General features: G+C 52.0%; 45 protein-coding genes, 3 tRNA genes and 2 rRNA genes (2 of these 50 cut by a window edge). 22 read left to right on the plus strand and 28 right to left on the minus strand.

All coding sequences use genetic code 11. From position 1 onward, the window contains the following. The 6 genes from H142_RS0100845 to H142_RS0100870 form a co-directional block, all read left to right on the plus strand. Window positions 1-69 (plus strand) — tRNA-Ile (locus H142_RS0100845); it begins 8 nt to the left of the window's first position. A gap of 39 nt (window positions 70-108) precedes the next feature. Then, window positions 109-184: transfer RNA gene (locus tag H142_RS0100850), tRNA-Ala, on the plus strand. A gap of 273 nt (window positions 185-457) precedes the next feature. Then, window positions 458-3,242 (plus strand): 23S ribosomal RNA (locus H142_RS0100855). A 269-nt stretch (window positions 3,243-3,511) separates the two neighbouring features. Beyond that, window positions 3,512-3,626, plus strand: a 5S ribosomal RNA gene (gene rrf / locus H142_RS0100860). Window positions 3,627-3,773: 147 nt separating this feature from the next. Continuing rightward, complete coding sequence (locus tag H142_RS16015) at window positions 3,774-4,520, plus strand: energy transducer TonB (protein WP_169331784.1); 747 nt, start codon at window positions 3,774-3,776, stop codon at window positions 4,518-4,520. A gap of 29 nt (window positions 4,521-4,549) precedes the next feature. Beyond that, on the plus strand, window positions 4,550-5,908 hold the full coding sequence (locus H142_RS0100870; RefSeq protein WP_017930200.1) for a YiiX/YebB-like N1pC/P60 family cysteine hydrolase: 1,359 nt from the start codon (window positions 4,550-4,552) through the stop codon (window positions 5,906-5,908). Window positions 5,909-5,950: 42 nt separating this feature from the next. On the opposite strand, the gene H142_RS0100875 is transcribed toward H142_RS0100870, so the two are convergent. Continuing rightward, entirely contained in the window at window positions 5,951-6,445 is a 495-nt protein-coding gene (locus H142_RS0100875) for a pyridoxamine 5'-phosphate oxidase family protein (RefSeq protein WP_026147677.1), read from the minus strand. A gap of 177 nt (window positions 6,446-6,622) precedes the next feature. Here H142_RS0100875 and H142_RS0100880 point away from each other — a divergent pair, with 177 nt between their 5' ends. The 3 genes from H142_RS0100880 (at window position 6,623) to H142_RS0100895 (ending at window position 7,925) form a co-directional block, all read left to right on the plus strand. Beyond that, window positions 6,623-7,072, plus strand: coding sequence for a hypothetical protein (locus tag H142_RS0100880; RefSeq protein ID WP_017930202.1), 450 nt, complete (start codon window positions 6,623-6,625; stop codon window positions 7,070-7,072). Between the two features lie 144 nt (window positions 7,073-7,216). After that, window positions 7,217-7,293, plus strand: a tRNA-Met gene (locus H142_RS0100885). A 179-nt stretch (window positions 7,294-7,472) separates the two neighbouring features. Next, complete coding sequence (locus H142_RS0100895) at window positions 7,473-7,925, plus strand: hypothetical protein (RefSeq protein WP_017930203.1); 453 nt, start codon at window positions 7,473-7,475, stop codon at window positions 7,923-7,925. Window positions 7,926-8,028: 103 nt separating this feature from the next. On the opposite strand, the gene H142_RS0100900 is transcribed toward H142_RS0100895, so the two are convergent. The 9 genes from H142_RS0100900 to H142_RS0100940 form a co-directional block, all read right to left on the minus strand. Beyond that, window positions 8,029-9,516 (minus strand): trypsin-like serine peptidase, encoded by a 1,488-nt coding sequence (locus H142_RS0100900; RefSeq protein WP_017930204.1) that lies wholly within the window; start codon window positions 9,514-9,516, stop codon window positions 8,029-8,031. A gap of 224 nt (window positions 9,517-9,740) precedes the next feature. After that, window positions 9,741-10,550: an enoyl-CoA hydratase-related protein gene (locus H142_RS13830; protein WP_033314847.1), complete on the minus strand. Its 810-nt coding sequence runs from the start codon at window positions 10,548-10,550 to the stop codon at window positions 9,741-9,743. A gap of 242 nt (window positions 10,551-10,792) precedes the next feature. Continuing rightward, window positions 10,793-11,686, minus strand: a complete 894-nt coding sequence (locus H142_RS0100910) for a glycoside hydrolase family 16 protein (RefSeq protein WP_033314848.1) — start codon at window positions 11,684-11,686, stop codon at window positions 10,793-10,795. Window positions 11,687-11,759: 73 nt separating this feature from the next. Next, window positions 11,760-12,347, minus strand: a complete 588-nt coding sequence (locus tag H142_RS0100915; protein WP_156811843.1) for a hypothetical protein — start codon at window positions 12,345-12,347, stop codon at window positions 11,760-11,762. A 160-nt stretch (window positions 12,348-12,507) separates the two neighbouring features. Then, window positions 12,508-13,194: a tetratricopeptide repeat protein gene (locus H142_RS0100920; RefSeq protein WP_156811844.1), complete on the minus strand. Its 687-nt coding sequence runs from the start codon at window positions 13,192-13,194 to the stop codon at window positions 12,508-12,510. Between the two features lie 104 nt (window positions 13,195-13,298). Then, window positions 13,299-14,810 carry a tryptophan halogenase family protein gene (locus H142_RS0100925; protein ID WP_017930210.1) on the minus strand — a complete coding sequence of 504 codons (1,512 nt, stop codon included), beginning with the start codon at window positions 14,808-14,810 and terminating at the stop codon, window positions 13,299-13,301. A 21-nt stretch (window positions 14,811-14,831) separates the two neighbouring features. After that, window positions 14,832-16,340, minus strand: coding sequence for a tryptophan halogenase family protein (locus H142_RS0100930; protein WP_017930211.1), 1,509 nt, complete (start codon window positions 16,338-16,340; stop codon window positions 14,832-14,834). Then, window positions 16,341-17,822 carry a tryptophan 7-halogenase gene (locus H142_RS0100935; RefSeq protein WP_017930212.1) on the minus strand — a complete coding sequence of 494 codons (1,482 nt, stop codon included), beginning with the start codon at window positions 17,820-17,822 and terminating at the stop codon, window positions 16,341-16,343. Then, window positions 17,819-19,348 carry a tryptophan halogenase family protein gene (locus H142_RS0100940; RefSeq protein ID WP_017930213.1) on the minus strand — a complete coding sequence of 510 codons (1,530 nt, stop codon included), beginning with the start codon at window positions 19,346-19,348 and terminating at the stop codon, window positions 17,819-17,821. Before H142_RS0100940 ends, H142_RS0100935 begins: the two co-directional genes overlap by 4 nt. A gap of 303 nt (window positions 19,349-19,651) precedes the next feature. Here H142_RS0100940 and H142_RS0100945 point away from each other — a divergent pair, with 303 nt between their 5' ends. Next, window positions 19,652-22,828: a TonB-dependent receptor gene (locus H142_RS0100945; RefSeq protein WP_017930214.1), complete on the plus strand. Its 3,177-nt coding sequence runs from the start codon at window positions 19,652-19,654 to the stop codon at window positions 22,826-22,828. An 89-nt stretch (window positions 22,829-22,917) separates the two neighbouring features. Here H142_RS0100945 and H142_RS13835 read toward each other — a convergent pair whose 3' ends face one another. The 4 genes from H142_RS13835 to H142_RS0100965 form a co-directional block, all read right to left on the minus strand. After that, entirely contained in the window at window positions 22,918-23,421 is a 504-nt protein-coding gene (locus H142_RS13835; protein ID WP_017930215.1) for an SRPBCC family protein, read from the minus strand. Further along, window positions 23,411-23,740 carry an ArsR/SmtB family transcription factor gene (locus tag H142_RS0100955; RefSeq protein WP_017930216.1) on the minus strand — a complete coding sequence of 110 codons (330 nt, stop codon included), beginning with the start codon at window positions 23,738-23,740 and terminating at the stop codon, window positions 23,411-23,413. The genes H142_RS13835 and H142_RS0100955 overlap by 11 nt, the downstream gene beginning before the upstream one ends. Before the next feature lie 120 nt (window positions 23,741-23,860). After that, window positions 23,861-24,292, minus strand: coding sequence for a VOC family protein (locus tag H142_RS0100960; protein ID WP_017930217.1), 432 nt, complete (start codon window positions 24,290-24,292; stop codon window positions 23,861-23,863). Further along, entirely contained in the window at window positions 24,261-25,472 is a 1,212-nt protein-coding gene (locus tag H142_RS0100965) for an NADP-dependent isocitrate dehydrogenase (protein WP_026147681.1), read from the minus strand. Before H142_RS0100965 ends, H142_RS0100960 begins: the two co-directional genes overlap by 32 nt. A gap of 76 nt (window positions 25,473-25,548) precedes the next feature. On the opposite strand from H142_RS0100965, the gene H142_RS0100970 reads away from it, so the two are divergent. After that, window positions 25,549-26,403, plus strand: a complete 855-nt coding sequence (locus tag H142_RS0100970; protein ID WP_017930219.1) for an RNA methyltransferase — start codon at window positions 25,549-25,551, stop codon at window positions 26,401-26,403. Window positions 26,404-26,424: 21 nt separating this feature from the next. Here H142_RS0100970 and H142_RS0100975 read toward each other — a convergent pair whose 3' ends face one another. Beyond that, window positions 26,425-27,663 carry a pilus assembly protein TadG-related protein gene (locus H142_RS0100975; protein ID WP_017930220.1) on the minus strand — a complete coding sequence of 413 codons (1,239 nt, stop codon included), beginning with the start codon at window positions 27,661-27,663 and terminating at the stop codon, window positions 26,425-26,427. 235 nt (window positions 27,664-27,898) lie between these two features. Between H142_RS0100975 and rpsD the strand changes: the two genes are divergently transcribed. Further along, a complete protein-coding gene (rpsD, locus tag H142_RS0100980; RefSeq protein ID WP_017930221.1) occupies window positions 27,899-28,516 on the plus strand; it encodes a 30S ribosomal protein S4 in 618 nt (205 codons plus the stop codon). Window positions 28,517-29,276: 760 nt separating this feature from the next. On the opposite strand, the gene H142_RS13840 is transcribed toward rpsD, so the two are convergent. After that, the gene (locus H142_RS13840) at window positions 29,277-31,754 is read right to left on the minus strand and encodes an ATP-binding protein (protein WP_017930222.1); all 2,478 of its coding nucleotides are present in this window, start codon (window positions 31,752-31,754) and stop codon (window positions 29,277-29,279) included. A gap of 212 nt (window positions 31,755-31,966) precedes the next feature. Between H142_RS13840 and H142_RS0100990 the strand changes: the two genes are divergently transcribed. The 7 genes from H142_RS0100990 (at window position 31,967) to H142_RS0101020 (ending at window position 41,084) form a co-directional block, all read left to right on the plus strand. Then, window positions 31,967-33,715 carry an LbtU family siderophore porin gene (locus H142_RS0100990; protein WP_156811845.1) on the plus strand — a complete coding sequence of 583 codons (1,749 nt, stop codon included), beginning with the start codon at window positions 31,967-31,969 and terminating at the stop codon, window positions 33,713-33,715. A gap of 101 nt (window positions 33,716-33,816) precedes the next feature. After that, a complete protein-coding gene (locus H142_RS0100995) occupies window positions 33,817-35,679 on the plus strand; it encodes a DUF885 domain-containing protein (protein WP_017930224.1) in 1,863 nt (620 codons plus the stop codon). 168 nt (window positions 35,680-35,847) lie between these two features. Next, window positions 35,848-36,951, plus strand: a complete 1,104-nt coding sequence (gene recA / locus H142_RS0101000; protein WP_017930225.1) for a recombinase RecA — start codon at window positions 35,848-35,850, stop codon at window positions 36,949-36,951. A gap of 128 nt (window positions 36,952-37,079) precedes the next feature. Then, window positions 37,080-39,734, plus strand: coding sequence for an alanine--tRNA ligase (gene alaS / locus H142_RS0101005; protein ID WP_017930226.1), 2,655 nt, complete (start codon window positions 37,080-37,082; stop codon window positions 39,732-39,734). Window positions 39,735-39,802: 68 nt separating this feature from the next. Next, on the plus strand, window positions 39,803-40,369 hold the full coding sequence (locus tag H142_RS16020; protein WP_026147683.1) for an RNA polymerase sigma factor: 567 nt from the start codon (window positions 39,803-39,805) through the stop codon (window positions 40,367-40,369). Further along, window positions 40,356-40,715: a DUF6768 family protein gene (locus H142_RS0101015; protein ID WP_017930228.1), complete on the plus strand. Its 360-nt coding sequence runs from the start codon at window positions 40,356-40,358 to the stop codon at window positions 40,713-40,715. The genes H142_RS16020 and H142_RS0101015 overlap by 14 nt, the downstream gene beginning before the upstream one ends. Before the next feature lie 9 nt (window positions 40,716-40,724). Next, on the plus strand, window positions 40,725-41,084 hold the full coding sequence (locus H142_RS0101020) for a VOC family protein (protein WP_017930229.1): 360 nt from the start codon (window positions 40,725-40,727) through the stop codon (window positions 41,082-41,084). 169 nt (window positions 41,085-41,253) lie between these two features. Here H142_RS0101020 and H142_RS0101025 read toward each other — a convergent pair whose 3' ends face one another. Genes H142_RS0101025 through H142_RS0101035 form a run of 3 tightly spaced genes read right to left on the minus strand, consistent with a single transcriptional unit; the run spans window position 41,254 to window position 46,802 of the window. Continuing rightward, a complete protein-coding gene (locus H142_RS0101025; protein ID WP_017930230.1) occupies window positions 41,254-44,448 on the minus strand; it encodes an amidohydrolase family protein in 3,195 nt (1,064 codons plus the stop codon). Window positions 44,449-44,484: 36 nt separating this feature from the next. After that, the gene (locus H142_RS0101030) at window positions 44,485-45,864 is read right to left on the minus strand and encodes a M28 family metallopeptidase (RefSeq protein ID WP_017930231.1); all 1,380 of its coding nucleotides are present in this window, start codon (window positions 45,862-45,864) and stop codon (window positions 44,485-44,487) included. 38 nt (window positions 45,865-45,902) lie between these two features. Continuing rightward, window positions 45,903-46,802, minus strand: coding sequence for a fatty acid desaturase family protein (locus tag H142_RS0101035; RefSeq protein ID WP_026147684.1), 900 nt, complete (start codon window positions 46,800-46,802; stop codon window positions 45,903-45,905). Between the two features lie 18 nt (window positions 46,803-46,820). Between H142_RS0101035 and H142_RS0101040 the strand changes: the two genes are divergently transcribed. Further along, window positions 46,821-47,492, plus strand: coding sequence for a carbonic anhydrase (locus H142_RS0101040; RefSeq protein ID WP_017930233.1), 672 nt, complete (start codon window positions 46,821-46,823; stop codon window positions 47,490-47,492). Window positions 47,493-47,504: 12 nt separating this feature from the next. Here H142_RS0101040 and H142_RS0101045 read toward each other — a convergent pair whose 3' ends face one another. Further along, window positions 47,505-48,134, minus strand: coding sequence for a glutathione S-transferase family protein (locus H142_RS0101045; protein WP_017930234.1), 630 nt, complete (start codon window positions 48,132-48,134; stop codon window positions 47,505-47,507). A gap of 69 nt (window positions 48,135-48,203) precedes the next feature. On the opposite strand from H142_RS0101045, the gene H142_RS0101050 reads away from it, so the two are divergent. After that, window positions 48,204-49,064, plus strand: coding sequence for a pirin family protein (locus H142_RS0101050; RefSeq protein ID WP_017930235.1), 861 nt, complete (start codon window positions 48,204-48,206; stop codon window positions 49,062-49,064). A 15-nt stretch (window positions 49,065-49,079) separates the two neighbouring features. Here H142_RS0101050 and H142_RS0101055 read toward each other — a convergent pair whose 3' ends face one another. From H142_RS0101055 to H142_RS0101090, 8 genes are all read right to left on the minus strand, one after another. Beyond that, window positions 49,080-49,856 carry a Coq4 family protein gene (locus H142_RS0101055; RefSeq protein ID WP_017930236.1) on the minus strand — a complete coding sequence of 259 codons (777 nt, stop codon included), beginning with the start codon at window positions 49,854-49,856 and terminating at the stop codon, window positions 49,080-49,082. 67 nt (window positions 49,857-49,923) lie between these two features. Continuing rightward, on the minus strand, window positions 49,924-50,349 hold the full coding sequence (locus H142_RS0101060) for a VOC family protein (RefSeq protein ID WP_017930237.1): 426 nt from the start codon (window positions 50,347-50,349) through the stop codon (window positions 49,924-49,926). Between the two features lie 17 nt (window positions 50,350-50,366). Then, complete coding sequence (locus H142_RS0101065; RefSeq protein WP_026147687.1) at window positions 50,367-50,999, minus strand: glutathione S-transferase family protein; 633 nt, start codon at window positions 50,997-50,999, stop codon at window positions 50,367-50,369. 23 nt (window positions 51,000-51,022) lie between these two features. Next, window positions 51,023-51,526 (minus strand): DUF6702 family protein, encoded by a 504-nt coding sequence (locus H142_RS0101070; RefSeq protein ID WP_017930239.1) that lies wholly within the window; start codon window positions 51,524-51,526, stop codon window positions 51,023-51,025. Between the two features lie 48 nt (window positions 51,527-51,574). Continuing rightward, window positions 51,575-54,076 (minus strand): M1 family metallopeptidase, encoded by a 2,502-nt coding sequence (locus H142_RS0101075; RefSeq protein ID WP_017930240.1) that lies wholly within the window; start codon window positions 54,074-54,076, stop codon window positions 51,575-51,577. A 191-nt stretch (window positions 54,077-54,267) separates the two neighbouring features. Beyond that, window positions 54,268-55,110: a hypothetical protein gene (locus H142_RS0101080; protein WP_156811846.1), complete on the minus strand. Its 843-nt coding sequence runs from the start codon at window positions 55,108-55,110 to the stop codon at window positions 54,268-54,270. Next, a complete protein-coding gene (locus tag H142_RS0101085; RefSeq protein ID WP_017930242.1) occupies window positions 55,086-55,814 on the minus strand; it encodes a hypothetical protein in 729 nt (242 codons plus the stop codon). Before H142_RS0101085 ends, H142_RS0101080 begins: the two co-directional genes overlap by 25 nt. After that, window positions 55,814-57,496, minus strand: coding sequence for a M28 family metallopeptidase (locus H142_RS0101090; protein WP_017930243.1), 1,683 nt, complete (start codon window positions 57,494-57,496; stop codon window positions 55,814-55,816). The genes H142_RS0101085 and H142_RS0101090 overlap by 1 nt, the downstream gene beginning before the upstream one ends. 158 nt (window positions 57,497-57,654) lie before the next feature. On the opposite strand from H142_RS0101090, the gene H142_RS0101095 reads away from it, so the two are divergent. Further along, on the plus strand, window positions 57,655-57,671 hold the start of the coding sequence (locus tag H142_RS0101095) for a M20/M25/M40 family metallo-hydrolase (protein WP_033314854.1). Its footprint extends 1,417 nt past the window's final position; the window shows 17 of its 1,434 coding nt (coding positions 1-17); its start codon is at window positions 57,655-57,657; its stop codon lies off the right edge, out of view.

Raw genomic sequence — 57,671 nt, forward strand, 5'->3', positions numbered from 1 at the left:
AGCTCAGCTGGTTAGAGCGCGCCCCTGATAAGGGCGAGGTCGGAAGTTCAAGTCTTCTTCGGCCTACCAACCGTTATTCGCTTGCGAAATACGGGGAAATAACCTTTAGGGGCTTTAGCTCAGTTGGTAGAGCATCTGCTTTGCAAGCAGAGGGTCAGCGGTTCGAATCCGCTAAGCTCCACCAAACACCGCGCCCAACAGCAGGAAGAACAAATTTCGTTCAAGTCATTGATTTGAACGGATGTTTTACATCGTAAATAAAGAAGGGGTTATCCGCCCCGGGAACATCTCCATCGAACTTCGGTTTGATAATAATTCCCGACTAGAAGGATAACTCTTAAGTAAAGATATCGTCTGGCAAATGCTTATGGCGGTGAACATCTATATCTATGGTCTTAGCCGACCGGACGGTATGTTCACTACGCATGAGCGTTTACTGAGAAAATAATGAATCAAGTATCAAGTATGAGAAGGGCGTTTAGTGAATGCCTTGGCACATAGAGGCGACGAAGGAAGTGACACGCTGCTTTAAGCCCGGAGGAACCGCGAGTAGGTTTTGATCCCGGGATTTCCGAATGGGGAAACCCACCTTTACAGACTTTGATATTTTTATCTCTTCGGAGCTATTAGTATCAGGGTTTGTGTTAGGTATTTTTAACTGAATACATAGGTTAAAAAAGCAAACCCGGGGAACTGAAACATCTCAGTACCCGGAGGAAAGGACATCAACCGAGACTCCGTTAGTAGTGGCGAGCGAACGCGGACCAGGCCAGTGGCCTAGTGTAATTAACCAAAATAGTCTGGAAAGGCTAACCATAGAGGGTGACAGTCCCGTATGGGTATGGTTGCATTAGGTCCATGAGTAGGGCGGGACACGTGAAATCCTGTCTGAATATGGGGGGACCATCCTCCAAGCCTAAGTACTCCTATGTGACCGATAGTGAACCAGTACCGTGAGGGAAAGGTGAAAAGCACCCCGACGAGGGGAGTGAAACAGATCCTGAAACTGGACGTCTACAAGCTGTCGAAGCCTCCTTGCGGGGCGACGGCGTACCTTTTGTATAATGGGTCAGCGACTTAGTCTTACTAGCAAGCTTAAGCCGATAGGTGTAGGCGCAGAGAAATCGAGTGTGAATAGCGCGTTAAGTTAGTGGGATTAGACCCGAAACCGAGTGATCTAGCTATGAGCAGGTTGAAGGTGCAGTAACATGCACTGGAGGACCGAACCCACCTATGTTGAAAAATGGGGGGATGACTTGTTGCTAGGGGTGAAAGGCCAATCAAACTCGGAGATAGCTGGTTCTCCGCGAAATCTATTTAGGTAGAGCGTTTAATGAATACCATCGGGGGTAGAGCACTGGATGGGCTAGGGGGACTCACCGTCTTACCAAACCTAACCAAACTCCGAATACCGATGAGTAATATTAAGCAGACACACTGCGGGTGCTAAGGTCCGTAGTGGAAAGGGAAACAGCCCTGACCGCCGTCTAAGGTCCCTAAGTAATGGCTAAGTGGTAAAGGATGTGAGAATGCATAGACAACCAGGAAGTTGGCTTAGAAGCAGCCATCTTTTAAAGATAGCGTAACAGCTCACTGGTCAAGCGTTTTTGCGCCGAAAATGTACCGGGGCTTAAGCCATTCACCGAAGACGCGGGCGCACTTTGTGCGCGGTAGCGGAGCGTTCTGTAAGCCGTTGAAGCCATCCTGTGAGGGTTGGTGGAGGTATCAGAAGTGAGAATGCTGACATGAGTAACGATAAAAGGGGTGAGAGACCCCTTCGCCGAAAGATCAAGGGTTCCTGCGCAATGCTAATCAGCGCAGGGTTAGCCGGCCCCTAAGGCAAGGCCGAAAGGCGTAGTCGATGGGAACCACGTTAATATTCGTGGGCCAGTGGGTAGTGACGGATCGAGTGTATAGTTTCCTCTTATTGGATTGAGGAGGCTGTGAATCGGTTCCAGGAAATAGCTCCCACATTAGACCGTACCCCAAACCGACACAGGTGATCAGGTAGAGTATACCAAGGCGCTTGAGAGAACTATGCTGAAGGAACTCGGCAAATTGCCTCCGTAAGTTCGCGAGAAGGAGGCCCTCTATGAACGCAAGTTTTTAGAGGGGGCACAGACCAGGGGGTGGCGACTGTTTATTAAAAACATAGGGCTCTGCGAAGTCGTAAGACGACGTATAGGGTCTGACGCCTGCCCGGTGCTTGAAGGTTAAAAGGAGGAGTGCAAGCTCCGAATTGAAGCCCAAGTAAACGGCGGCCGTAACTATAACGGTCCTAAGGTAGCGAAATTCCTTGTCGGGTAAGTTCCGACCTGCACGAATGGCGTAACGACTTCCCCACTGTCTCCAGCATAGACTCAGTGAAATTGAATTCCTCGTGAAGATGCGAGGTACCCGCGGCCAGACGGAAAGACCCCGTGCACCTTTACTACAACTTCACAGTGGCATTAGTAATGACATGTGTAGGATAGGCGGGAGACTTTGAAGCGTAGGCGCCAGCTTGCGTGGAGTCATCCTTGAAATACCGCCCTTATCCTTATTGATGTCTAACCGCGGACCATGAATCTGGTTCCGGGACATTGTGTGGTGGGTAGTTTGACTGGGGCGGTCGCCTCCTAAAGAGTAACGGAGGCGCGCGATGGTAGGCTCAGACCGGTCGGAAATCGGTCGTTGAGTGCAATGGCAAAAGCCTGCCTGACTGCGAGAGTGACAATTCGAGCAGAGACGAAAGTCGGTCATAGTGATCCGGTGGTCCCGCATGGAAGGGCCATCGCTCAACGGATAAAAGGTACGCCGGGGATAACAGGCTGATGACGCCCAAGAGTCCATATCGACGGCGTTGTTTGGCACCTCGATGTCGGCTCATCGCATCCTGGGGCTGGAGAAGGTCCCAAGGGTTTGGCTGTTCGCCAATTAAAGCGGTACGTGAGCTGGGTTTAGAACGTCGTGAGACAGTTCGGTCCCTATCTACCGTGGGAGTAGGAGTTTTGAGAGGATCTGCCCTTAGTACGAGAGGACCGGGGTGGACATTCCTCTGGTGGAGCTGTTGTCACGCCAGTGGCATTGCAGCGTAGCTATGAATGGAAAGGATAACCGCTGAAAGCATCTAAGCGGGAAACCAACCTCAATACTAGAGCTCCCTTGAGAGTCGTCCAAGACCAGGACGTTGATAGGCTGGGTGTGGAAGCATGGCAACATGTGGAGCTTACCAGTACTAATAACTCGATTGACTTTATACTTGTTTCATCTCGCCGGCTTGCCGGTTGTAGATGCTCATGCGTGGCGATCATTTCGTCCCGTATATATAGCCTCGACCCAAATATTATTTTTGGATAAGTCGATGCGCTATAAAGTATAAGTGTTTGCCCATTAAAAATCTCAAACACAGGCCGTGTTTGAGTTCAGATTAAATCTGATATAATTTTGCAAGCTTCAACCCAAATGTTTCATTTGGATAAGTTGATGCGCTATAAATGACGATATCTTTACTTGTTCTGTGTTGTATTGGCCGGGTGGTTATGGCGAGAAGTCCCCACCCGTTCCCATTCCGAACACGGTCGTTAAGCTTCTCTGCGCCGATGGTACTTTGTCTCAAGGCACGGGAGAGTAGGTCGCTGCCCGGCTTATACAATACAGAGCAAGATATATTCGGACAAAACGTCCGGTTTACTTAAGTCCCTTCTTTCAATCAGCCCCTGACTTCGGTCAGGGGCTTTTTTGTTATCTTTTCTTTTTGAAATTACATCTGTATGCTCGCATCTATGAAATGCATGACTCTTTTCGTTGTAATTGGGTGTTGGGGATTATCCCTGCTTGTTGTCTCCCCTGCCGTTCAGGCACAGGAGACGGTTTCAATTTTTGTAAATACGACCAAGCCTAAGGCACAAGCCTTAGCTTTTCGAGATGGCAGCAGAGAGCCCGTTACGTCGTGTTCCACGCCATGCACTCTTGAATTACCCGCAAATGAGCGTTTAGGCATAGTTGTGACCTATCGCCAATTTCCGCCGGAACTTCTTATTATAGATACGGGGAAATATGATCCGGCTGATGCCACGTATTTAAAGGAAAACCCTCTTGAGGTTGGCTGGAGTGAGCCTGAACTCGTGAAATCTGAAATAGAAAATTGTCAGAAAAATCTGAAAACATATAATCCCGGATTACATGCCGAAGCTAAACCATGTTACCGGATAGCGCCCACGATGCCCGCTATCGCACATCAAAGCGGATTTTGTGAGATGCGGTTTGACATTGGAATTGCTGGGCGCCCTATGAATATAAAACCGGATGTGTGTTCTGAAGTCTATTTTGCGGGCCATGCCATGCATGCTGTTCATAATTGGCGCTATTACCCGGAATTTGAAAACGGTCAGGCTGTTATCCGTAAAAATGTTGAGGTTAAGGTATCGTTTCGGCTTGCCGATGAATTAGGTAACATGTTGCCCGGGCGCGTTATTCTTGACAATGAAAAAATGGATTGGATTAATGCCGCTAAAGATTGGTATCCTCAGGATGATTAGCCGCTAACGCTAGCGTTATCGCGCATGACATGACCCTCTCTGATGCCATACGAACGCTGCAAGCCTCCTATACTGGTTTGCCGACGCCGCGGGATATGTCCGTGCTGGTGGCTGACAGCCATAAGGCCGAAACCCGCGGCTATTATGACCCGGTCGAAGATGCCCGCCTGCGCGAGACCTTTGCGCGTTACCTCGGCATCCGCAGTGCAATCTGGCAGGTTATTGATGCGGTCAGGCCGCACTATATCCCATTTTATAAACGCCGCGCTCAGATGGCGGGTGACAGCATGACGGCGTTTGCGATTGCGTTTTGCGGCGCCGAGATCATTGTTCGAACCGGCGAATATCTAATTGATCTGGCGCGTGAGCGGGACATTGTCTGGCGTAAACTGGACGAGGCCGATCTGCGGTACAACCTGCCCCGCAAACGGTTTACGCGCCTGTACAGGCAGCTGACCTCACATTGGAAAATGCGCGGTTATTATCGCGCGCGGGATTATTTTGATGCCAATCGCGAGGCCGTCATGGCCGCTGTAAGCCAGACAGACTTTGCGGTTGTGCAGGAGATTTTAGAGAGCCTTAATCTACCCGGCGCCTCACGCGGCGATCATCTGCGCCGCTATCACCGGTTTGTAAACTTCTCTTTGCGTCGCCGCAGTGTATCAGCCTCGCGTAATGTGATGTTCGCTTTGTTTGAAGGCACAGGCTCGGATATTGCGGAGTTGAAGATACCTCTGGTCAAAAACTTTGGTGCCCGAAAACGGGTCACGCCCGACATCTTGCAGGCCATTCAAGACACGCTGCGGCCCGGCGATATTTTTATCACCCGTCATGACGACGCGATGAGCAATCTCTTTCTACCCGGCTTCTGGCCGCACGGAGCATTTTATATCGGGACATCGGAACAGCGTGCGTCTCGCGGCATTGCAGATGTCTCTGACGGCGCAAAACATAGCGGGCAGGGCGATATCGTTATCCTCGAAGCCAAGAAAGACGGGGTGCTGCTGCGCCCGCTCGTGGAGACGCTCGCGGTTGATAGTTTCGTCGTCTTACGGCCAAATTTGACCGAGGCGCAGATCGATACGGCAATCACGAACGGGCTAAGTCATGCGGGCAAACTTTATGATTTCATCTTTGATTTCGCCACATCTGACCGCTTGGTCTGTACCGAAGTTATATACCGCGCCTTTCACGGCGTCGGGGATATTCGCTTCGACCTGGTCGAGAAGACCGGCCGTAAATGCTTACCGGCCGAAGATGTCATGAACCAAGCAATTTCAAGCGGCTGGTTCACGCCCGTATTAATCTTCGGAGTGAATAATAATAGACTAACCATCGGAACAAAAGCGACCGATGTTTTGCGCCATAGTTTTAACGCGGTATTTTAATGAAAAGCCGGCTTTTCAAGTCTTATGTCTCAAAATGAAGCCCTAAAGATCGATGACTTTCATCTCGCCCATATCAGCCTCAGTATCTTTGATATTGGCTTTGGCGACCTCATACATAAATTTCAGCGGATTGCCTGTGCTGGCCCAAATGGCCGCTTCATCAGGGAGGAAGCGTAGCATGATTAGTTTCGGGTCCGTCTTGCCGCCCGGATACCAGGCCGAGACGATGGGGTTCCAGAATTTGTCGACAATGGCCGGATCTGTGTGAACCGCGAGATGTCCGCGAACGCAGGCCTGATAATCTTTGTCGATATGGCACATATGCACCATGCCCGGGTTTTTCATAATCGCTTCGCCCAGCTCGCTTTTATTATCCGAGTAGAAATAGACCACGCGGTTGTCGGGATCAATTTGCGGGGCCATAGGCTGCATATGATGCTCGGGATCGGTTGACCCCAGCATGACGCAACGCGCGCCTTTGACTTCCTCGAGAAGTTGTTGTTGCGGGTTTTCATTGAATTTATCGAGATTAGCCATGCGGGCCTCCTTTAATATGGGGTTAGTTTTGAAACGCGCGGAGCAAAGACACTGTTCCGAGTTATAAGGATGCAAAAGAGGTAATTTTTTATAAGCCTGCATCCCGTCTCCGCGCATAATAAAGTCTTCTTCAGACTGTGTCTTGACATATGCCGCAGCGTCACTTCATTTTGCAGTATGAAATTCTTTATATGCCTCATCCTTGCGGTCTTGTTTTCATCCTCCGCCCTCGCTGACCCACTTCAATGGGCCAATGGCGCATGGGGGATTGATGTTGGAAATATCCCCGAAGGGCTGAGCGCCGACGAGATCGACACATATCGCAATTGCAAATCTACGCCTGTTTTGATTACGGTTGATCGAGACACCATGCGCTACACTGCGGTGCATACGGGAGAAAATAATTTTATATCCGCCTCGCCGGTTCTTAATGCCACAGACACATATTTGTCCCTGCGCTATGATGACGAAGACCGCGTCATGGAAAATGGAAATCTGCATAAATGGCATATGGTCTTTGTTTCGCCGGATAAATTCTACTGGGTGCTTGGTGAAGAGCCGACAAAGGAGGCTCGTGAGGGCATAATCGCAATCGCGCGCATCAGGTGTCAGACTCTCGTGGGTTAGGCGGTCTGCCGCGGGACTGTCGGTGATTTTTTCGGACGCGTTGGTCGGACGCGCCTCTATAGCTCCATCATGGTTTTTTCGCATATAAATATCATCATAGGCGTTGAAATTACGTGAGCAGGGGTCTATATCCCCTTTTCTTGGCGCGGGGTGGAGCAGCCCGGTAGCTCGTCAGGCTCATAACCTGAAGGTCGTAGGTTCAAATCCTACCCCCGCAACCAATAAAAAAGCCGCCTTTGGGCGGCTTTTTTATTGGGCTGGACGGGATTGAATTATTTCCGGATAGCGCTATGAAGCCGCGCAATTGGCTTAATCTCTAAGTCGATATATTCATGCTTGAATGGATAATTATTTTATGCTCGAATTGCTCCATTAATCATCTGTATATACAGGATCTTTGATGCAATATTTTAAAACTCTAATTTTACCGCTAGCTGTATTCGCAGTGCTGCCCGCAACTGCATCAGCTGCAGGCGACGCCACGACATGCAAGATTTATGGAAAAATTGGCGGCGCTATAACAGACTTCATGCTGCCGCTAACGATGCAGGATTTAGTCAATATTCTAACGGATAAAGATCCCGTGCTCTCTACAAAAATGACTACCGTCATTGTAGAAGCTCTGGACACCAATGACATCGTCAGTTTGACAGAACTTGGTGACGAGGCAGCCGGTTTAATGGGAGAAGCGGCCGGCCAAGTCGCTATAGAACTTTTGATGTCCGGGCAGGCGTCTTCGGGTGCAGAGATAGTCTCCATTATGGATAGCACATGTCAATCAGTCGGCTTTGAGGGCATTATTTCAAACCAAAGAGACGCACGAAACAGTCTTAGTAAAATAATGGGCGAGTAAGCGTCCAAGATCGTCCCGATCATCTTCTAAATCTATCACGGCTTATTGCGCATAAAAAAGTGGCCCCCGAGGGGGCCACTTTAAGACTTAAATTGTGCTCGGGTTACGGGCAGTTAGCCGCAACGCCCTGGTTTCCGTCAGAATTGTTCGCCAGGTTAAGGTCTCCGGACTTCGCCGCGTTAAACACGCATGACGCCGACGTGCCGTTAAGCTTAGGTCCTGCCATGCCGGGAGAGGTGTTATAGCCCCAGCTATTGACTGAAATCAGCGGGCCTGAGCCTGATGTTTCATTCATAGGCTGGATCCATGGACCGCCGGATGATCCGCCGGACAAACCGGAAGAGGGCAACCACCAGTTAGCTGTGCCTTCGGTGGTCATATCTTCAGCGCTGTACATAAAGAACGGGTCTTCACTGTAGGAATAGCCCAGAGCATGGGTATAGTCCTGCGTGAGCGGCCCGGCAGTGCCATCATCGACAACAGGCGCCGAGAAGCTGATGGATTGGGTCGGGACAGCTGTGTCAAGCGAGTCAGATGAACTGGCTGCGCCCGAATGGCTGCCGCTATCATTGACGACATAATAGGCATAATCCCATGGGATATTGTCAGGGAAGGTGCGGGTCGTCCAATTAATATCAACAACGCCAAAGTTTGATGTCCAGCATCCGATTGGATCATTTGTACAATTGCTGTCTGTGCCTGCGCCCGTTGTCCCGTCCTGGTTGGGAATAAAGAGAACGTTTCTGGCAAAGGCCTTATATTGATCATTATAGACACAATGCGCCGCCGTAATGATGACGGATCGGCCTGTCGTCGCATCACTGGCAACCGTACCGGAACAGACATAACCCGCCCAGCGCATTAGACGTGTATCCGTCGGCATTTCATAAAAAAGACGTCCTGTGGAATATTGAATATCGCCGCCTTTTGTCCAGCGCGAATTCGTTACAATATCGGGACTCGGATCCGGATCGCCGGTTCCTAGATCGACCGTGAAATTTCGGCTTTGAGAGGTTGATACATTGCCGCCACGTTTGGCATTATCAGTTGCGACAACGCGCCAGTTACCGGGGCCGGCCGGAAAGCCGCTGAGATTGACTTCCCATGTATCATTACCAATAAATGTGCCGGCGAATGTTTGACTGCCGCCATTATAATTAATTTCAAAGCTAACAGATCTTACGCCTGAGCCTGCATCTGTAACGACTGCAGAGAACGTCTGGTTTGCTCCGATTACAGCGCCGTCTGCCGGTGACATTGACATGATTGCGGGCGCCGTTGAATCTTTAACGGGCTTGGCGGTAGGCTGCGGTTTTTTGGCCGCTTTGATGCGCTCTTGTTTAAGCTCGTATTTTTTGGCGTGTCCGTATGGCATCATTTTGCCATCACGGTTTTTCATATAGGCGAGGCCGCGATGATCAAGCCGCATATCGCGCGGTTGCGCGTCATCAATGCGGTCTTGTGACCAATGGTCAAATACCTTTTGTGATTTCGCGTCCGGTTTACCTTCAGCGTTAGCAAGTCCGGGAGCGGCGAAGGCCAAGCCCATAAGTGCGCTGCAACCGAGAAGCGCTTTGATAGTTTTTTTCATTGTAATCCCCTTAAACGACCCATTTTTGGGTTCACACTGTCGTGATGTGTCGATAAAGGCGTGTCAAACACGAATTTCAAAATAAATGAGAATTTGCTGTCAAGGGGGTGTAAAACGGTAAATTCTACCTCAATAATCTAACATTATGATGCATAATACGTTAATTTGGGTATTTTGTAGTGCGGCTTAATGAAAATAGACCTCTTTAATTTGAGTGATTCGCGTCAATTTGGCTGATAATCTCCAAATTTCGGCGCGCGTTTTTCAAAAAAGGCACGAACGCCTTCCTGGCAATCGGCAGAAATAAAACTTTCGGCCAGAGTGACGCTTTCGCGTAAATGTGCGTCCATAGGTCCGCCCTGATCCGCCATAGCTTGACGCAAAAGCTGTTTATTCAGACGCGCTGATCGCGGGGATACATTTTGCGCAATATCGCGAGCAATCTCCAAAGCGCGGGGCAGCACGTCTTCCGGCGCGGCAAGCTCGTGCATCAGGCCAAGCGACAAAGCTTCGTCCGAAAGAAATGTCCGGCCGGTCAGTGACAGCTCGCTGGCTTTGGCGAGGCCGATAAGGCGGGGGAGAAACCAGCTGCTGGCCGCGTCCCAGACAATACCGCGGCGGGTAAAGGGCAAGGCGAATTTGGCTTTATCAGACGCAATGCGTATATCCATCGGAAAGGTCATGGTCAGCCCAATTCCGGCTGCGGAGCCGTTAATCGCGCCAATGATCGGCACATCGCATTCCCACAGACGTAGCGTGAGCACGCCGCCAAAATCGCGCTCTACGCCTTCATGGACAATCGGGTCTACGGCGAGGCCTGCGCCCGTAAACCCGCCGGATATATCAGCGCCGGCGCAGAAAGTTTTACCATGGCCTGTGATAACAATAGCCCTGACGCTATGGTAGGCTTCGGCGGCGTCTATCGCGGCGCAAATCTCCATACACATATGCGACGTAAACGCATTCATACGTTCGGGACGATGAAGCGTAATGATCTGCACAGCGCCGTCGCGATGCGTTTTAAGTGTGTCCATTTTGATGTCCATCGGGCAGGGGGCGGTAACTTATCTTGCGACTTAGTAAATGACGATGGCGGGTCATTTCAAATAATAAAGTAAATTCGTATACCGGCTTGTCCCATATGTATATGCGCGGCGTATACGGCAATATCCGATGACATAGCCTCGACGACTAAGGAAACTCCCGCGCGGAAATGCACGGGGCTGCGTTAAAGCCTAAGAGAACAGGCCTCATTTGGCTCCAAAAAATGGCCTGTTCATGGCGTCACGGAGTCGGGCTCTTGGTACACCCGAACATAATCGACTTCCATTTGCGCGGGAAAGATTGACTCATCTATGCCTTGCTGGCCGCCCCACGAGCCGCCGACTGCGATATTCATAATCAAGAAAAAAGGCGCATCAAAAGGCCAGCTTTCTTTCCCTTTTCCATCATTTTCATATGAAAAATAGGGCTGCCCATTGACCGCCAAAGTGATGCGGTCGGGGGTCCAGAGCAGGGCATGGGTTTGAAAGGCGCCGCAGGCGTCTTCTATCTCAATATGTGTTCCGACCTGCGTCCCTTTCGTATGGTTATATTTCTGCGTATGTATTGTGGCGTGAAAGGTATCGGGTTGAAATCCGACATATTCCATAATGTCAATTTCGCCGTCATCCGGCCATTTATCTCCATTTTGAGATAACATCCAGATCGCCGGCCAAAGACCGCGCCCGCAGGGCAGTTTGGCCCGCACTTCGAAATAGCCATAGGTCCACGCGGCTTTGTCTTTCGACAAAAGTCGCGCCGAGCTGTAATCCTGCCCGCCCCAGTCGGCGTAGTTTTTAATCTGCGCCGGATCTTTTCGGGCTTCTATAATCAGGTGGCCGTCTTCAATGCGGGCATTTTGGGATCGCGCAGCAGGATAGTATTGAAGCTCGTCATTATACCAGCCTTGGGAATTCCGGCTGGTATCATATGTCCAGCGGGACTCATCAGGCTGGCCGTCCTGTTCAAATTCATCTGCCCACACCAAGCTGTAGCCCGCGGGCTTTAATAGCGAATCGGGCAAGAGCGCAGATGATGCGTCCGGCTGTGTCGCGCAGCCCGCAAGAGCGCTGATGAGCGTCAACGCCAATCCTGTAGAGGCCAAAATCGACTTAGAACGATGGATCATATCTGACTCACTATTTGATAATCTGCCGACCTTGGCTATCATGCTCATCCGGACGTGTTGGGCGCAGTGAGCTCTATTGCCCCAAATTTGAAACATAGAACTGACCGAACTCTACGGTTTGCGCGTGATCAGCAACTTGGAAAGAGGCTTGCAGAGAATCAACACCATAGTTTTTAGTCGCGACACCTTTAGCTGTATAAATGGCCCAATCTTGTGTTGGGCTGAAGCCTTGGGTAATAATGGCGTCATAAGGGTCAGTATTGCGCTGCACCAGCGCCGTGATTTTAGCGGTCTCAAAACCTTTGGCGGGTTTAACGGTCCGGGCCCAGAAATGAAGTACAATTTCATCGCCGATGTTGGCTTCGCTATCCAATTGGATGGCGATATTAATTTCCCATGTTCGCATTTGTTTCTTTTTGACGCGAATTTGATAAGCCTTACCTCCCGGCGCCCCTTCAGCGTCGACGATTTTTGTGCGTTTATCGGGCCCCGATGCACTCCAGCGGATGTCATATGGATTGTGCATCAACGTTCCGGGCAGATTTTCGTCTAAAATGGCCCGCGCCTCAGAGAGTTCATCCGCATAAGCGGGACTAGCGGCCCCGATACATATGACGCTTGTCAAAAATGCGGCCAGAATTAGCGGTTTAATTAATTTCATAAGGGTCTCCAATATTTGATTCATGAGATTATTAAGGGCGGCAGTTATCTCTAATCCTGCGTCTTTTATTATAACGTATTATGTCTCCGGCCCGCCCGTCGCCGACCGCAAAATTTGAGTTCTATGGCTGAGCGCAAGGGTTAAAATTTCTCTGAAATATCTAGCTAAAAAGATTGGCAAGATAGGTGACCTGTTCGTCAATCTCATTTCGATAGTCACACCGTTTACAACGGGCCTGCATTGTCTTTAATTTACGTAATTGCGCTTTCGCCTTGTCCAAATTTCCGTCTTGATACTCTAGAAGCGCGAGCCGAAAATAGGCATCGGAAATATCACGGCGTATATTCGTTGCCCGATAAAGCGTCGCTTTAGCATCTTCGAGTTTGCCTAATTTAATCTGCGATAATCCGGCCATGTAAAGCTGAAATCCACGGTCTTCACAGCTGCGCTGCGTCGTGCTTTCGTTTTTCTTAAAATTCTGACTGCGAATATCGGGCGTAGCCGTTGGCGGCGGCGTCGCAGCCGGGGTGACGCTCCCGCCGGCTCCGCTAATCGTGGGCTGGACAGGAGCGACGGCATCGGCTTCGATTTGAGCAGTGATTGAGCTGTTACGCGCGGCTTCAACACCGGCTACAAAATTGCGCTCCGCCCGAAGCGCGCAAAAGGCGTTGCGTTCAAATTCGACTTCGGCCGTTGCGTAGTCTCCCGCGATAAATGCTGAGATGGCCGGATCACGCTGAACCGTTCCTGTGGCTATTATTTCATCTTCAACCGGATTGGTCTGGGCCGCAGCAAATGGACTCAGCATCATCCCTGATAGGACTAACGTCAGAACTTTACGTCTCATCGTTTAATACCTTAATATGCATTTGTGACAGCGCTGTCATTTTATATCATATATTTTTATGGTAATCAAATTTTACATTGGAGGGGGTATTTTGACGCTGAAAATCAGAGTTCGGCTTTGCAATTTTGGTCGATAAAGTCCTGATGCCGGGGCATATGTTTAAGACAACTTTGCATGACTTTTTCCATTTGTGACATGCGGGTATCTAAAATGGTGTCAGGTAAAGCGTTGACAATCGGATGGTGTGAGCGGGGCACAAGACCCTGACCTTGCATGACAGCAAACCAGCTCACTTCATTAAAGAGCTCGTTATCATGCCGGTAAAGACGGGCATTTTCTTTGTACAGATCAAGACGCTCTTTCAGCGTGTCCGGAATATCCATAGTGCGGCAATAGTTCCAAAATGGACTGTCGTCACGATTGGTCACGTAGTAATGCGTAATCAGAAAGTCCCGAACCTGCTCATATTCGAGCAGGGTTCTGGAATTATAATAATCTATATTGGCCTGTGCGAAGGTTTTGTCCGGAAAATTTGTCATCAGTCGGGCGATAGCGGTTTGGATTAAATGAATTGATGTCGATTCAAGCGGCTCTAAAAATCCTGCGGCCAGACCCAATGAAATTACATTTTTATTCCATGATTTGTTTCGGATGCCGGTCTTAAATCTGAGGAAGTTAGGTTCTGAGACCGGCTCACCGTCTAAATCCGCATTTAAACTTTCCAAAGCCTTTTCGTCGCTCATGAAGTCGGAGCAATAGACGTGTCCGTTACCAATGCGCGATTGAAGCGGAATGCGCCATTGCCACCCGGCCTCTTTTGCCGTGGCGCGCGTATAGGGTGCCGGGTCGCCTGTGGCTTGACTGGCGCGCGCGACAGCGCGATTACAAGGCAAATAGGCACTCCAGTCCTGATATCCCGTTTTCAGAGTCTGCTCTATTAACAGCGCGCGGAAGCCGGAACAGTCGATAAATAGATCCGCGCTATAGGACTGTCCGTTTTCCAAAGTTAGGGTCTGGACATGACCGTTCTCAGGATTTTGCGTCACGCCTGTGACCTTGCCTTCGGTTCTCACGACGCCGTTCTTTTCGGCAAATTTACGCATAAATCCAGCATATAATGTCGCGTCAAATTGAAAGGCATAAGATATGGCGTTAAGCGGCGAGTTTTTAACGCTCATATCCGGACGCTGAAATTTTCCGGCCTTTGCCGCCAGGATTTGAAGATTATAATTCTCCAGCGGCGTTTGGCTTCCAAGCTGCTTATGCCTCAGCCAGAAATGGTGGAATCGAATGCCCTCCATATCTGCGCCATATGATCCAAAGGGGTGAATGTAGCGCTCGCCTAAACTCCCCCAATCCACAAATTCAATGCCAAGCTTGAAAGTGGCATGGGTATGCTTGACGAAGTCATCTTCGGACAAGCCCAGCAGCCGGTTGAAATAAACAATATGGGGTATCGTCGCTTCACCGACGCCCACGGTTCCGATAGCTTCGGATTCAATCAAGCGGATATTGATGGCTTTGTCCGGAATTAGCCGCGACAATGCGGCGGCGCACATCCATCCGGCGGTCCCGCCGCCCAAAATAATGATGTCTTTGATATTAGAATTATCCATATTACGGCTATCCTGCGCGAATTAATCTATCGTCGCCGCGCAATAGCGGGCGATAAACTCTTCATGGGTGGGCATATTTTGCGCGGCGCGCATCATGGCCATATGCATAGAGTCGAGGCTACGAGCTACATCTTGCGGCGGTAAAGCCGCGACAATCGGGTCGACGCTTTGGGGCATAATACTTTGCCCTAAAAACACGGCAACCCAGCTTGTTTTTGCAAAAAGCTCATCTTCATAGCGAAAGGCCCGGCCCGCGGCTTTGAACAGCTCAATTTTACGCTTTAGCGTATCGGGAACGTCCATTGTGCGGCAATAACTCCAAAACGGGCTGTCGTCGCGCTCTGTCGCTTTGTAATGTAAGATCAGAAAATCCCGGACCTGCTCAAAATCTTCGCGCATTAAGCGGTTATATTCATCCGAGACCGCTGCGGGGAGGCCGGCATCCGGAAAGAGCGAGATAAAGCGGCTGATGCCTTGCTGAATAAGGTAAATAGATGTGGATTCCAACGGCTCTAAAAACCCGGACGATAAGCCCAGCGCGATACAATTTTTGCTCCAAAATGTCTCGCGGCACCCTGTTTTAAACCGGATTTGGCGTGGATCGCCCAGCGCGTCACCGTCCAGCCCGTCCAGCAATATAGAGATGGCCTCGTCATCACTCATATAGGCGCGTGAATAAATGTGGCCATTTCCCGTGCGGCGCTGTGTTGGAATGCGCCATTGCCAACCAGCGGGTTTAGCAGTGGATCGCGTATAGGATTTAAGCGGGCCATTATGCGCGCTGGCGACCGTCTGCGCCGCGTCACAGGGCAGCCAGTGTGACCAGTCCATAAACCCAACGCCAAGCTTTTGCCCTAAGAGCAAAGCGCGAAATCCTGTGCAGTCGAAAAAGAAATCGCCTGTGACGGCAGTGCCATTATCCAAGCGGAGCGTTTCAATATGTCCGCTTTGAGCGTCTTGCGAAACGGCTTCAACTTTTCCTTCTATGCGTTTTACGCCGCGCGTTTGCGCATATTTACGCAGAAACTTCGCATAAAGCGTGGCATCAAAATGATAAGCATAGCGAATATGTGACAGGACTGATTTTGGATTTGAATCGGGCAGGCTGAACTTATTTTGCCTGGCCGCGACAGCGCACAGGCTGTAATCGTCTATGGGGTTGTCCAAGCCGTTTTTGTGACATTGCAGCCAATATTGATGAAAATCGATCCCGTTCATATCCACCCCGTGATCGCCGAACGGATGGATATAAGATTGGCCTTTGCGGCCCCAATCAACAAATTCAATACCGAGTTTAAAGGTCGCCTCGGTCGCTTTCATAAATTCGGCTTCGGGTATGCCAAGCAGCCTGTTAAAGTTAATAATATCCGGAATTGTGGCTTCGCCGACGCCGACCGTTCCAATTTGATCAGATTCGACCAGAGTTATGGACACGTCGTCCGGTGATAATAAGCTTGAGAGAGCCGCCGCCGTCATCCAGCCAGCAGTACCGCCCCCGACAATCACTAAATTTTTAAGTCTATTTTGCATTTAGGACGGCCTGTTGCTTAAATGTTTGCGCAACCCTTGCATATAAATATGATGGGGCGGAATTTTAGCGGCTAAGGTTTTTATGGCTTGCGACATAGTATTTAAATAACGCTCTAAGTCGCGCTTTTCATACCGGTCGGCGACGCGGTCATAACGCCCGGCCGTGCGTCTCATCCCGAAATGTAAAATCGTCCAGTCCTGCTCGTTAAACGGTTCCAAATCATAGGTTACCAAGACGCCGCGATCTTCAAAAAGAGTTAGCTTACGCGTCAGTTTTTCACCTAATGGCTGCTCAGACGCCTGTTTCCAATAGAGACTGGGCGTCGTTTCGCCGGGCGGGAAAAAGCTGCGGTTAAACATGTGCATATGGGAGATGTCATCATCAAAAAGGCGGTTATATTCGCGGCGTTCAACGCTCATATCCGCACTGACGGGGATGAGTCTGAGCAGACGCTCTATATCGCGCTGCAAGGCCCGTATGGGCGCCGTTGAGATCGGTTCTAAAATGGCTGCGGCATGTCCAATGCCCACGCAATTGCCCAGCCATGGCGCGTCTCGCCGCCCGAGCATGACGTCAGCTTCTGTTGTTACTGCGCCATTATGCGCCGCGCGCGCTGCCGCTTTGTCCTCAGGTGCGGAGACGCTCATATTTATCCGCCGTCCCTGCAACGCGCTCTCGGACACCCATCCATAATCCGTCCCATGGATATGCCGGCATGAGAAACCTAATACGGATTGCGCCTGATATGAAGACGCGCCGAAAAGCGCGCGCTTGCCCTGGTAGGCGCTGCCCAGCGCGTGAAGCAAGCTCGCCTTCGGGCCGGTGCAGTCAATGAACAGATCGGCCGTCAGTTTCTCGCCATTTTTAAGCGCAATTGAGCGGATGTGCCCGTCTTTAACACATACGGCCTCTATCGCCGAATTAGTGAGAACAAGGCCATGTTGAGTCGCGGCCTCTTGAAATACCCTACCATAAGTAAACGGATCAATTTGATAGCCGTATTCCGCCCGGGATAGCGGCGTATCCGTATTTGGCGGGGGATGCGCGAAGCGGCCGTTACGCGCCATGATAGACGGCATCAAAAAGGGCTCAATATTATCAATGTCAAGGCGGGCCAAGTGGTGATGAAAAGGAACGGAGTCCATAACGGGCAAGGGCAGGTGAGAGCATTGCACCCACTCTAAATTCTGCGGGGACCAAGCGGTGAATTGCGTGCCCAAACTAAATGAAGTGTCGCTGTTTAAGACAAGATCCGGTTCGTTCACACATGCTGCGAGGTTAAAGCCATAAGACTCCGGCGGGGTGGTATGGCCGTAAAATATATCACTGTCCTGATCACGGCCCGTGTCCAGCCACTTTATATCTATCGCAGAGGGCAGATTGGCCCGCAGAGCGGCGGCGCAGATTTGCCCGGCAAGTCCCGCGCCGATAATGGCGATGCGCGTCATCGGAGCGTCTTGCTGATCCATTGCGCGTGTCATCCTGACCTTTGCGCAAATGTACCGGACGCCGCGCCATAGCCTTGAATATAAGCGTCATGGCGCATGGCCCGGTCGACGCCGTCGCGCACAGCGCCGCGTAAGCTCTCGGCTTCGGCCTTAAGTCTGTCATGTGACAGCATATCCACGCGTGGATCGTAATGGGCCGGGATGAGGTTTTGGCCGATCATAACGGCGACCCAGCTGGCGGGGAGAAAGACGCCGAACTGATATTTCATAATATGTCCGCGCGTTTTCCACGCATCGATCTTAGCCTGCAAGCTGTCCGGCAGGGTCATATTTTGAAAATACTGCCACATCGGGCTGTCATCTCTTTGCGTCGCCACATAATGCAACAGCAAAAAGTCGCGAACGCGTTCGTAATTAAGGCTCATGCGGCGATTATATTCATCGCGATCTGATGTTCTCATATGCATATCAGGGAAGAGCTGGATCAGCTCCGTAATACCCTCTTGGATTAAATGTATAGATGTTGACTCCAGCGGTTCCAGAAACCCTGCTGACAAGCCTATGGCGACGACATTTTTGGACCAAAACGTTTTTCGCCGCCCGGTCTTGAAGTAAAGCTGCTTAGGGTCTGTTAAGGGCGCGCTGTTGAGTTTGCTGAGAAGATCGCCGGCGGCGGCGTCATCGGAAATGTAATCACTGCAATAGACATAGCCGTTACCCGTGCGGTGTTGTAGGGGTATACGCCATTGCCATCCTGCCTTGCATGCTGTGGCGCGCGTATAAGGCGGAAGATCGGTGAGGCGTTCACTGGCCACAGCAATGGCGCGGTTGCACGGCAGCCAGGGGCTCCAGTCTTCATAACCCGCCCTTAAGGCTTGCTCAATCAACAGTCCCCGAAATCCGGAGCAGTCTATAAACAGGTCGGCAGTGTGCCGGCTTCCATCCTCAAGCTGAACGGATTGCACATTTCCGTTTTGCGCATTTAAATGCGTTGTGACGATCTTGCCTTCTTTGCGGATCACGTTTCTGGACTGCGCGTAGTCGCGCAGAAACCGACCATATAGGCTTGAGTCAAATTGATATGCATACCCCAGCGTCGACTCAATCTGCCTGATATCTTCGCTCGGATGTCCGAATTTATTATTTTGCGCCAGTATGACCGGATAGGAGTAGCTGTCCAAACGGTGAGTGTTGCTATTTTGACACAGCTTCGTCCAAAAATGATAAAACTCAATGCCGTTGATCGGCATTCCAAAGTCGCCAAAGGGGTGAATATAGGCGTCCCCAATATTGCCCCAATCGCAAAATTCAATCCCGAGTTTGAAGGTAGCCTGCGTCGCCTTCATGAAGTCCTGTTCGGAAATTCCAAGTGTATTGTTGAAAAAACGAATGTGGGGCAGGGTGGCTTCGCCGACACCTACCGTGCCGATCTGCTCAGACTCGATGAGCGTTATATCTATATCTAAATCACTGAACTTATTAGATAAACCAGCCGCCGTCATCCAGCCGGCCGTACCGCCGCCAACAATGCAAATCGATTTAATGGGTGTCGGTGTCATTCACGATAATCTTTATTTAAGCGGATTGTAATTTTGAGTCATAGGTTCACACTCTCTGCTCAAATGCAAGATGCGGCGTGGTCACAATGGCGCGCTCGCCTTTAAACCCGATTTGAACTGTTCAGATTATGGCTGAGACGCTCGGGATGAAGAGTTACTAATTTGTAATTCTTCAATTGACAACGCTGTCAAATTAAATAGTAATCATAACATATAAAAAATTGACAACGCTGTCATGGCTCAAATGTCATAATAATTCATAGCCGAAACCTTCACAAAATCGGCTTCGTAGGGAGAAACATAGTGAAAATTGATCTGAATAAAGGTTTGTTCACGCCTAGCAAATTGGCTTTGATGGGCACAACAGCACTGCTTTTGGCGTTTACAGTGCCGATGGCCTATAGCCAAACCTCCGATGATGTCGATGTTATTGAAGACGAAGACGAAGTCATAGCGACAGGCATTCGTCAATCGCTGAAAACAGCGCGGGACTTTAAACGTAATGCGGATACAGCGGTTGATTCGATTACAGCATCAGATGTTTCGACGCTTCCCGACCTCTCCGTTGCTGAAGCCTTGGCCCGTATCCCGGGTGTTGTCGTTCAGCGCTTTAATATCTCTGAAGCCAATGGCGGCGACTTCCCGTCTCCGGAAGGCGGCGGCAATTTGATCCGCGGTCTGACGCTCATTCGCTCCGAATTTAACGGACGCGACGCATTTTCCGCTAATGGCGGACGCTCACTTGATTTCGGTACAATTCCGCCTGAATTGATTGGCGCTGTAGACGTCTATAAAAACGCAACGGCCGACCTGATTGAAGGCGGCATTGGCGGCACGATCAACCTGCGTACGCTTGAACCATTTGACCGTGACGGCCTGCTTGCCGTTGTGACGGTTGACGGGACTTACACAGATCTTCGTGAAGAATGGGCGCCGGATTACAGCGTCATTCTGGGTAACCGTTGGGATACCGGGGCCGGCGAATTCGGTCTTTTGGGGTCGTTCTCTTCATCAGAGCTTAAATCTGACCTTCATGGTTTCCAAATCGGACAAATTGTCCCTTATGCCACGCCAAATGGAACGACGATCGGCGTGCCCGCCGGCTTCCAGCTGCGAACCAATGACGTGGACCGTAAACGCGACAGCTACTATATTGCCGGTCAATGGCAGGATAATTCCGGTGATTTGAAAGTCACTGCTAAATATGCGCTTATTGAAAATGAAGTCGACAGTGATGAACGCACATTAGAGTTCTTCCCTGACGGTGAAAGCTGGAACCAAACCCAATTGATAGGTGATTTCACAACACAACCGTTTACATCTCCGGGTATTCCGCAGTGTAACGGATCTAATGATCCAACGCCGGCAAACCCATTCTGCGAAGTCACGCAACCCATTGATGGCGGACTTTTCGAATCCGGAGTCATCTCAAACGGCCTGCGCGACTGGACGGGTACAAATGGTACGTCCCCTGGCGCGCCGTTTACGAATTTGGGTATCCATCAAGAGGATCGCTCTAAAACAGATGACCTTAGTCTAAATATTAAATGGCGCCCGGCCGATCAATGGTATGTGAACTTTGACGCTCATAAAACGAAAGCGGAATTTGAGCGCAGCCGTCTCTGGGGTGGGTCACGTTTCTTCTCTGATTTCTACTTTGTGCCCAACCTTGATAATCCGCGTATTTATCTAGGCCCTGATCCAAATGGACAGATTAGCCCCGGTTTCCGGACCACAGGTGACGTTTCTACTAGCAATTCGATCAGTGATCCGGACAATGCATATCTCCTGTTTTCTGCGGACGAGTTTCAGGAAAATGATGGCGACCTTTACGCCGTCAGCGGAGACGTCGAATATGAATTCGCTAATCAGGGCTGGTTTGAATCCGTTAAATTTGGCGCACGTTATGCAGAACGCGAGCAGACCAATCGCGCAGCAGGCTTGAATTGGGCCGCTGTCGCTCCGCCTTGGAATGGTGGTTATGCGCCATATGCAGGGCTGAGTGATCCAACGGCTATTGAGCGCGTCGATTACTCTGATTTCTTCCGAGGTGGCGTCGTTTTAGGGGACAACACGCAAGTAATCTTCCCGGATCGTAACCTTCTCAGCAATTATGATGCTTGGGTCGATTTCATCTTTAGTGAACCGACAATTGCGAACCCTGCACCGGATTGGAACCCTCTGCGTGTTGACGGAACTGTCGACTATGACGGTAGCCTAAGAGGCATCGCAAGAGGGTCGATTGGCGACGTCAAAGAAGAGACATCAAGCTTCTATGCCCGCTTGAATTTCGGCAATGAATTCAACAATGGCATGTCCATTGATGGTAATGTTGGCCTAAGATATACGAAAACAGAGGTGTCCGGAAACGGAGCTCTTGATTATGCTGATTTCCGATCCTTAGGTCTGCAGCAAGGCGGCGCACCAACAGATAGTGACCTGCGTGATGCGCGTTTCACTCCTGAAACTGTTGCGTTCTTAGCTCAGGCGAGTGTAGATCAAAGTGGCGTATTTAACACCGATGATCGTTTCTTGCCGTCCGTGAACGTAAAGTGGAATTTAAACGATCACTCCCTTATCAGACTTGGGGTCAGCCAAAATATTACGCGTCCGCGTATTGAGCAGCTAAGATCAGGTCAGACTGCGAGCGTTGCTCGTCGCTTTGTTAGTTCTACAGATTTGACTATACCGCCTGAAGACCGCATCATTGATATTGTGCCATCACAGATCAATGTCTTTGGTGGCAACCCAGATCTTAAGCCGATTGAATCAACCAACTATGACGTGTCATATGAGAGATATTGGGGTGATCAAAATACGTTTAGTTTCGCGTTGTTCCAAAAGAATATTACCAATAATATTATTTATGATTCACAGACTTTGGACACGGTCACTTTGGACGGTACAGAAGTTGCCATTGTTTATAATGGCGACATAAACCAAGATAAGGCCGATCTTCGAGGGTTCGAAGTCGCTTATACACAATTCTTCGATGAGTGGATCAGCATATTCGGTAATTTAGGCGTTCAAGCCAACTACACCTATATTGATGCTGAAACTAACGCTCCGGCTCCTGTGATAGATGCCGATGGTGATGGGGCTCCGGATAGTTTCGAGCGTATTTATCGTTATGGCGTGACAAATTTCCTAGGTCTGTCAGAACACGCGGCGAACCTGATTGGGATTTACCAGGATGATAAGCTTGAAATGCGTCTGGCTTATAACTGGCGGTCAGATTATCTAAGCTCATATCGTGACTTCGTGACAGGCAATCCGATCTTCCAAGAAGAGAAGGGTTATCTTGACGGGTCATTCAAATATGACTTCACGGATAATTTCCAGTTCCGCTTCCAGGTTGCCAATATTTTGGACACCAAAGCGCAAGCGTCACAGCAAATTGACGCAACAGGCGCGCGGTATGGCCGGACAAGCTTTGTCGGCGACCGCCGGATCAAACTAGGTCTGCGCTACGCTTATTAGGGCGATTACATTGCCAAAACAAAAGCCGCGAAGATCAATCTTCGCGGCTTTTTTGTGTCTTAGATCTTAAATAAATTACTTGGGCTTGCTCAATGGTCCGGGTTTTTCTGTTTGGTATCGCCCCACAAACCATCAGAGAGCGTTTTGCCTGTCTCCAAAATTGATTTGAGATTTGACAATACGGCGGGCCAGCCCTGCGTAACGCCTTTATGCATGACGGAGTCTTTAGTCAGCTGGCTATGGGTCACGGTTAGTTTGGTATCCGGACCCAGCGCGACCAAATCATATGTGACGAGAGACGGCGCGGGTTCCAATGATTTACTGCCGGGCAGGCTGTTCCACGTCACAACGAGTTTGCGCGGTGGATCAGAGTCCAAAACCTGGCCGTGAACATCGACGATAGTAGAGTCGCTACTTGGAATATGCTCCCATTTAGACCCGGTTTTCCAGTCGGACTTATTGAGGTGTCCCCAATATTTTTGCGTAACCTCCTTATCAATTAATCCGTTCCAAACCGTTTCAATTTTCGCGGCAATATAAATAGTATAAACGAAGTCGGGGGCGTCGCCTTGGGGTTTGTCATCATAGGGCATTGCGTTTCTCCTCTTTGGTTTCAGATTCTGTTTTTAAATCGACGAGCATGTCCAAGCGCGCTTCTTCAAACCGACCGACCCAGCGGTGGACGATTTCAGCGATTGGAACGGGGTTGATAAAATGGAGCTTTTCACGGCCCTGCCAGTGGATCGTAATTAAATTTGCGGCTTCCAGAATTTTGAGGTGTTTGGAAACGGCTTGGCGGGACATGCTGAGTGTCTGTGTCAATTGCCGCAGTGTTTGCCCATTTTGATCAAATAACTGATCAAGCAAAATGCGTCGGGTGTCATCGGCCAGGGCTTTAAAGACATCACTCATATTATGAGTTATATGCAACCATATGGTTGCATGTCAAGGCTTAGATAAATACCAAGTCATTCTTATGCGTGTTTTTAGGACCCATCACATTTAAGGCGGGCGTTCCTCACATTTTGATTTTTAGATACGCCATGGCGGGAAACGTCTGGTTTTTCCGGCTGTATATATTCGTATTATATTGCCCGAGGGGTCAAATATGTCAGCTTCAAACCAGAGATAAGACTTCATTTCAGGGACAGCGATGGGCTGCAGGTCACAATCGGTGAGATAACGTTCGACATCATCAACTTCAAAATAGACAAGCGGCCCGTTTAAAGAGGCTTGCCAAGTGTCATCAACGCTGTGCAGGGATAATGTTGCAGGCTCGCCCCCGTCAGGCGGAGCCGGAAATTCAAAACGGCAATAGCGCGGCGCGCTGTCCACAATCAGCTTGAGCCCGAGCTTTTCATAAAATAAAACGCTCGCCGCCATATCTTTGGCGCCGAGCGTGACTTGATTTAAACGTAAGCCGGACAGGGGCTTATCCCATCGCTTTTTCGAAATTCTCGGCAATCGCTTCCAGATAGCCTGTCGTGGAGAGCCAGCCTTGCTGGTCTCCGACCAGAAGCGCCAGATCTTTGGTCATCTGTCCGCCTTCAATAGTGCCGACAACAGTTTTTTCCAGCGTCGTGGCAAATTTTGCCAGTTCTGCATTATCGTCAACTTTGGCGCGGTGGGCGAGGCCCCGTGTCCACGCAAAGATAGACGCAGTGGAATTTGTAGACGTGGCTTCACCTTTTTGGTGATTTCGGTAATGGCGCGTGACCGTGCCATGCGCGGCCTCGGCTTCCATGGTCTTGCCGTCGGGGGTGAGCAGAAATGAGGTCATCAGGCCGAGCGAGCCAAAGCCCTGCGCGACCGTGTCGGACTGTACATCGCCGTCATAGTTTTTACAGGCCCAGATATAGCCGCCCGACCACTTCATGGCCGCTGCAACCATATCATCGATCAGGCGATGCTGGTACTCACCGCCAAATTCCGCAAACTGCTCAGCAAATTCTGCGTCAAAGATTTCTTGGAAAATATCTTTAAACCGTCCGTCATATTTTTTCAGGATCGTGTTTTTCGTGGACAGATAGACCGGCCATTTGCGCGTAATGCCATAATTAAAACAAGCGCGCGCAAAATCGCGGATAGAGGCGTCAAGATTATACATACCCATAGCAACGCCGGGCTCTTTAAAATTATAAACGTCGCGCTCAATTTTCTCGCCGTTTTCGCCTTCCCATGTCATGGTGAGTTTTCCGGCGCTCGGGACAAGAAAGTCCGTGGCTTTATATTGGTCACCAAAGGCATGACGGCCAATGACGATAGGCTGCGTCCAGCCCGGCACAAGGCGGGGAACATTGCTACATATGATCGGCTCACGGAAAACAACGCCGCCTAGAATGTTGCGGATCGTGCCGTTCGGGCTAAGCCACATCTTCTTTAGGCCGAACTCTTCAACGCGCTGCTCGTCGGGCGTAATCGTCGCGCATTTAATACCGACATTATGCTTTTTAATGGCGTGAGCCGCATCGACAGTGATTTGGTCATTCGTTGCGTCGCGACTTTGGATCGACAGATCATAGTCAAGCAAGTCGATGTCCAGATAAGGGTTGATCAAACGATCAATTATCATGTCCCAGATGATGCGTGTCATCTCGTCCCCGTTCATGTTGACGACGGGATTGTTCACCTTGATTTTTGCCATAATGTCCTCTGTATAGGGTTTTAGAATTTGGCGCGCTCTTAACACCACACTGCGCCGCTGGAAAGGGCAGGCCGCCATGACTGATGAGAAAAAACAAGAGGATGCAGCGCGCGCGGCGCGAGCCGAAAAACGCCGCCGCCGTGATAAGACCCGCAAAGACCAAATGGGACAAGACCGCTTGGCCGAAAGCGCCGGGCCGCAGCCGGCTGTCATCCTCGTTGCGCCGCAAATGGGCGAAAATATCGGCGCGGCCGCGCGGGCTATGCTCAATTTCGGGCTGACTGATCTGCGCATCGTTAAGCCTCGCGATGGCTGGCCCAATGAACGCGCCTATGCTCTGGCCAGCGGGGCCGCGCCGCTGCTGGATAATGCAAAGCTGTTTGAGACCACCGAAGAGGCTGTCGCGGATCTGTCCTTCATCATGGCGGCAACCGCGCGGCGCAGAGAGCTGGAAATCCCCGTCATCGGTACGGGCGAGGTCGGCCCGCAACTCGTCAAATGCCAGAGGGGCGGCATTGCCAGCGGGATTATGTTCGGGCCGGAGCAAAGCGGGCTGACCAATGACGATGTCGTGCTGTGCGACTACATCCTGACCTATCCAATCAATCCGGCCTTTCAGTCGCTCAATCTCGCGCAAGCCGTGGCGGTGTTCAGCTATATATGGGGCAGCCGCGAGAGCACGGCCCCGCCGGACTTTTTCGATAAAGGCGAGCCACTCCCCGCGCCGCGCAAAGATTTGACGCGCATGCTAGAACATTTGGAAGACGAGCTGGAAAAAGCAGGCTTCTTCTACCCGCCGCAGAAAACGCCGCTCATGAAAAACAATATCCGCGCGCCACTGATTCGGGGGCAACTGACTGAGCAGGAAGTACGCACATTTCGCGGCATGATTAAAGCGCTAGCCAAGGGGAGGGGCGCGGCGCGAAAGTGAGATGCAAACGGGCTGTCTATGTTAATGAATTAACCGCGCCGATGTTTTGCTGAGTCTTTGCGCTGAATCGCGGTTATAATTATTTTTGCTCGCGGAAATCGCGAATGTCCCGCTACCTACTATTTTTAAATTGTGGACAACAATAGTTGCAAAACTTTGTGTGTCAGTGCTATGTTGTGCCGCGCCGATGACTTCAAGACTTTGGCGGGGCAAATAGATGGTGCCTGGCAGGTGAAGTTCGCCTCGGCCTACAATTTTACTGCCCTGGCCTAGCGGTTCGGAAGAACTTTGGACGACGCTAAAACCTGCAAGGGGGCCATTCACCGGCGGCGTCGTAATCACATCGCCATTTCCGGTAACATCAATACTAGAGGCGCCTTCTAAGACAAATGCAACCTCTTCGCCCACAATAGAGCCCCCGCCCTTTATGTCTATATGGCCATCTTTCATAATATAAATACCTGGCGTAAGCGTCACCACTGAGCCCCTATCAACGGCTATGCCGCCGCAATATGTACCGGGCTTAAGCGTCATCGAACTGGATACAGAAAGCCGGGTATAATCGCAGGCACCAGCGCGCGGGATGTCCAGCGACGCGAAGGGATCAGGCACAACCCCGCAAGCGGTCTTTGGCGCGTGTGAAAAGCCTCTCTTAGCGGAAACGCCTCCGGCTACGCATATGTCTTCTGCTTGTATTGAAGAGTTGCCGACAAGCGAGATTGCTTTTGGCGATGTGGAGTTGACTTGAATGCTGCAATTCTTGGTTTCAAACGTGGCGCTGCCGCGGACTTCAAATGAGCCGTTACCCTCGGGGTCAAGCACATAGAGGCATGCTGTATTTTCATGGACCACTTTTGCAACTGCGCGCGCACCCACGGTCATATCGGACGTGGCAAAAAGATTGGAAAATATGCGCGGAACACCGGATGTCAGCCTTACGTCAACGGTTTCGGACTTTGCATTGACATATACGGCGCTGGAATACCCGTCTATGTTGATATCATTACCGTGAAGCACGTAATCTTTGGCGGTCTCTTCGGCCTTAATCTCGACATCATGTCCGCCCTTGCCCAGCAAAAGCGCCCCGCTCAAAGCCGCCGCATCCGCTGCGTTCTGAAGTTTTGCTTCCTGCGAGCGCCAGACATTCATATCGACAATCATCGCGCTGCCCGCTAAAAGCGCAAATGAGCATCCGACAAATAAAATGGTCAGATTGCCTTGCTCATCTTTCAAGAAGGTTTTTAATCGCGATTTTAACATAGTGCACTCCCGGATTCACGCACGATATTAGATGTTAAGGATTAAAGGCCCGCCAGTATATATGGTTAACAATGTGTTTTTGCGTCAAAACACGGACAGTTTTATGCCCTTGACCCTAACTTTAATTGCACTATTAAGCAGCCATCTACGGGATGATTGGTATCCGCCGTTGAGATCGCTGCGCTGAATAGTCTGCGCGAGCCGGAGCCAGTTAAGAAGAAAGGGCCGCAAGCCCATGTCTAAACGTATTCAAGCCAAGTATAAAATCGACCGCCGCTCCGGTGAAAACATCTGGGGCCGTCCAAAATCACCAGTCAATAAGCGCCCTTATGGTCCGGGACAGCACGGCCAAGGCCGTAAGTCCAAATTGTCTGACTTCGGTATTCAGCTGCGCGCCAAGCAAAAGCTTAAAGGCTATTACGGCAATATCCTCGAAAAGGGTTTCCGCCGCGTCTATACCGAAGCCACGCGCATGCGCGGCGATACATCCGAAAACCTGATTGGCCTGCTGGAGAGCCGTCTGGACGCCGTGGTTTACCGCGCGAAATTCGTCCCGACTGTCTTTGCGGCGCGCCAGTTTGTTAATCACGGCCACGTCACAGTGAACGGCATTAAAGTGAACATCCCGTCTTACCGCGTTCGCGTTGGCGACGTCGTTGAAGTGCGCGAAAAATCCCGCACAATGGCGCTGGTTCTCGAAGCTCTCGAATCTGCCGAGCGTGAAATTCCTGACTATGTCGATCTGGATCCCAAAGCGATGAAAGCGACATTTGTCCGCATTCCTAGCTTTGACGAAGTGCCTTATCCGGTGGTTATGGAACCCAACCTCGTTGTCGAATTCTACTCCCGCTAATCGCCGCAACATTGATTACGAAAAGCCGTCCTTTTGGGCGGCTTTTTTGTTGGGCTAAGGGGGGCGTTGGCGGGTATCCGCCGTTTCGGAGTGTGGATGAATCTTTCTTCTTCCCACTAGTTCTTACCCGGCTCATCCCTGCGAAAGCAGGGATCTATTCTGTGATGCTATGAATGTTATTATTGACAATAATTTATTATAAAACAGTTGGTTAAGTTTACAGACCTTAGTTGACAGCTATCGCAAAAGGTCCCTGCTTTCGCAGGGATGAGCGGAAGTGGAGAGATAGTCAAAACCGTGGATATATATTTATCTATCCCCGCCTCCTCATTCTCTCCTATGTTTAAACTGTCTCTTGTGGCGGGCCGGGTGTCGACGTTCGGTAACTTATGAGAGATCGGTATTGGATTCGGGAGAGGTGGGGTTACGGCCTACATCAAACGGGTTTGGGTCTGTGACCTCGCGTGGGACACAGCTCTTAGTGTGATGCTCATGCCCCGACAGGGGAGGGCCGCGAGATATCGCCGCGAAGTCATCTCTTTGCGAAACACTTACCCTTACGGTCTCCGGCAAGGAGACGGCTTCGCGGAATGAGTCCGCACATTTTAATTCCCGGCTCGTCCTACGGACGAGACTCGCCTCTTGTTTTTGTGACGACCCGATGCGTCATCGCACGGTGGTGCGTGACTATGATTATGGCCTTGGCCCGTCAGCTTTCGTATGTCGTAGGCCGGATAAACTATCGCGTAGAGAGAAGCCCTTAATCCTCATCCGCGAGTTCGCGCTTCACCCTTTGCGCGAGTTCGAGCAGGGTGAAGGGCTTGGGCAAAAATGTAATGTCGGGATGCTCGGAGAGAATATCGGAGAATTCTTCCTCTGCATATCCGGAGATGAAAACAATTTTGGCATCGCCCAAAAGCGCGCGGCCTTTACGCAGCAGGGTTGGGCCGTCCATGGCTGGCATGACAACATCGGAGACCATCAGATCGAATTTATAATCTCCGCTTTCAAGGATTTCATAGGCTTCTTCGCCGTCTCCCGCCTCGATCACCACATAGCCGCGTTTGCGCAGGGTTTTGGCCGCGATCGTGCGGACATTTTCCTCGTCCTCGACAAACAGGACCGTGCCCGATCCGGCCAGATCGGAGGGCTTATCCGCGGACGCTCTGGACGCAACCGCCGCCGGAGCGTCTGCCGAGGGTTTTTCATCCGTCGCAGGCAGGTAGACGGAAAATGTGGTGCCTTTGCCCGGTTCGCTATCCACCGTCAGATGACCGCCGGACTGCTCGACAATGCCGTATACGGTCGCCAGACCCAGCCCCGTGCCTTTGCCTTGCGCTTTGGTCGTAAAGAACGGCTCGAAGATTTTTTCCTGCAGCTCTGCGCTCATGCCGGTGCCGTTATCGGTCACGTCAATACGCACAAAGCGCGCCCCGGACGCGGTCTCGATCCCGCGCTTTTGAAGGGCGTCATTTCCGGCTTCATGCGTCGAGATGATGATCAGGCCGTCGCTCTTACCGTCCAGCGCGTCGCGGGCATTGACGCACAAATTGACCATCACGGTTTCAATCTGCGTGCTGTCCGCCTTAATGGCCGGAAGATTGCGTCCGTGACGCATGTCGATTTTAACCCGCTCAGCCATGACCTGCCGCAGCAGAATATACATGTCGGACAGGGCGTCAGTGACATCCAAAACTTCGGTGCGAAGGGTCTGTTTGCGCGAAAAGGCCAGCAGCTTTTTGACCAGACCGGCTGCGCGCGTCACCGTTGAATTGATTTTCTGTAGCTCTGGATAGGACGGATCGCCGACAGGGTGACGGCCCAGCAATTCGTCCGTATTGAGCCGGATCGCAGTGAGGAGATTATTAAAATCATGGGCGACGCCGCCCGCCAGCTGTCCTACGGCCTGCATTTTACGGCTTTGGACCAGCTGGTTTTCCAGATCCTTTCGGGCGCTGACATCGATAATATAGGCCGTGATATGGGCCGCGTCGCGACCGAAATAGACATGGACAGGGCGCGGTTTTTTACCGGCCAATACGGCGTCATAGGATTGGGTGTCGCTGGGCGTGAAATCGGCGTTGAGGAAGACCGGCGCCGTGTCGCTGACATCAAAGAGTTTCGCGAAAGCCGTGCCCGTATGCATATCCGCCTCGCTCATGTTCAGCAGGGCGCTGTTGATTTCGCTGAGGGTTGCGTCCGCAATGCGCTCGCCGGTCAGCGCGGCAACGCCGAAGGGCGCGCCGCTCTTGGCCCGTCCGGACATGGGGCTGTGCGCGCTATCATCATTGCCGCGGGGCAGGGTGGGAGACGTCGTCCCCCCGGCGGCCGGACTGGAGGAATGGCCATATATGGCGACGCTGGCAAAAGCCTGTCCATCATCCAGCGTAGACCAGTTTCCGGTCAAGACGGCCGGCGTGACCAGCCCTTTGCGCGTGATCAGCCGCGTATCATAACGCACAATGCGGCCGTCCGAGCGCGGACTGTCCAGAAGGCTTCCGGGGTTTTCGATAAATTCGGCCATCAGCTCAGGCATGCTGTCTGCGCTCAAGCCCAGCCAGCGGCGCAATATCGGGTTTATCGCGAGGATTTCTCCTTCCGCCGTCACGGAGAACAGGCCGACCGGCGCATGAGTGAGCGATTGGACATTCGAAAAATCCGCCCCGGTTATGTCCTCAATTTGCCAGAGCTGGCCGCGGCCCAAGCCAGAGACCTGCACGCGGAAGCGGTGAAGTTGTCCGTCCCGCCCGATAGCGTCTATGCGTTTTTCGGCGTTCTGCGTCTCCGTACGTTTGTGATGTAATTGAAAGATCGCCGCGTCATCGGATTTAATCTTACTGCCCAGAAGACGGTCAATCGTTGGCGCTGTGCCTGAAAGGCCAACAACGCCGAGCTTTTCCGCCAGCTTCATATAGGCCGGATTGGCGTAGACGGGATGTCCGTCCCGCGTAACAAGGCTCGGCTCTTTTATCTTTTCCAAGGCGGCGGCGATAAGACTTTGATCGATCGCTTTGCCGGCCGGTTTGGCGGCCACAGGGCGGGCTATTGTCAGGGCGAGCATGACGATCAACGCAATCACGGCGACGCCGATCAGCAGGGCGAATGCCAGCCAGCCCAATAGGGGCGCGTTGAGCGCAGCAGCGGTGGCGGCTGCGAGCGCAATTATGGCGCAGAGCCACATCACATAGGCGGGACGCCGCCGCTCGGACGGTTTCTGATCTGTCTCATAGATAGACATGACTCTGTTGCTCCCGCCGGTTCATATTCTGCAAAGTGATTCGGTCATAGTCGCTGTGTTCGCGCCGTTGGCAAGAGCCAGGGCCAAAATTTGCACCCTAAATATGGGTTAGGCAAGCCGCGCTAGTGACTTTTTATTAACCATCTTTGTAAGGGTGGTTTTAAGCCTGCTTTGGTAATGGCGGATTAAATATTTTCTGGGTGGGACCTCAAATGATACAATTATCACACATAAAGCCGGCTATGAAGCGCTCGCCGCTCAAGACATTGGCGCTCTGCAGCGCCGCTGTTGCGGCGTTAACGGCTCCGGCGCTGGCCGGACAAAGTGCGATGGCGCTTCGGGGACACTGGAATCCGCAAACGGCGGCTGTACCGGCGAATGCCGTCGCGGCGTCGCAAGCTTATTATAGCGGCGAAATCGGGTGTAACGCTTATACGCCGTGCCAGATACAGACAGATGGGACGCAAACGCCATATTCAAGTGGGCAGGCGGCTGTTGACGCAGGACATTATGCACCGTCAGGCTACCCGCCTCAGGGCCCCTCGCCGCAAGGTTCCGCGCAATATTCAGGACAGACGCAGCCTGCGCCGACACGGCTTAATATATTTGGCCTCCGCGGCCGCAAGGCGGCGCCCGCCTATGCTGCGCCGCAATATGCTTATAATGATACGCGTTTTGATGTTGGCGGCGTAACCGTTCGCACCAGCGCGGCCCATACGGATCGTATGCTGGACTGGCAGGAGAACACGACCGGCAAGACGGTCACATTATTGCAGCACCGCCGCAATGGCGTGCTCGCGCCTAACTCGCTTTATATCGGGGCCGGTATCAAAGGCGGTTTCATGTATCAACAGACAGAGAATCCGGGTCAATTCCCGCTCTTGTCGCGATTTCCGGACTTCACCAACCGCACGGATGACCGCTCCGGCGTCTTTGCCATTAATAATGCAGCGCTGGCAATCACATCGACATTTGGAGATTGGACAACGATTTATTTACAGCCGGAATATTCTGAGACGGAATTCAAACATTCACAGGATGAATTCCAGCTGCGCAAAGCCTATGTCACATTCGGTAATCTGGACCGCACGCCTTTTTATGCTGCCTTTGGCCGAAAAACGATCGATTTTGGTAATTTTGATGGATATAACCCCTTCACTCAGACCGAAGCCCAGCACTATTTCTGGGCCGTGGCCGATCAACCGGTTCTTGAACTGGGGTTTTACAAAAACGGTCTGAAAGCCTCAGTTTCGGCCTTTAGCGGCGGACGGCAACTCCGCACAGCCTTTGCCGACGAAGAGAACAATATCCAGAATTATGCGGCGAGCGTCGAGAAGGAATTCCTGTTTAATAATGGCGGCGCGCTAACCTTCGGGGCCAGCTATCTGCACGACACAATCTACCGTGATAATTTCACGGCCCATACGTTCCAGGATAGACAAACCGGTACGCCCCCGGCTAATTTTATCAACTATCCTAACGCTGCGGCGTCGGCCTTTGTCGAATATAATCATCCCTATATCGATCTGATGGTTGAATATACATCGACATTAGAGCCATGGGCGGCGGCGATCCCGCAGGCACCGGATGGAACAGTCGTTCCGGAATATGTGAACGCTGACGGGTCGCTGAACTTTGACGAGAAGCTATCCGTCTTGGTCGCGCAGGCCCGGATTAAGCCAACGATTTTAGGCAAAGTCACGCCCATCTCTTTAGTCACAAGCTTCGGCAATATCAGCGATAGTGATTATGTCGGCACAAATGGTTTTGGCGGCGAAGTCACATTTGACGAAAACCAGCAGCATGTGATCGGCATAGAGCGCCATATCAGTGAATATATCGATTTCGGCGCAGAATATGTCTTTAATAAAGGCTTCATTCCCTTCGTTGCGCCGCAAGTGGTGTCAAATGCGGATACGGAGGCGCATGCCGTTAATATCGGCTTCAAAGCGCGCTTTTAGCCGCCTTAACTCATCTTACTGTGGATGTCCGTTACTGCGGGCCTTCACGCGGGCAGATATTCCCGTTACAGTGATCCCAAATTTAATAATAAGGGATTCCTATGCGCAAGATACTTATCAGTTCAGTTTCAATACTTATTCTGGCCGCCTGCCAACCCTCCGGGACTCCGGTTTCACCTGACGCCAATGTTACGGTGCCGGCCGAGCAGGTTAGCGCCGCACAAATCGCTCAAAACGATCAAGCCATTAACGCTTTTTTCGAAACAAAATTCGAAGAAGGCCTTATGCGTTCTCCGATGAGCCAAACCTATCTAGGTATTCGCACTATGCCGGATTACGGTAAATGGGATGATGCGAGTGAGGCCAATGAAGAGCGCGAGCTTGAGTTTACTAAAGAGACACTCGCAGACATGCGCGAGACATTTGACCCTGAGAACCTGTCCGAAGGTGCGGCGCTGTCCTACCGCCTTATGGAAGAACAGCTCGAAGATGAGATTGCGGGCTATAAATGGCGCAATCACGGCTATTCATTCAACCAGATGTTTGGCCCGCATAGCGGCATTCCGGCTATGCTCATCAATCAGCATATCGTGACAACCGAAGAACATGCCCAAGCCTATATTTCGCGAATTAAAGCTATTCCGGATTATTTGGGCACGATTGTAGACCGCACCAATGCGCGCGCTGAAATGGGCGTACAGCCTCCGGCATTTGTTTACGACTTGCTGCAATCGGATGTCGCAAATTTGCTCAAAGGCGCGCCGTTCACCAACGGTCCTGATCACAGCCTATTGGCCGATTTTAAAAAGAAAGTTGCCGCGCTCGACCTTCCGCAGGCTCGCAAGGACGAACTGATTGAAGAGGCGCGTCAGGCCCTGCTTGATGACTTCCAACCCGCCTATGTCAAACTTCAGGCCAGCCTGAAAGAACAGGCCAAAACGGCAACAGTTGATGATGGTGCGTGGAAGCTTCCCGAAGGTGATGATTATTACAGCTACCGCCTGAAACGTATCACGACCACTGATATGACGGCGGACGAGATTCACAATTTGGGTCTTAGCGAGACGAAACGCATTCATGATGAAATGCGCGAAATTATGAAATCAGTCGGCTTCGAGGGGACTTTGCAAGAATTCTTTGTCTATATGCGTACGGATCCGGACAGTAAATTTACTTATCCCAACACAGCCGACGGCAAGCAGACATATCTAACCGAAGCCAAGCGCCTGATCGATGTGATGGAAGGCCGTCTGGATGATGTCTTCCTGACTAAGCCTAAAGCGCGCATGATTGTCAAAGCGGTCGAGCCTTTCCGCGAGAAGACGGCCGGTAAGGCGTTTTATGACCGCCCCGCACCGGACGGCTCCAAACCCGGTACATATTACGCCAATCTGTATGACACGTCGCAAATGCCGACCTATCAAATGGAAGCCCTAGCTTATCATGAAGGCATTCCGGGTCACCATATGCAAATCGCTATCGCGCAGGAATTGGAAGGCGTACCGAAATTCCGTAAATTTGGCGGTTACACAGCTTATACCGAAGGCTGGGGTCTATATTCAGAGTTCCTGCCCAAAGAGATGGGCTTCTACCAAGATCCCTATTCGGATTTTGGCCGTCTCGCGATGGAGCTGTGGCGCGCCGGACGTTTGGTCGTCGATACCGGACTGCATGACAAGCAATGGACGCGCCAGCAAGCCATTGATTGGCTATCCGAGAACACGCCCAACCCCCAAGGCGATATTGATAAAGCCATTGAGCGTTATATCGTCATGCCGGGGCAGGCGACAGCCTATAAGATCGGCATGATTAAAATTGTCGAACTTCGCGAAGAGGCCAAGGCCGAATTAGGCGAGGCCTTCGATATCCGTGAATTCCACGATGTCGTGCTTAAATCAGGCCCCGTGCCGCTTGTCGTCCTCGAAGAGCGAGTTAACGCCTGGGTCGATACAAAGCGCGGCTAGGCCGCTAATCAGCTCCGTCGGCCTCCATTTGGCCGGCGGAACAAAATTAGAACATTTACACTTGCGCTATGAGAACAAAGTGAGTACATATGATTCTCGGCAGTCCGTTCACAGCCGGAATTTTATTACGTGATCAAAGGGCTCTGGTCACGGCGCAAGGAGTATGACATGGCAAAGTCTAAAGGTAATCTGCAATTGGTAGGTCAAGTGGACGATAAGAACAAACAGGCGGCGCTGGACGCGGCTTTAAGCCAAATTGACCGGGCCTATGGTAAGGGCTCCGTAATGAAACTCGGAGCTAAGGACAGCGTTGAAATCGACAGTGTGTCCACCGGATCGCTGGGTCTGGATATCGCGCTGGGTATTGGCGGTTTGCCGCGCGGACGCGTTGTTGAAATTTACGGGCCTGAATCATCCGGTAAAACAACATTAGCTCTGCATTGCGTGGCCGAAGCGCAAAAAGTGGGCGGCGTTGCGGCCTTTATTGACGCGGAACATGCGCTGGACCCGATCTACGCCTCCAAGCTGGGTGTGGATGTCAATGAGCTTTTGATCTCACAGCCTGATACAGGCGAGCAGGCATTGGAAATTGCTGACACATTGGTGCGCTCCGGCGCTGTGTCCATTCTTGTTATTGACTCTGTGGCGGCTTTAACGCCGCGCGCCGAGCTTGAAGGCGATATGGGCGACAGCCTGCCGGGCTTGCAGGCCCGCTTGATGAGCCAGGCTTTGCGTAAACTCACCGGCTCGATTTCAAAATCCGGGTGTCTGGTTATTTTCATCAACCAGATCCGGATGAAAATCGGCGTCATGTATGGCAGTCCGGAAACAACATCAGGCGGTAATGCGCTGAAATTCTACGCCTCAGTCCGCCTTGATATTCGCCGTATTGGCGCGATCAAGAACCGTGACGAAATTGTCGGCAACCAAACCCGCGTCAAAGTGGTCAAAAACAAGGTTGCGCCGCCTTTCCGTCAGGTTGAATTTGACATTATGTATGGCGAAGGCATTTCCAAGACCGGCGAGCTTATCGATCTGGGCGTGAAGGCTGAGATCGTGGATAAATCCGGGTCATGGTATAGTTATGGCGATCAACGTATCGGGCAGGGGCGCGAAAATGTGCGCCAGTTCCTTCTGCAAAACCCGGATATGGCTGACGATATTGAGCGCCGCATCCGCGCCAATGAAGGCTTGATCGAAGACGAGTTGCTTGTGCCCAAAGAAGAACAAAATGATGATATAGATGATAATGTAACCGCATTAGGCGCTTAAGGCCCTCTAATCTTCAAATTACAGTAAAGAGCGCTTGGCTTGACCAGGCGCTCTTTTTATATGAAGCGGACTGAATTCATCGCGGCGCAAAATTCTGTATTCATGCCCCGCTTTATAGAGCCCGTTTTATGAGCCGTTTAAAAGACATACGCACCGAGTTTTTGTCCTTCTTTGATAACAACGATCACAAGATCCTGCCGTCCAGTCCGCTTGTCCCCGATAATGACCCGACCTTGCTGTTTACCAATGCGGGAATGGTGCAGTTCAAAAACTATTTCACGGGTGACCAAACGCCGGCGACACCGCGCGCGGCGACGTCGCAAAAATGCGTCCGCGCCGGCGGCAAGCATAATGATTTGGATAATGTCGGTTATACGGCCCGCCACCACACCTTTTTCGAAATGCTGGGCAATTTCTCATTTGGCGATTACTTTAAGGAGGACGCGATCAAATATAGCTGGGATCTCATGACCCGTGATTTCGGCCTGCCCAAAGACAAACTTTTGGTGACGGTCTATCACAGCGATGACGAGGCCTTTGATCTGTGGCGTAAAATCTCCGGATTGCCCGAGGACCGAATTTTACGCATAGCCACATCAGACAATTTCTGGGCCATGGGTGATACCGGTCCGTGCGGCCCGTGCAGCGAGATTTTCTTTGATCATGGCGACCACATTCCTGGCGGCCCGCCCGGCAGCGCGGATGAGGATGGTGATCGTTTTATAGAGATATGGAACCTCGTCTTCATGCAATATGACACGCAGGCTGACGGTTCACAGGTTGAGCTTCCCAAACCCTCAATTGATACAGGTATGGGGCTGGAACGCATTGCCGCAATCTTGCAGGGCAAACACGATAATTACGATATTGATCTGTTCCAAAATCTGATTGCGCGCTCCGTTGATTTGACAGGTGTTAAAGCACAGGGAGAGGCCAAGTTCTCCCACCGGGTCATTGCGGATCATTTGCGCAGTTGTTCATTTTTAATGGCAGACGGAGTAAGTCCGTCCAATGAGGGGCGCGGCTATGTACTGCGCCGTATTATGCGCCGCGCCATGCGTCACGCCCATATCCTCGGCGCGAAAGACCCGCTCATGCACCGCCTCGTCCCGGCCCTGGTCAGCGAAATGAATGACGCTTATCCTGAGCTTGGCCGCGCGCAGGCCAGTATCGAAGCCACATTTGAGCAGGAAGAAGAGCGGTTCCGCCGCACACTCGGCCGCGGCACAGCTTTGCTTGAAGACGCCACGGCGGACATGAAGCAGGGTGATATTTTGGACGGCGAAACAACATTTAAACTCTACGACACTTACGGCTTTCCTATTGACCTGACCCAAGATGCGCTGCGCGCCAAAGGCATCGCTGTCGACGAAGCCGGTTTTGAAGCCGCGATGGAACGTCAAAAAGAGGCTTCTAAAGCCGGTTCAAAATTTGTCGCTAACGAGGATAAGCAATTTTGGTTAAGTGTTCTGTCAGTGAATGGACCAACGAAATTTGTCGGATATACTGACTTGGAATGTATGTCAGAGATAACTGGTGTTTCACCTACGTTAAACAATGAGAGGGATATATCAGACTATCACTTTGACGCCGTTCAAGGCGATTTTTTAACTTTTGCTACAAAAAAAACTCCATTCTATGCGGAAGGTGGTGGTCAAGCTGGTGATATTGGCATTGGAATTACAGAAGATGGTTCTTCAGTAGAAATTACTGATACTGTAAGTATTCACGGACTATACATACATGTCGGCAAAGTTGTTGACGGAACCATAAGGGTTGGTCAGCAGGTTAAGTTGACTGTCGACTCCCATAATCGCCATGAAACCAAGAATAATCACTCCGCCACCCATATTATGCACGAAGCGCTGCGCCGTGTTCTTGGCCCTCATGTCGCTCAAAAAGGCCAAATGGTGGACGGCGAGCGTATCCGCTTCGATATCTCACACGGCGCCGCCATTACGCGGCAGGAGCTGGCCAAGGTTGAAGATGAGGTCAATGCCGTCATACGCCAGAACGCGCCCGCGCAGATGAAAGTGATGAAGCCGGAAGAGGCTATTGCGGCGGGCGCTGTGGCTCTGTTTGGAGAAAAATACGGTGAGGAAGTCCGCGTTCTGACATTGGGCGACGCGCTTGATGAAGATGAAAAAGCCTATTCGATAGAGCTGTGCGGCGGCACTCATGTTGATCGCACAGGCGATATTGCCTTGTTTAAAATCGTGTCCGAAGGCGCGGTCGCAGCCGGAATCCGGCGCGTCGAAGCTGTAACCGGAGAAGCCGCGCGTCAATATTTAGAGCACCAGGCCGCGCTGACCCGCGAGGCCGCAGATAGGCTTAAGATCAAGCCTGAGGACGTCCCTGCCCGTATCGCGGCGCTTCTTTCTGATCGTAAGCAGCTAGAAAAAGATCTGTCCGAAGCGAGAAAACAGCTTGCTCTGGGCGGCGGCGGCGCGGCCAGCGGGCCGGAAGATATTAGCGGCGTTCAGGTTATTGCGCGCATTCTCGACGGCGTGTCGGGCAAGGAGCTTCGTCCTATGCTCAATCAACAACTCGATCAATTGGGTAGCGGCATAGTAGCCTTTATTGCGCGCGAAGAAGGCAAAGTCGCCGTGGCTGTCGCGGTCTCCGATGATCTGGTCGGGCGGTTTAACGCGGCCGCATTAGTGAATGCAGGCGCGCAGAAAGTCGGGGGGCGCGGCGGCGGTAAACCCGGCATGGCGCAGGCGGGCGGTAGCCAGCCTGAAAATGCGCAGGCCGCACTCGACGCGATAAAAGCCGCAATTTAATTTACCGCCATCTGAACCTTTTTGCCGTTTTGCCCGACTTACAGGGTGAGACAGCAGGGTGAGGGATAATGATGGACCATAAAAACAAACCGCCAATGACGCCTGCTGTCATGACCGCGCTTGCGGATTTGGCGATTATAGGGGACCGCCCTGCATTTGAGCGGCTTTACGCGGCGTTGCATCCGCGCCTTTTACGGTTTGCATACCGTCGGTGCGGCGATGCGGAGATTGCGCGTGACGCCCTCCAAGACAGCGCAGTCACCATGGCGCGAAATATTCATCGCTTAAATGACCCTGCCGCCATATCGCCTTGGGCGTATACAATCGTGCGTCGCCGCGTAGCGGACAGGATGAAAGCATTGCCGCCTGCAACCGAAGAGCTAACGGCTGGCATCGTCTCGTCTTCATCGTCCATAAGCCCTGAAGACGCTCTGACCACACGCGACGTGCTCGCGGCGCTCGCGTCTGTCGACAGAGAATTACTGACCCTTTTTTATATAGATGGCCTCACGGGCGGCCAGCTTGCTGCGGCACTATCTATTCCCCTCGGCACTGTGAAATCGCGGCTATTTCGCATTCGAGAAGAGTTCAAATCCCGTTTTAACCATGAAGGAGACGAATATGCCCAATATTGATAACCATATCACCAGCTTACTTAATGACGCCAAGACAGACAACTTTCCGGAAAGCGAAACCGGCTATTATGCTGAGGCCTTTGCGAGCCTACGCGGCCCCGATAGCGCAATGATGAAATTATCATGGACGGGGATTTTGGTCTTTAGCGGCCTGCTTATCGTCTGCATCATTAAATTCTTTGGGGCAGATAATACGCGCGATCAGATATTCTTCGCGGCTGCCGCTATCTTGCTTAATTCCTCACAAATTGCGGTCAAGCTCTGGTTCAATATGAGACTCAACCGCCTTGCCATTATGCGCGAGTTAAAAGCGGTGCGCCTTGCCCTTGCGGAAGAGCAGGCGTAATATGGATTTATGAGTAATCATCACAAAATCCATTATATAGAACTCCCGGCCATTGATCTGGGGGCTATGAAAACCTTCTATAGCGCCGTCTTTGGATGGACATTCACCGATTATGGCCCGACCTATGCGTCCTTTAGCGGGGCGGGTATTGACGGAGGTTTCGATACCGCCGGGGGCGGGCGCAAGCCATCCAAGCAAGGCGCGCTCGTGATTTTGTATTCGGACGATCTGGAGGCCAGCTTGGCCGCGCTCACGGCACACGGAGCGGAGATAACTGTCCCCATTTTTGACTTTCCCGGGGGACGACGGTTTCATTTTACCGATCCGAGCGGCAATGAACTGGCCATTTGGACCGAGCCCAAAGCATAGACACGATTTGGTAGGCTAAAGCCTCAATACAAAATCGATAATGTTTTTGCAAAAACCGTATCGCCGATCACAGTTGACGCCTTTGGACTTTCTTATAGGGCGGTATTGTCGTCTGACGGCTATAAAATGGTTTGCAGAGGCCGGACGCATAACGCCCGGCCCGTATGAATTACTCGCCGCCCTCAAACCAATAGGGAAGGCGTGTGCGATTGCCGGTAAAGACTTCGTTTAATGTCCCGGATTCGTAGAGGCGCCCGCCAATCATGACATGTTCAATGTCATCGGTCTGGCGTATGTCCTCCAGCGGGTTCCCCGATAATATGACGAGGTCCGCCAGCTTTCCTGTTTCCAGAGAGCCGATATCATTGTCATAGCCGAGGAATTTCGCCGGATTAATGGTGGCGGTTTTTAGCGCTTGCAGCGGGCTCATTCCGCCGCGCGCAAAGGACCAAATCTCCCAATGCGCCCCGAGGCCTTCGCGCTGTCCATGCGCGCCAATATTAACCAGCACGCCCGCCTCCATCAGTTTTTTTGCACTGGCCGCGCTTTTGGCGTCTGCATAATCACCCACGGGCGCCATTTGGCGGCGTACAGAACGGGCTTCTAATCTGCGGGGCGGAACGTGCCTGGACAAGATGGGATGCGTCCACACATCGCTTTCCTGATAGTAATAATCCTCGCCGCGCACACCGCCATAGGTCACGACCAATGTGGGTGTATAGGCGACTTTGGATTGTCCATAAAGCTGCACAACATCGTCATAAATATCGAGCGTCGGCAGGTTGTGTTCAATCGAAGTGTTGCCATCGACGACCATTGACATGTCCATGTGATAAAGTGAACCACCTTCGGCGACGACAGCGATATTCTCCTTACGCGCGGCGGCGACAACCTGTTGACGCTGATCACGACGGGGCTGGTTATAGTTCTTCACGCTTTTCGCGCCTTGCGTGGCAAGTCGTGTGACGTGTTCCTGCGCGTCATCGGCATTGGTGATGCTGGCGTAAAACCCGGGGGCTTTCGCGCCGTAAATCACTTCGCCGGTCGAGAATATTCTCGGCGCCAAAATAATGCCGGCACGCTGCATTTCGCTGGCCGTGAAAATCTCGCTGGCACGGCTGGACGGGTCGTGAATCGTGGTGACGCCGAGCGCGAGATGGGCTTGCGACGCCCAGTTTTGCTGCGGCACGATTTCATCGCTGCCTTGGGGGCCATGAGCATGGGCGTCGATAATGCCCGGCATGATAGTTTTTCCGGTGACATCGACTGTGACCATACCGTCAGGAATAGACACGCGGTCGGCTGCGCCGATCCGCTCAATCCGGTCGCCATTGACGATAATCACGCCGTTTTCAATGACGCCGCCGTCATCGCCGTTCATGGTGATAATGCGCGCTCCTGTCAGCGCGACAGAGCCTTCGGGGCGAGCCGCTTGCACCGTGCGAGCCAGGGCGATCCCGCTTTTGGGCGGCGTATAATCCTTGTCCATTGATGCCACGTCAGCGGAATAGAGCGTCGGGCCGAGCGACCAGTCAAGACGCTGCCCGTTTGGGCTCCAGCTTGGCCAAGTCGCGCCGTTAATGCTGACCTTGGTGACCGGAAGAGTCTTTGATGATGGCCCGGTCGCAATCGTCGCTGCGCCGACAGGGGCGGGCATGACAAATAGATTATAGTTTTCGCGAAAGGCGATATTGCGCTCATCAGGAGAGACATAAAAGCTCTGCGCCAGCGTCGATGTCGCATGGGTGCGCATGTCATTGCCGCCCAAATCCGCGCTGACCAAAGCGCGGGTATCATCCTGTGATTTTGTCGCGAAAACCCTATCGCTATCTGCGCCGAAATGCGGGTCATTACCGTCGCTCATAACGAATTGCGGCGGGCCGCCGATGCGGGAATAATAAATACCGGGATCACGCGAATATTGCGGATCCAATGTGCCACCGCCTGTGCTGCGCTCAAATACAATGGCTGTACCGTCGGGGGAGAAAGCCGGGCGCCGATAATGGCCGGGCGTATTGGTCACGGTGGTGATCGCGCCGCTGGCGATATCCATGACGTGCACGCCGCCAAGCGTTTGGTCATTCCAAGTGGCAAAGGTCAGCTTTTTCCCGTCGCGTGAATAGGCCGGATGAAGTTCAAACATATTAGAAGGCAAGCCCGTGACGCGCTGCGCCGCGCCGCCGCCGGATTTTTTATAAAGCTTGCCAAGACTTTCAAATAAGGAACTATTGCCATCCGGCGAGCGGGTCGCAAAGCGCACCATTTTTGTCTGAAATTGCTTCGGAGCAACGTCGACTTTGGGCCGCGGCGGGGCCATGATTTCGCGTCGGTCATTAACGCGGAAGTCAACCGTCTGCACAGCGCCGCTGGTTATATCGAGCTTGCGGATTTTACCGCCGGCCCAGAACAGCAAATGGCGGCCATCGGGTGTGAAATCCATATTGGGATAGACGCCTTGAACGGCCCATGTTTCCTGCATGTCCTGGTCAAGTTCATCATAAACCTTACGTGTTTTCCCGGACTCGAGGTCCATAATATAGAGTTTGGACTGGGCGCGTTCCCGGCGCACATAGGCCATGGACCGCCCGTCCGGTGACGGGGTTGGGCGCACTGCACCGCCGGCGCCGCGCACGACGGTTTTAACCTCACCGGTCTTCATGTCGTAGCTTTTTATATCAAACAGCGCCGTATTACTGTCCTGGGCATATTCAAAAATCGGGCCGGAGGTTGTATTGGCCGTATAATAAAGCAGACTGCCATCGGGGCTAAATATCGGCTCGCCGATTTCTTTCTGGTGCGCCTCGCTTGGCTTTTTCGTCAGCTGTACGCCGCTACCACCTTGCGTGGAATAGAGCCACATTTCGCCTGTGCCCAAAGAGCGGCTGGTCGTGAAATGCTTACGCGCTGCGATAAAGCGCCCGTCCGGGCTCCATGTTGGATTGTTCAGAAGGCGAAAACTCTCATCCGTAACAGCGCTCATATTGTCGCCATTCACATCCATAATCCAGATATTATCGCCGCCCCCGCGGTCGCTGGTAAAAGCAATCTTTGATCCGTCAGGAGAGAAACGCGGCTGTATTTCCCATGCCATGCCGCTGGCAATTGATTTGGCTGTGCCGCCGGTTATAGGCATGGTATAAATATCGCCGAGCAGGTCAAAGGCTATGGTCTGACCATCAGGGCTCACATCTAGGCTCATCCATGTGCCTTCGGTAACGTCAATCTTGACGGAGTTTTTTGCGCCGGGCGGATTATTAACGTCCCATTTCGCGTCTTCTTTTGTCTCGTCTGCCATAACGGTTTGCGCGGTGATTAAGCCCGTCGCAAAGAGTGCTGTTCCGGCCAAAAGTGTAAGTTTTCTCATGCGGTTTTCCCCATTTTTATTAAATTAGGTTTGGTATTAAAAACGCCCGGCTGCGCCCGGAAAGACGACGGGTGTTTCGCTCCCGTCAGGGGCGACGGCGGAGACGCCGAAATAGTAATTATCGATGACGAGGTTTTCAAATGTCCACTCATCAACATTGCCAACATAGCGGCTATTCGTCCACTCGGGCGCGGTGGTCGCGCGCCAATGCACGCGGTATCCCATCAGATTGCCCGCGCGCGTTCCGGACGGGCGATCCCATTTAAGGGTCGCCGAGGCCGTGACAGCGCCGCTGGCTTCGACATTTTCCGGAAAGGGCGGAGCTCCCGCCATGCCTGCGAGCGTAATGGCGTTCAGTCCTGTCAGTTTTGCAGCATAAACTTTATCGACGCCGTCTAATGTGTCGCCATAGACGCGGCCGTCCTCAACGCGCAAATCTTGATGCTGACGGTCATAATGTTCGTGCGTTTCCATGATGCGGATTCCCGGAATACCGACGGCGTTAAACGGGCGGTGATGTCCGCCGCGTGCAAAACGGTCGAGGCGGTAGACCATCATAATGTCCAGATTGACCATATACTGGTCACCCAAATATTTGACGTAGCGGGACAGGTTGCGTGACGGACTGTCGACTTCGCCGCCGGTGAAGCGGCGCGCGCGCGCCTCTTCGGGCGTCTCCGTATCGCGCGTGCCTTCGCTGAACACGCGCACGACGGAATTATTGACCACGCCGTCTATGCCGGAAATATTGGAAATCATATCATTGTTTAAAACGCCTTTAATTTCCCACCCTTGATCCAGTGCATGGGCGGCGACGATCTTGCCCCCGAACAAGCCCTGTTCCTCGCCGGACAGGCCTGCATAGACTATAGAGCCGGCGAATTTATATTTACTCAGGACGCGAGCGGCCTCTAATACGCCGGCCATGCCTGAGGCATTATCATTGGCGCCGGGGCTGTCAGATGTGCCGTCCAGCGGATCCGTAACGCGGCTGTCAATATCGCCGCTCATCATCACCATGCGGTTGGGGTCCAGCGTACCGCGCTGTATCGCGATGACGCTGACAACTTCGGTGCGCTCGGGTATGCGCGTCTCGCCTTCGACAAAACCGCTGACGTAAAAGACTTCGAGGCAGCCGCCGCATTGCGCGCTAATAGTCTCAAATTCAGCCTTGATCCAGCGCCGCGCCGCGCCAATGCCGCGCGTGTCTGACTGGGTGTCCGACAAAGTATGGCGCGTTCCGAAACCGGCCAGGGTTTCAATGTCGCTATATATCCGGTCGGGGTTCGGCGCCGTGGCAATATCGTATAATGTCATAACCTCTGAGGGCGGCGCTTTCTGGGCAGCGTCGTCATGGGCGTAAGCAGGGAGCGCCAAAGTTGCGGCAAGCGCTATAGAGGCCAAAAGTCGTTTCATAATATCTTTCTGAGAGTTCAGCGTTTATTTTGAATATATTACCCGGTGCTGGCGGCGGCAAGCACGTCTGCATAACTGTTGGACCGAGTCATCTGCGTGCCGAAATTTTGTATTAGCTGCCGATGGGCGGCGCGCAGGTTAAAGCAGGGCACATACATAAAGGCATGATGCTCGACGTGGTAATTAACGTAATAAGGCGCGATTATCGCGCGCTCAAGCCAGCCCGCCTGTGTCGTGCGGGCATGTGTTAGCGGATTGTCATCGTGGCTGGTCAGAGCATGTTCAGCAATATTGCGCACGCGCAGCACCCATTGGAACCATGTCAGAAGCGGAAGGGCCCACAACGCAAAGAAGAGCGGCCAGATGCCTAGCGCGGTAAATATAGCCAGCAGCACGGCTTGCGCGCCAAGAAAGCCGAACACTGAGACGTTGGAAAAGGCGCGGGTCTTGTCACTCTTGGTCAGCATTAAGATTTGCTGCGCCCGCAGTTTCAGCCCGGTCAAGCCTGACAGATCTCTGAGCGCTTTGCGAAACAGGCTGCCGCGACTGACGGGAAACGGCGCAGACAGGCCAAGATCCGGATCCTCTGCGGTCTGTGTCAGCGCATGATGTTTGAGATGGTATTTACGATAGCCCTTCAAGTCTGTGCCGATGGGATAGGCTAGACAATAAGTGCCGATGAATTCATTTGCCCGCCTGGATTTAAACAAAATGCCATGCGCGGCGTCATGCATCAAAATAGCGAGGCCCAATTGACGTGACCCAATGACGATAACTGCAAGTAAATAGGTCAGGGGGTGGGGCAGCAAAACCACCAGTGCCACCATAGCCACGATAACGCCCCAGCAATGGGCGACGAGCCATGCGCCGCGTAAATTTGAGCGCCTGGCAAGCAATTTCAACGTCGCTTTAGGGAGGTATTCGCGTTGATTTGTCATGATATCGAGGATAGGGAAATGACAAGTGAAGTCAATTCACACCGTCGCGATATGGAGATTTTTATGGCGTGGAAGCAACAACTCGTCGAAGGCTATCATCGCTTCAGGGCCTCACATTACCCGGAGCAAAAAAGTCTGTATGAACGTTTGGGTAAGCATGGCCAAAGTCCCAAAGTCATGCTGGTTTCATGCTGTGACAGCCGCGCCGATCCGTCAGATATTTTCGACGCCGCGCCCGGCGAGATGTTTGTCTTGCGCAATGTCGCTAATCTCGTTCCGCCAAAGCAGGATGATTTAAAATATCACAGCGTGCATTCCGCGGTCGAATTTGCCGTGGATTATCTGAAGGTCGAAGCTATCGTTGTCATGGGTCATGAGAGTTGCGGCGGGATAAATGCCTGCCTTGCTGGCGCTGGCGACGACACCAACAATTATATTGGCCGCTGGATATCACTGCTTAACGGCGCGCGTGACCGCGTGCGCGGGCGGGCCAATGAGACCGATATGCAGCAGGAAATGGAATTTGAAGGCGTGCGCGAAAGTCTGTCAAACCTGATGATGTTTGACGGCATTCGCGAAAAAGTCGAAGCAGGCGAGCTTCACCTCTTGGGCGCTTATTTTTCGATCATTCGCGGTAAACTTCTTTTTCTCAATGAGAATGACGAATTCGAAGAAGTTCCCGCGCAGTAAGGCTACCTATCGTTAAAGTTGGCAGGCTGGTCGCGCGCTAACCGTTTTATACCATGCCCAAATCGCGCTCATGTCTTCGGGGGGAGAGGATTCCACCCATTTGGAAAAATCGACCAGAACCAGAGCTGTAATATCGGCAAAGGTGAAACGGTCACTGGCGACAAAAGCAGATGTGGAGAGCTGCGCGTTTAAATCTTCCCAGAAATACCCGATCCTGATGCGTCCGCGCTCCGCAAGCTCCGGCAATTGCTCAATATTGCGCGGCCCCGTCATGGCGCGCCCTTTCATATAGGGTGAGCTATTGCGCAGAATTTCTGCCACTGCGGACAGACCTTCGAATTCTAGGCGCCAGTTCCATTCACTGACACGGGCCATTTCAAGCGCAGTGTGGCCCATGAGGTTGGGCTTAGGATGTATCGCTTCCAAATACTGCGCGATGGCCACGTTTTCACAAATGGCTTCACCGTCATCAGTGATAAGAGCGGGCACAGCGGCGCGGGGATTTATCTTGCAAAATGCGTCGCCTAATTGCTCGCCCTTGCGAAGATCAATATCGACCGTTTCAATATCCAGTCCTTTTTCAGCAATGAAGATGCGCGCGCGGCGCGGACTGGGGGCGGTCGAGCAATCATAGAATTTCATGGCGGGTCCTGTTTTTCTTGTTCATACCGCGCTATATTGCGCATTCGGCGAAACAGGGAAAGCCAAACCATGACTCTACTCAATAAAATCTCGCCCAAGGCTAAAGATATTGGCAGCTTTTCCGTGCGCCGCGCCTTGCCGCAAATTGGCCTTCGCGCTGTGGGACCCTGGGTGTTTTTCGACCATTTCGGGCCTGTTCAGTTCAAGCCTGGTGAGGGCATGGATGTTCGGCCTCATCCGCATATCAACCTGGCCACTGTGACCTATTTATTTGAGGGCGAGATTTTCCACCGTGACAGTCTTGGCAATGCGCAGGCCATCCGCCCCGGCGCGATTAATTTGATGGTGGCCGGTCGCGGGATTGCACACTCTGAGCGCACGCGCGATGCGCTTCGTGAAACTGGATTTAAACTCCATGGTCTGCAGCTCTGGCATGCCCTGCCGGAAGATGCGGAAGAGACTGCTCCGGAGTTCCTGCATTATGCTGACGCCGATCTACCGCAGACACAGATTAACGGCGTCAGCGTGCGGGTTATGATGGGGTCGGGCTGGGAGCTAACAAGTCCCGTCAAATCTTTTTCACCCATTTTTTATGCCGAAGTCGATATGCCCGCCGGAACACAACTGGCTTTGCCGGACGGCGTAGAGGAATTGGCTGTATACCCTGTGTCCGGCGCGGTAATATATGGCGATGAAAAGATCGAGACGCTTGAATTCGGAGTGTTGGATGTAAAAGCCGAACACAACATTGTCGCTATGAGCGATAACCGGGTTGCGATAATTGGCGGCACGCCATTGGGCAAACGTCATCTGTGGTGGAATTTTGTGTCGTCACGTCCCGCGCGTATAGAGCAGGCCAAAAACGATTGGAAAAACGGCCGCTTTGGAGACGTGCCCGGCGATGACGAATTTATTCCGCTACCGGAATAGCGTGTTCTGTGCGTCTTATTGCGCGGGAGAGAGCGTGCCGTAAGGATCAATGCCGCTTGCGGTCATCATGTCATGTGCGTTGAAATATACGCTCGGCGTACCGATATTAAGACGTTTGCGGGCGTCTTCAAGATTTTCGGCCAGAAGCGCTATAATGTCTTCTTGAATTACGGGCAGCGCGGCCTCTCCGATTTTCACCCCTTGGCGCACGGAGCTATAGGTCGGCGTGCCTTTGGGTACGGATTTCTTGATTTCGCGCGCGGCGGCATAGGCGATGAAGATAGCGCCAAGATTTTGGTTCTGGCCATGGGTAAAGCCCAAAACTGAGGCTTCGCCGAGCGCATCGCGGCTATAGCCTGTCAGAATATGATAGAGATCGTGCAGATCGCGCGAGCGGTTGCCATACCATTCCATCGCGTCGTCATATTGCGGCATGTCGGTAGCGAAGCTTTCAAATTCAGCAACAAGTCCGGAGGCACTGAGCCCCTGACTGCGCATGAAATGCACATAGGCTTGCCCAACTGAGCCTTCGGAAAATTTCAAAATCGTCTCGTGATCGTCCAGCATGGGCGCGAGCGCAGTGCGTTCGGCGTAACGTTTGTGACCTTTTTTGGAGGCCATAAAGCGTCTTAACGCATTTTCAAAACTCTTACCCGACAGGGCTGTAATGATGTGAAAGACCTGCTCGGTATCTTCCTTATTGGCAATCAAATTACGAAAATGCCGCAAGGCTTTCAGAGGGCGGATGCGGTATTTCGGACGGGCCGGATCAATTAATACAGTCTGGGTCATACCTATAAAGTATCATAACCGCCCTCATCAGCAATGACGAAGGTTGAATGCGCCACATACAGCGCTGTTACAGTGTTGTGGAAAATAGACTCTCGTCACTTTTGAAGCTTTTGAACTCCAACGCATTACCGCTGGGGTCATAAAAGAACATGGTGGCCTGCTCGCCCGGCTCGTCTTTAAACCGGATATAAGGTTCTATGACAAACGCCATGGCGCGCGCGCTCAGGCGAGCCGCCAGATCGTGCCAGTCTTCCCATGTCAGGATGACGCCGAAATGGCGTACGGGGACGGCTTTGTCGTCAACGCCATTGGTCGCGACAGGCGCGCAGCTCTCCGGCTCGACATGAAAAGAGAGTTGATGGCCGAAGAAATCGATATCGATCCATGTCGGTGCTTCTCGCCCCACCGTGCAGCCCAGAATTTGCGTGTAAAATTTGCGCGTTGCCTCAATGTCGATAATTGGCGCGGCCATATGGAACGGGCGCAGGCTCATCTGTTTTGCCGCATAGTTTATTCTCTCGGTCCGTAAGCATAATCTCCGCCGCGTTCCAGCGCGCGCAAATAAGCGGGGCGCTTGTGAATACGTTCGACAAAGGCCGTGCAGGCATCAAATCCGATTAAGCGTCCCCGGGCCTTGGCGGCTTCCAGCGGGAAGATCATTTGAATGTCCGCGCCCGTGAGTTTGCTGCCGGCGAAATATTCATTACGGATCAGGCGGTATTCACAATAATCCAGTACGCCTTTAATTTCGGCCAAAATTAAAGGCTGTAGCGGCGCGGCCGCATCGCCCAGATATCCTGTATAAAGCGAGAGCAGGAAGGGCAGCATGGCTGAACCTTCAGCGAAATGCAGGAAATGGACATAGTCAAAATAATCCTGCGTATCGTCTTTGGGGCGCAGACGGCCATTGCCGTATTTATCCAGAATATAAACAATTATCGCGCCCGTTTCGGCGACAATCTGGTCTCCGTCCTCGAGAACCGGTGATTTACCGAGCGGGTGGATAGCTTTGAGTTCGGCCGGCGCGCGGTTAGTATCAGGATCGCGCTCATAATGCCGGATCTCGTAATCCACTCCGAGCTCTTCGAGCAACCATAAAATGCGCTGCGATCGAGAATTGTTCAAATGGTGGACTGTGATCACATCAGGCTCCGTGGCATATGCCGTTAGAATACGGTTTTGACGGGATCCTTGACTTTGAAGGTGAGTGTGTGGATCTCGCCGGGAAGATTCACTGTGACATGATTTTTCTGACTGGCATAGGCTCCGTGTAAAATTTCACAAAATATCGATAGGCCCCGGGGCGGTGCGTTTAAAGCAGCTGTTTGGAAGACAAAAATATCAGATCCGTCAATTTGCGCGCCGATCAGTGTAAGCGCGATACGCGTGCCGTCCGCGCCATAAATCGCGAATTGTTCGCTAATATAAAGGGCAAGTATGGCTTGCGCGCGCAGATCGGTCAGGACGGGAGCATCGAGCAGGTTTTCGGCCACCAGTGCCCGCGCGGCGTCATGCATATGCAGGCGGTGGGTCACGCCGATTTCTTTAGCCTCCGCCAGCCATTCAATTTCGGTATAGGTTAGCTTTTGTCGGTGCGCCCATGCGGGACTGGCCGCGCCGGCCGCAAGAGTGCCCAGTCCGAGAGAGGTTAATGTTCTGCGAGTAATCATATCTGGCCTATAGGGCATTGAGGATGAACGCGGCCTTAGATTTCGTAGCTATTGCTGCGGCGTGATCGGAACTTCAGTGTCCGCCTCACCCGTTTCCGGCGCATCCTTGTCATCCACCTTCAACTCTTCGAGCATATCGGCCATCAGATCACGTCCGGTTCTTGAGCCTTTATAAAGTTCCAGACGCGAGCTGCTGATCTTTGCGGGATAGCTATTATTAGAAAAATCGGCATCCGCAGTTTGGTGATAAGCGTCAACCTCAATACTTTGAACCCGCTTATCACGGATAAGAAGTTTGGAGACGCGCGTGCTGTCACGGCGCCAAATTTCTGCCGGTATCATCATCTCTTCAATCGTATTGTCCTCATAAGTCAGACGCAGCGGAATGGGGGTGATCAGGCCCCCGACATTTTCAAAGTCGATGAAGTAAACACTCTGGCCTTTTTCGACGGCCCGGTTATAGGCGTCGCGTTCCCAGTCATCCAATCCGTCAATGAATTTTTTGAAGCTATTTTTGTCTTTGTTTGAGACAGTATATTCGTCATTTTCTGTGTAGAAATCGTTTAGCTCCGGATGACGCTCGAGACGCGTGACACGGCCTTCCTCGCGGTTGCGGCGTTGGGTAATTGTCTCGGGAATATTGCCGCGGTCCTGCTCTGCGCGCATCGGGTTCTCTGTATCCGGATCCTGCGTGCTGATCTTATATTCGCGCACAGAGGTGATGCCGATATCGACATAATCCGTGCCGAAGTACCAGCCGCGCCAGAACCAGTCCAAATCGACTGCTGAGGCGTCTTCCATTGTGCGGAAAAAATCAGCGGGCGTTGGACGTTTGAATTTCCAGCGGCGGGAGTATTCTTTAAACGCATGGTCAAATAGTTCGCGGCCCATAACGGTCTCGCGCAATACCATCAGAGAGGCGGCGGGTTTAGAATAGGCGTTGGGGCCAAATTGCAAAATGCTGTCGGATTGGGTCATAATCGGAACCTGACCCGTTGATGTCATATAGGCCGGGATAACCTCCAGAGGATTATTCTGACCGCGCGAGATCGGGAAGTTTTCTTCCCACTCATATTCGGCCAGATATTCAAGAAAACTATTGATGCCTTCATCCATCCACGTCCAGCGGCGCTCATCAGAATTGACGGTCATTGGAAAATAAATATGGCCGACTTCGTGAACAATCACGCCGATCAGGCCGTATTTAATATTTCTCGAATAGGTCACGTCACCTGTTTTCTCATCTTTAGACGGACGGTATCCGTTAAAAGTGATCATGGGATATTCCATACCGCCGCGCTCCCACGTATTGACGCTCTGCGCGGTCGGATAGGGATAGGGGAATGAAAAACGGTTATAGATATCCATGGTGTGAATGACGGCCTGCGTTGAATACTGACTCCAAATCGGCTCGGCCTCCTTGGGATAAAAGCTCATCGCTAAGACAAGAGGATTGTCGTCGCTCTCTTGCTTAAAGCCCTGCGCGTCCCAGATAAATTTACGTGAGCTCGACCATGAAAAGTCGCGGACATTTTCGGCCTTGAATGACCAAGTGGTCATCTTTGTTGATTTCTCTTTGTTTTCGTTATCTTTGGCCTCTTCGGGCGTGACGACAAAGACGGGTGCATCGGCGTTGCGGGCCTTGGACAGACGCCGGCGCTGCTTTGAACTCAGGACTTTACGCGGGTTTTGCAGGACGCCCGTGGCGGAGACAATATGGTCGTCCGGCACGGTGATGTTAACTTCGTAATCACCAAATTCGAGCGTGAACTCACCGCGACCCAGAAACTGTTTGTTCTGCCAGCCTGTATAGTCGGTATAGGCGGCCATACGCGGGAACCATTGCGCCAGAAAATAGATATATGTGTCGTTCTCGGCAAAGCGCTCGAAACCGCCGCGGCCGCCAATAATGGCCTCGTCGATCATAGCGTGATCCCAGTCAATGCCGAAGGTAAAGGTCTGACCGGGCGCAAGCGGGCCGGGTAAATCAATACGCATCATTGTGTCATTGATAACGAAAGGCAGAACATTGCCGCGGCTATCTTTAACCGTAGTGATCTTCGCACCGTAATCGACATCGGACAGGGCTTGCTGACGGGCCAGAGCGTTAAACGACAAGCTGTCCCCGCTGCCGGATGAGCTGCGGCGCGTGCCAGACGTACTGGCCGTTTCGCTCATGCGGGCGGTAGAGCCTTCGGCGAAGCGGTTCTGATCTAAAGAGACCCACAAATAGCGCAGCTCATCGGGTGAATTATTGGTGTATCGAATGACTTCGGAGCCGTAAATACGGCGGGCTTTGTCATCAAGGCGGACATTAATGACATAATCCGCTTTTTGCTGCCAATAGGCGGGCCCGGGCGCGCCGGCGGCATTCCGAAAAATATTAGGCGTCGGCAGACTTTCAGGGCCGAGCTGTCTGAATTTGGCGACCTGATCTTTGGGATTGCCCGCAGGCCCGTCAGCAGACGCGAGCTGGGCGAATCCGATCAGGATGATCGAAAAAAGCAAGGTCATAACGGAGAGGAGCGCGGCGCGGGCAAATGAAATCATGGCGGTGTCCAAGTTTAAGTATCGAGTCTCTACCTAACCTTACACATCATAAAGCCCACATGGCTTTCGCGTTTCGAGAGAAGCGCGGACCCTCTAATCGCGTGGAGATTAGAAAAACGGAATTGTTAAAATATAGTCTAAAGTCAATAGGCTATGACGTGAAGCACGTAAAATGCGCAATATGGGTATCTCTAATACCCTCGATCCTGAGCCCGCTTATGCGTGAAAAGACCCGGCCCGCAGGCGATTTTCCAGCCTGATTTTGTCCAGAATTTGGACTTATTCAGCTCTATTTCGATGGAGCGAAAGCCATTAATCCCGCGGTCAAACGGCACGGATTTACAATAGGGAATAATGGTTTCGTTAAACACATCGCGGCGGATAAGGATGGACTGGTTGGTCCATGGCATAACGCGGGTACTTACAAGGTAAAAATCGTCATCAAGTTTTTCAATATCGCGCGGGAAACGTTCGGGCTGCCCGGTGCCGGCATACAGGCTTGTGCCGGACAGACGGCGGGCTTTGCCCGGGCGCAATATACGGCGAAGTCCGGAGAGGTAGCTTCCTGTCGCGGGATGATAACGACGATATTTATCAACTGTATCAAAGGTTTCGCCGAAGATCTTCGTGTGACGCATCCGCGCCATAATGGCTTTGTCAGCAGCGAGTAATTCAAGGGCGCGGCTAATCTGGCGGGCCGCCTCTGTGGGGCTCTCGATTAGAGGGCAGTCATTTTCGGTAAACAGAATATAATCTGTTTTCAGGCGCAAACCGATCTGCTCCATCCCGTCCAATATGCCCTTATTATCGGCCTGGGTTTCATAGCGTACGCCAAAATCGTCACAGACTTTAATGACCTCGTCTGTCGGCTCGGGCAAAAATACCATCACGTCATCAAAGAGCGAAAACAGGCCGGCGTCGCGATAGCTCTCGAAAGCCTGACGCAACGACGCATGGCCGCGCCAGCTCAGCACGCCCAGCCCCACCGTCACGCCGTCAGGACGCATTATCACTGCCAATGCTCGGCGATCCACGGCGTTGGCCTCACATGTTTATAAAATTTCTTATACCATTTGGCGGGCCATTCGCCGCGAATGGCTTCGTCCTGATCGGGTTTGCCGGTAAATGCCACAATATGGGTCTCGGGCGGTAGAGGCGGCGTTTTAAACCAATTCACAGGGAATCTGGGAAGCAGGCTGTGTTTGAAACTAACGCACCACGGCGCAGGCCAAAAGGCCATGTCTTCAATCTCGCGGGAAATATAGACTTGCTCGATGACATATTGATCAATCCAGCGCTGTGGATCGATATTAAAGCGATCAAAAATATGGGTATATTTCCCGGCGGGAAAGCGAAAGACGGAAGTGTTGGCGATATTTTGTCCGGGCTGGGTCCAGTTTTCAATGCCGATAAAGCGTCCCGGCTCATAGTCAAAGAAGTCGTCAAGTGATCCGGTGACGACCAGATCTAGGTCGAGAAATAAAACGTCGCCTTCTAAATCTGCCAGCGGATATTTCCATACAGCGAGCTTACGCCATGGCGGGCTAAGCAGCTTTTCCGGCAAATTTATCTCAGGCAGAGGCTCGCATTGCACGCCTTTATCAATACCTGATGTGTCGTCGGTAAAGCATACGAGACGGGTGGGACGCGCCGTTTGGCGCTGTATCGTCGTCCAGAGACGATTGACGAAATCAGAGCCGTAACGCGTCCCCCATTTCATACAGATGATGGTCTGCATTATTTGAGCATGTCGTCCCGCAGCGCCCGGAATTCATTGCCGTCATACCAGTTTGGCCAGTCTTCTGTGTCAGCAATATTCTGGCCAAGCTCGTAGAACAGATTGGTTGTGTAGACGATGCCGCTCATATCCCAATCGGATGAGTATTCATCAGCGGCTTTATGGTAACGCTCTTTGGTGTAAATCTCTCCGAATTCCCGGCCGAATTCAGAACCTTTTGTGACATGGTCAACGCCGCTATCCGCGTACAGCATTGGCACGCCTTTCTTGGCGAGGCTGATATGGTCGGAGCGGTAAAAATAGCCTGCTGAGGGGTTTTGATCGGGAACGATAACTTTGCCGTCACGATCCATCAGGGCCTTCAACCGGTCTTCAATTTCTGACGCGCCATACCCGACAACAATAATGTCATTGGTCTCGCCAATCGGCAGGATGGCATCAATATTAATGCCAGCAACGGTCTTATTAAGGGGTACAATTGGATCTGCGGCGTAATAGGCCGAGCCCAGAAGACCGGATTCTTCGGCTGTCACGGCGACAACCAATATGCTGCGCTCCGGCGGAGTCTCTTGGTTGGCAAAAGCTTCGCCAATTTCGATAATGGCCGCGGTGCCGGTCGCATTATCGACGGCGCCATTGAAGATTTGGTCGCCTTCAATGCTCTCGTCGCGGCCCATATGATCCCAATGGCCCATATAAAGGACATATTCATCAGGATATTTTGATCCGACCACTCCGCCGGCAATATTGGCCGACTCGGTTGTTTTAATATCGTTGTCAATTTTGGCTGACAGAGACAGACCTGTCATCGCGACAGGTTTGAAGCCTTTTGTTTTCGCCTGGGCCTTCATGTCATCATAATCCATGTCGACTATGTCAAACAGCTCAGCGGCTTGGTCTCGCGTGATCCAGCTTTCCAGCTCCGCGCGGCTCATGCCTTTATCAGGTCGTACCAGGTCAAATTGCGGGCCGGTCCAGCCGCCTTGCACGACTTCCCACGGATAGCTGGCGGGGGCATCTTCGTGAATCACGATCACGCCGGCCGCGCCCTGTCGGGCCGCTTCTTCAAACTTATATGTCCAGCGGCCATAATAGGTCATGGTCTCGCCCTTGAACTGGGCGTCGTTCTTGTCTTCAAAACCCGGGTCGTTAACCAGCATGACAACGGTTTTGCCTTCGACATCGACGCCCTCATAGTCATTCCAGTCATATTCCGGCGCAACAACACCGTAGCCGACAAAGACAAGCGGACTGTCTGTGACGGACACGCTCTGCGTATATTGTTTTGTCCAATACACCGCATTTTCACCGGCTTTGTAATCGATCACTTTATCGGCAGATTTGATATAGGCGAAACTTCCGTCTTTTACCGTCATTTCAGTCAGCGTCACAGGCTGGAAATAAGTTCCGTTAGCGCCCATGGGCTTCAGACCCGCAGCTTTCATCTCGTCGGCAATGTAATCCATTGTGATTTGCGCGCCGGGGCCTGAGGGTGGGCGTCCCAGAAATTCGTCGCTGGACAAGCGCTCAATGCGGCGCGCTATATCGTCAGCGGAGATTGCGCTCACAGTACTGGCAGGCGTGGCAATGACGTTTTGGTCCGCAGCGGGCGTATCGGCTTTGCCACAGGCACCAAGCGCGAGCGCGGCGGCAGCAACAGTAGAGAGTAAAAGGCGTGTCATGGGAATCCCTTATTATTATGGTTTGGGGCTAACTAACAAATACAGGCGTAAAAACCTAGAGGCATAATCTGCATGTAATTTCCCCTCTTGCCGAAGTCCGTCAGCCCGTTAGGGTAGGCGCAAAGATTAACCACTTTAAAAATATGAATGAGGGGCTTATGACACCGGCATTGAA

Origin of the sequence: Robiginitomaculum antarcticum DSM 21748 (assembly GCF_000365025.1) — a bacterium.
Lineage (GTDB): Bacteria > Pseudomonadota > Alphaproteobacteria > Caulobacterales > Maricaulaceae > Robiginitomaculum > Robiginitomaculum antarcticum.

What these genes read in the sequence shown, in the direction of transcription:
- H142_RS16015 (WP_169331784.1), top strand. Translation starts at nt 3,774, where the DNA reads ATGACTCTTTTCGTTGTAATTGGGTGTTGGGGATTATCCCTGCTTGTT.
- H142_RS0100870 (WP_017930200.1), top strand. Translation starts at nt 4,550, where the DNA reads ATGACCCTCTCTGATGCCATACGAACGCTGCAAGCCTCCTATACTGGT.
- H142_RS0100875 (WP_026147677.1), bottom strand. Translation starts at nt 6,445, where the DNA reads ATGGCTAATCTCGATAAATTCAATGAAAACCCGCAACAACAACTTCTC.
- H142_RS0100880 (WP_017930202.1), top strand. Translation starts at nt 6,623, where the DNA reads ATGAAATTCTTTATATGCCTCATCCTTGCGGTCTTGTTTTCATCCTCC.
- H142_RS0100895 (WP_017930203.1), top strand. Translation starts at nt 7,473, where the DNA reads ATGCAATATTTTAAAACTCTAATTTTACCGCTAGCTGTATTCGCAGTG.
- H142_RS0100900 (WP_017930204.1), bottom strand. Translation starts at nt 9,516, where the DNA reads ATGAAAAAAACTATCAAAGCGCTTCTCGGTTGCAGCGCACTTATGGGC.
- H142_RS13830 (WP_033314847.1), bottom strand. Translation starts at nt 10,550, where the DNA reads ATGGACACACTTAAAACGCATCGCGACGGCGCTGTGCAGATCATTACG.
- H142_RS0100910 (WP_033314848.1), bottom strand. Translation starts at nt 11,686, where the DNA reads ATGATCCATCGTTCTAAGTCGATTTTGGCCTCTACAGGATTGGCGTTG.
- H142_RS0100915 (WP_156811843.1), bottom strand. Translation starts at nt 12,347, where the DNA reads ATGAAATTAATTAAACCGCTAATTCTGGCCGCATTTTTGACAAGCGTC.
- H142_RS0100920 (WP_156811844.1), bottom strand. Translation starts at nt 13,194, where the DNA reads ATGAGACGTAAAGTTCTGACGTTAGTCCTATCAGGGATGATGCTGAGT.
- H142_RS0100925 (WP_017930210.1), bottom strand. Translation starts at nt 14,810, where the DNA reads ATGGATAATTCTAATATCAAAGACATCATTATTTTGGGCGGCGGGACC.
- H142_RS0100930 (WP_017930211.1), bottom strand. Translation starts at nt 16,340, where the DNA reads ATGCAAAATAGACTTAAAAATTTAGTGATTGTCGGGGGCGGTACTGCT.
- H142_RS0100935 (WP_017930212.1), bottom strand. Translation starts at nt 17,822, where the DNA reads ATGACACGCGCAATGGATCAGCAAGACGCTCCGATGACGCGCATCGCC.
- H142_RS0100940 (WP_017930213.1), bottom strand. Translation starts at nt 19,348, where the DNA reads ATGACACCGACACCCATTAAATCGATTTGCATTGTTGGCGGCGGTACG.
- H142_RS13835 (WP_017930215.1), bottom strand. Translation starts at nt 23,421, where the DNA reads ATGCCCTATGATGACAAACCCCAAGGCGACGCCCCCGACTTCGTTTAT.
- H142_RS0100955 (WP_017930216.1), bottom strand. Translation starts at nt 23,740, where the DNA reads ATGAGTGATGTCTTTAAAGCCCTGGCCGATGACACCCGACGCATTTTG.
- H142_RS0100965 (WP_026147681.1), bottom strand. Translation starts at nt 25,472, where the DNA reads ATGGCAAAAATCAAGGTGAACAATCCCGTCGTCAACATGAACGGGGAC.
- H142_RS0100970 (WP_017930219.1), top strand. Translation starts at nt 25,549, where the DNA reads ATGACTGATGAGAAAAAACAAGAGGATGCAGCGCGCGCGGCGCGAGCC.
- H142_RS0100975 (WP_017930220.1), bottom strand. Translation starts at nt 27,663, where the DNA reads ATGTTAAAATCGCGATTAAAAACCTTCTTGAAAGATGAGCAAGGCAAT.
- rpsD (WP_017930221.1), top strand. Translation starts at nt 27,899, where the DNA reads ATGTCTAAACGTATTCAAGCCAAGTATAAAATCGACCGCCGCTCCGGT.
- H142_RS13840 (WP_017930222.1), bottom strand. Translation starts at nt 31,754, where the DNA reads ATGTCTATCTATGAGACAGATCAGAAACCGTCCGAGCGGCGGCGTCCC.
- H142_RS0100990 (WP_156811845.1), top strand. Translation starts at nt 31,967, where the DNA reads ATGATACAATTATCACACATAAAGCCGGCTATGAAGCGCTCGCCGCTC.
- H142_RS0100995 (WP_017930224.1), top strand. Translation starts at nt 33,817, where the DNA reads ATGCGCAAGATACTTATCAGTTCAGTTTCAATACTTATTCTGGCCGCC.
- recA (WP_017930225.1), top strand. Translation starts at nt 35,848, where the DNA reads ATGGCAAAGTCTAAAGGTAATCTGCAATTGGTAGGTCAAGTGGACGAT.
- alaS (WP_017930226.1), top strand. Translation starts at nt 37,080, where the DNA reads ATGAGCCGTTTAAAAGACATACGCACCGAGTTTTTGTCCTTCTTTGAT.
- H142_RS16020 (WP_026147683.1), top strand. Translation starts at nt 39,803, where the DNA reads ATGATGGACCATAAAAACAAACCGCCAATGACGCCTGCTGTCATGACC.
- H142_RS0101015 (WP_017930228.1), top strand. Translation starts at nt 40,356, where the DNA reads ATGCCCAATATTGATAACCATATCACCAGCTTACTTAATGACGCCAAG.
- H142_RS0101020 (WP_017930229.1), top strand. Translation starts at nt 40,725, where the DNA reads ATGAGTAATCATCACAAAATCCATTATATAGAACTCCCGGCCATTGAT.
- H142_RS0101025 (WP_017930230.1), bottom strand. Translation starts at nt 44,448, where the DNA reads ATGAGAAAACTTACACTTTTGGCCGGAACAGCACTCTTTGCGACGGGC.
- H142_RS0101030 (WP_017930231.1), bottom strand. Translation starts at nt 45,864, where the DNA reads ATGAAACGACTTTTGGCCTCTATAGCGCTTGCCGCAACTTTGGCGCTC.
- H142_RS0101035 (WP_026147684.1), bottom strand. Translation starts at nt 46,802, where the DNA reads ATGACAAATCAACGCGAATACCTCCCTAAAGCGACGTTGAAATTGCTT.
- H142_RS0101040 (WP_017930233.1), top strand. Translation starts at nt 46,821, where the DNA reads ATGACAAGTGAAGTCAATTCACACCGTCGCGATATGGAGATTTTTATG.
- H142_RS0101045 (WP_017930234.1), bottom strand. Translation starts at nt 48,134, where the DNA reads ATGAAATTCTATGATTGCTCGACCGCCCCCAGTCCGCGCCGCGCGCGC.
- H142_RS0101050 (WP_017930235.1), top strand. Translation starts at nt 48,204, where the DNA reads ATGACTCTACTCAATAAAATCTCGCCCAAGGCTAAAGATATTGGCAGC.
- H142_RS0101055 (WP_017930236.1), bottom strand. Translation starts at nt 49,856, where the DNA reads ATGACCCAGACTGTATTAATTGATCCGGCCCGTCCGAAATACCGCATC.
- H142_RS0101060 (WP_017930237.1), bottom strand. Translation starts at nt 50,349, where the DNA reads ATGAGCCTGCGCCCGTTCCATATGGCCGCGCCAATTATCGACATTGAG.
- H142_RS0101070 (WP_017930239.1), bottom strand. Translation starts at nt 51,526, where the DNA reads ATGATTACTCGCAGAACATTAACCTCTCTCGGACTGGGCACTCTTGCG.
- H142_RS0101075 (WP_017930240.1), bottom strand. Translation starts at nt 54,076, where the DNA reads ATGATTTCATTTGCCCGCGCCGCGCTCCTCTCCGTTATGACCTTGCTT.
- H142_RS0101085 (WP_017930242.1), bottom strand. Translation starts at nt 55,814, where the DNA reads ATGCAGACCATCATCTGTATGAAATGGGGGACGCGTTACGGCTCTGAT.
- H142_RS0101090 (WP_017930243.1), bottom strand. Translation starts at nt 57,496, where the DNA reads ATGACACGCCTTTTACTCTCTACTGTTGCTGCCGCCGCGCTCGCGCTT.